The organism is Streptomyces spinosus (assembly GCF_020400655.1).
Taxonomy (GTDB): Bacteria; Actinomycetota; Actinomycetes; order Streptomycetales; family Streptomycetaceae; genus Streptomyces; species Streptomyces argyrophylli.
On the sequence record NZ_JAINRC010000003.1, the window covers coordinates 454,806 to 505,403 of the forward strand.

A 50,598-nucleotide genomic window follows, 5' to 3' on the forward strand; every position below is an offset into this window, starting at 1 on the left:
GAGGTCCGCCTCGTCGCGCTGGGCGTTGCGGCGCACGGTCCGCAGCTCGGGCAGGCTCAGCCGGGCCAGGTCGTGCTCGGGAGGCTCGGCTGGCAGCGCCGGGCCCGTGCCGCCGTCGGCGCGCTGGGCGGGCGGCCGGAACGTTTCCTGCGCCCCCAGCCGCCCGCTGGTACTCGGTGTGCTCATCGTGCGTGTGACCGTCCCCTCGACCGCCGTGTGAGAAGCATCGTGCCACCCCAACCAGCCGCAATGTGACCGAGTGCGCGCGAACTTCCCCAGATGGGCGGTAAGAGATCCATAGTGGACCCCGTGCGGGCTAGTGCCGGGCACCGGGCATGATGGTCCGCATGCGTGCGGTGGTGCAGAGGGTGGACGGCGCGAGCGTCGTCGTGGACGGCGAGACGGTGGGCGCGATCGAGGGCGAGGGGCTGTGCGTCCTCGTCGGGGTGACCCATGAGGACACCAAGGAGAAGGCGGCGCAGCTCGCCCGCAAACTGTGGACGCTCCGGATGCTGCACGACGAGAAGTCGTGCAGCGACACCGCCGCCCCGCTCCTGGTGATCAGCCAGTTCACCCTCTACGGCGACGCCCGCAAGGGCCGCCGCCCCACCTGGAACGCGGCGGCCCCCGGCGACGTCGCCGAGCCCCTGGTCGACGAGGTGGTGGCCCGGCTGCGCGCTCTGGGCGCGACGGTGGCGACGGGCCGCTTCGGCGCGCACATGAGGGTGTCACTGACGAACGACGGGCCGTTCACGGTGCTGCTGGAGATCTAGCGGGCGTTCCCCTTGACCCCGTCCACGAACGCCGCCCAGGCCGCCGGCCCGAAGACGAGGGTTCCCCGGACGGGCGCCTTGCTGTCCCGGACGGGGACGAGGGGGAGGTTGTCGGCGACTTCTATGCACTGGCCGCCGTCCGAATTGCTGTAGCTGCTCTTGCGCCACACCACGTTGGTCAGGTCGATGCCTCGCACGTCACTTCCTCCAACATCCGCAGGACGAACTTCCGCGACTCGGTAGGGAGCAGGGCCTTGTCGCGCACCGCATCATAAGTGCGCTGGTAGCGCTCAACCCTGCTCGGTTCCGAGATCAGTTCACCGTGCACGTCGTTCTCGGCGTATGCCACGGCACGGGTGTCCAGCAGCCGCAGGAACATCAGGTCAGTGCTCGCCAGCCCGTGGAAGCTGGTGCTGAACGGCAGCACTTGAAGCGTGACGTTCGGGCGCTCCGACATCTCCACCAGGTGTTCCAGTTGCTCCCGCCACTCGCCCCGGTTGGGCAATGCCGTCCGCAGGACCGCCTCGGAGAGGATGCTGCGGAACGTCGGCGCCTCACTGCCCTCCAGCAGCTCCCGCCGACCGATGCGCGCCTCCACCTGCTGCTCCAGCTCCTTGCCCCTCAGCCCGCCCGCCGCGAGCGCTTCGCGGGCGTACGCGTCGGTCTGGAGAAGTCCTGGCGGCCTGCTCACGCCGTAGTGCCACAGGCTCACCGCCTCGGCCTCCAGCAGCATGTACCGCCGGTACTGCTCCTTGAACTGCGTCGGGTCCGCCACCGCCAGTTCCCACAGCGTGACCAGAAGCCCCGGCGTTCCGTAGAACTGGTCCAGCGCCTGGACGACCTCGGGGCCGCCCAGCGTCTGCCCGCTCTCCATCTTGCTGAACTGGGAGGCGTCCCAGCCGACCTCCTTCGCCAGGTCCCGCAGGCTTAGCCCCCGCTCGCTCCGCAGGCGCCGTAACTCCTCGCTGAACCGTGCCCTCGGCTCCTGGCTCCGTCCCGTGACCACCAACCGCTGTGGCATCGCGCTCCTGTTGAATTTGTTGAAGTTGGCGGGCCCCGCGTTGAATTTGGCCCGCTCAGCAGCCCGGACGCCGTTTTCGTGCGCCATGCTCTTGGAACCACCCGAACACGCAGCGTAGCGGCTGTCTCGCGCTGCGTTCACGCGTTCTTGGAAAGGAAGAGCCGTGACGACGACGTCGGAGTCCCACGAGCCGGGACGTCTCCTCTACGACCCCGCCACCGACAGGGTCGGCGAGTACCGGGACCGGGCCGGCCCCTACGTGATGCTGCGCCCCGTCGGCGGCGGGGTGGAGTGGCAGGCCGATCCGGAGAAGGTGCGCCCGGCCACGGACCGGGAGCGGATCGGGGCGGGCGTGCGGGCCGTCAACCAGCGCGCCAGGGGCGTCCCGTCGCTGCCGCCGCCCCTGGACGAGGCGAGCCGGCCACCGCGCCCCGTGCCGGGCTGTGCCGCCTGTCTGGAACTGGCGGAGCGGCGGGAGGCGGCGCGGGTGGCGTACGACCGCAGCGCCGAGACCGACGCCAACGTGCTGCTGCGTCAGCACCAGCGGACGGAGCACCGCGCATGACGGCCGAGCGGGACGGTCTGCCGTACGAGGAGTGCAGGCGCCGGCAGCGGGAGAACCCGGCGCCACGGGACCGGACCACGACCCCGCCGGCCTACGCGCTGCCGCCCTTCCATCCCGCGTTCGCGCCCGGCCCCCGTCCCGGGGTGCGTGGTGCGCCCGACGTCCCCGACCCGGGCCCCCCGCCCCGCCCCGGACGCCGCCCCAGGCGCCGCGTGCCCGACGACGCGGCCGTCAGCGGATTCCTCGCCGCGCTCTGCGTCGGCGCGCTGCTCGCGGCGATCGGGCTCGCGGCGGTCCGGCGTTGCTGACGAAAGGCCGGCGCACGGCAGAAGGGCCGCACCCCCCACCGGCGTCCAACCCAGGGGGATGCGGCCCTCAGCCGTCACTGAGCCCGTCACAGGCCCTCGAGCGGTCGCTCAGACCGCGATGGCGACCTCGGCCAGGCCGCCCTTCTGGGCCACGACCGTGCGGTCGGCGGTCGCGCCCGGCACCAGGGCCCGCAGCGTCCACGTGCCCTCGGCCGCGTAGAAGCGGAACTGGCCGGTCGCGGAGGTGGGCACCTCCGCGGTGAACTCGCCGGTCGAGTCGAGCAGTCGGACGTATCCGGTCACCGGCTCGCCGTCACGGGTCACCTGGCCCTGGATCGTGGTCTCACCGGGCTTGATCGTCGAGGCGTCCGGGCCGCCGGCCTTCGCTCCACACATGCGTTTCTCCAGAGGGGTCTCGGTCCGACCAGAAGGTCGGGGGTTACTTGGCGGCGCCGAGCTCGATCGGCACGCCGACGAGGGAGCCGTACTCGGTCCAGGAGCCGTCGTAGTTCTTGACGTTCTCCACGCCCAGCAGCTCGTGCAGCACGAACCAGGTCAGGGCCGAGCGCTCACCGATGCGGCAGTAGGCGATCGTGTCCTTGGCGAGGTCCACGTTCTCGGCGGCGTAGAGCTCCTTGAGCTCCTCGTCCGACTTGAAGGTGCCGTCGTCGTTGGCGTTCTTCGACCACGGGATGTTGCGGGCGCTCGGCACGTGGCCGGGCCGCTGCGACTGCTCCTGCGGCAGGTGCGCCGGGGCGAGCAGCTTGCCGGAGAACTCATCGGGCGAGCGGACGTCGACCAGGTTCTGCGAGCCGATCGCGTTCACGACGTCGTCGCGGAAGGCGCGGATCGAGGTGTCCTGCGCCTTGGCCTTGTAGTCGGTCTTCGGGCGCTCGGGGACCTCGTCGCCGGCGACCAGCTCACGGGCGTCCAGCTCCCACTTCTTGCGGCCGCCGTCGAGGAGCTTGACGTTCTCGTGGCCGTACAGCTTGAAGTACCAGTAGGCGTACGACGCGAACCAGTTGTTGTTGCCGCCGTAGAGGACGACCGTGTGGTCGTTGGCGATGCCCTTCTCCGACAGGAGCTTCTCGAAGCCCGCCTGGTCGATGAAGTCACGGCGGACCGGGTCCTGGAGGTCCTTGGTCCAGTCGATGCGGATCGCGTTCTTGATGTGGTTCTTGTCGTAGGCGGACGTGTCCTCGTCCACCTCGACGATCGCGATGGTCGGGTCGTCCAGGTGCTCCTGGAGCCAGTCGGCGTCGACCAGGACGTCGCTGCGGCTCATGCTCTTCTCCTCCGGGGCAGTCGCGGCGGGGCGTGCGAGTAGGCAGGGGCGCGCTCGGTGCGGAGCGGCGCACGGATGCCCTGGCAGCAGGGCGGGTGAGACGCGGGAGCCGGGGCTTCCGCTCAGAAGGGGCGACAGAGCATGGCGGCAACGCGGCACAGGTCCACTGCCCGCCGCTTCGTGAGATCCGCCTGTCGCTTCATGGGTTCGATCGTAGGGACGTCCGGGCGGGCGTGTCACCGGTGTGTCACATGGCGAGACGGGATCGTCCGAATGGCGGGACGTGTATGACGCCCGGAAGGCCGTCCCACGGCCCCCGGGCGCTCGCTCAGGTCATCTCATCTGCGCTACGGACGCGTCCGTCTCGCCAGTCGGACAGGGCCGGTCACCGCCCGCGCCCGGTCCACCGGCGTCCGCCTCCGCCGGCGTCCGACCGCCTACCCAGCCAGCTTGACGTCCGAACCCTTCACGCTGATCCGCACGCCGTTCGGCGCGGCCTCCACCTTGTCCAGCTTGATGCCGCCGGGCAGCTGGTCGACGGCCTGCTGGAAGTCGGTGATCCGGCGGATGCGGTCCTCGGCGACCGCGGCGGCGCCCAGCTGCGGCAGCGAGTCCGCGTGCACCTCGACCTTGTTGTCGACCACGGTCACCGAGCTGAGCACGGACACCGTCTGCTTGACCCCGAGCGCCGAGACGGTCCCCTCCACGGCGACCTTGATCTTCCCGTTGCCGCCGTCGGAGAGGCCGACGACCCGGGCCATGACGCCGGGGGCCACCTCGGTCGGCTCGGACTTGGCCGTCTTCAGCAACTCGGCGTACGAGATCGACGCCGTGCCGGTCGCGGTGGACGCCGTGGCCGAGCTGTAGTCGCCGGAGAACTCGACGCCCTTCATGTCGGCCTTCAGGTCGTCGATCCGGATGGTCTGGCCGGGCTTGCCGGTGGCGGCCTCGTAGTCCTTGATGCCGACCTCGACGTCGTCGAGCGATCCGCCCGCGACCTGCGTGAGGAACGGGAAGCCCTTGATGTCCACGCTCGGGGTCGAGGCCAGGTTCTCGGTCGCCTTCAGCTTGTCCGCGGCCTCGCCCTCGGCGAAGTGCACGGCGACCCGGTCCACGATCACGAAGAGTCCGCCCAGGACCACGACGAGGATCAGGAGTATTCGCAGGGCGCGCATGTGGTGGTTCCCCCGGGTCGGCGACGGTTTCGTGAATCCGGTACGGACACGCCACGGTAACCCCGCCGGGCCCGGCCGCAGCGAATTTGTGGATCAGTTGTGACAGGCCGCGCCGGACCTACAGTGGACGTATGTACGCCCGGCGCCGGCACGTCTACTTCGCCATGATGGGGACCTGCATCGGTCTCTTCGTCCTGGCCTGGGGGGTCATCCGCATCTGGTCGGTGCCCGCGGCCGTCGGCATGTGCGTGGTGGCCATGGTCATCCCGCCGGTCGCCGCGATGATCGCCAACCGCCGCGGCCCGGAGGACCGCTGGTGGGACGATCCCTCAGGCGACCCGCAGTCCGACGAGTGGTGGGACGAACTGGACGGCAAGAAGCGCCCGCGGCCCTAGGAACGCCGGCGGTGCCCCGGCGGCCCTGCGGGGAGGGCTCAGTAGACGAGCGCCTGCGTGTCCTCCGCCAGCGCCTCCTGCACGAAGACCTGCGCGCCCGCGATCCGTACGCCCTCGACGACGTCCTTCTCCGTGATCTCCCGGCGGGCGGCGCACTGCGTGCACAGCGTGACGCGTCCGGCGGCGAGGACCGACTCCAGCAGATCGGGCAGGGGCGCGGCGTGCGGCAGCTCGAACTCGGCGGCCCGGCCCGGCAGCGCGAACCAGGACGACTCCCCGGTCAGCCACAGCGAGACCTCGACCCCGCTGGCCACGGCCACGGCGGCCACCGTGAACGCCTGCGAGCACCGCTCGGGGGCGTCCGCCCCGGCCGTCACCTTGATCACGAGCTTCTTCGCCATGCGGGAAGCGTAGCCCTCGGCGGCGCCGCCCCTCGCCAGGAGCGCCCCGACCCGGCCGCGTAAGCTGGGCTGCGGCTCTGTCGTCCGCCCACCCTCGCTCAAGGAGCACCCGTGGAAGCATTCTTCGAAGTCCTGCTGGTCCTGGTCTGCGTCGGCGTGCTCGCCTTCGCCGGTCTGACCGTGAAGAAGCTGTTCCAGGGCCAGCGCTGATCCACACCCACGAAAGCCTCCGCTCATGATCGAGATCCCGTCCGACCTGCACAAGGACCTCGTCCCGCTCGCCTTCCTGCTCGGCAACTGGGCCGGCGCGGGCGTGCATGACTTCCCCGGCTCTCAGAAGTGCAACTTCGGGCAGGAGGTCAGCTTCACCCACGACGGCCGGGACTTCCTGGAGTACCGCTCCCACACCTGGGTGCTCGACCAGGACGGCAACAAGGTCCGCCCCCTGGAGTCCGAGTCCGGCTTCTGGCGGATCCGCCCCGACCGGAAGGTCGAGGTCACGATGACCCGCGACGACGGCGTGATCGAGATCTGGTACGGCGAGATGGCCGACAAGAAGCCGCAGATCGACCTGGTGACGGACGCCGTCGCCCGCACCGCGGACTCCCGGCCGTACAGCGGCGGCAAGCGGCTCTACGGCTACGTCAAGAGCGACCTGATGTGGGTCGGCGAGAAGCAGACCCCCGAGGTCCCGCTGCGCCCCTACATGTCGGCCCAGCTGAAGAAGGTCGTCACCCCGGAGGACGTCGAGCGCTGGGCGAAGGCCCTCCCGGACGACCTCCCGGACGACGGCATCGCCTTCTTCAAGTAGGCCGCCTTCGTCCCATGGGCCCGCGCCCGGTGGCTCTAGACTCGTCGGTGTGGTGAGCACCGACTGGAAGAGCGACCTCAGGCAGCGCGGCTACCGGCTGACGCCGCAGCGGCAGCTTGTCCTGGAAGCCGTGGACACCCTCGAGCACGCGACCCCCGACGACATCCTCGTGGAAGTGAGGAAGACGGCGTCGGGGGTCAACATCTCCACCGTCTACCGCACGCTGGAGCTGCTGGAGGAACTGGGCCTGGTCAGCCACGCCCACCTCGGGCACGGCGCCCCGACCTACCACCTCGCCGACCGCCACCACCATCTGCACCTGGTGTGCCGGGACTGCGACAACGTCATCGAGGCGGACCTGGACGTGGCCGGGGAGTTCACGGACAAGCTGCGCCGGCAGTTCGGTTTCGACACCGACATGAAGCACTTCGCGATCTTCGGCCGGTGCCAGGACTGCTCCCTGAAGGGTTCAAGTACCACGTCGTAGGCTTGCGGTATGAAGAGCCCCCTGCTGTCCCTGCCCGGCGCCGTCCCCGCCGAGGGTGTGGACGAAGGTGTCGCCGCCCACTACGGCGACCTGTTCCGCGAACAGCGCGCCCTCGCCGACGGCACCGGTTTCGTCGATCTCTCGCACCGCGGTGTCGTCACCGTCAGCGGCGAGGACCGGTTGAGCTGGCTGCACCTGCTGCTCACCCAGCACGTCAGCGAACTGCCCGTGGGAGAGGCCACCGAGGCCCTGATCCTCTCCGCGCACGGACACATCGAGCACGCCCTGTACTTGGTGGACGACGGCACGACCGTCTGGGCCCATGTGGAGCCCGGCACCCAGGACGCGCTGATCGCGTACCTGGAGTCGATGAAGTTCTTCTACCGGGTGGAGGTCGCCGACCGCACCGCCGACATCGCCGTGGTGCACCTGCCCGCCGGTTCCATCGCCGACGTCCCGGACGGGGTCGTCGTGCGCGAGACGCCGTACGGCCGTGACCTCTTCCTGCCCCGGGCCGGCCTGGAGGAGTTCGCCGCCTCCCACGGGCCCGCCGCCGGGCTCCTCGCCTACGAGGCGCTGCGCGTCGAGCAGCACCGGCCCCGGCTGGGCTTCGAGACCGACCACCGCACCATCCCGCACGAGCTGGGCTGGATCGGCACGGCCGTGCACCTGCAGAAGGGCTGCTACCGGGGGCAGGAGACCGTCGCCCGGGTGCAGAACCTGGGCAAGCCGCCGCGCCGGCTGGTCTTCCTGCACCTTGACGGCAGCGACGTCCATCTCCCGGTGCCCGGCACGGAGATCCGCGTCGCGGACGAGGGCCCGGAGGGCCGCAGGATCGGTGTCGTGACGACGTCGGTGCGCCACCACGAGCTGGGGCCGGTCGCGCTGGCGCTGGTGAAGCGGAACGTCCCGGTCGACGCGCGGCTCCTGGCAGGGGAGACGGCGGCGGCCCAGGAGGTCGTGGTCGAACCCTAGGGCCTCTCGTTCGGAACATGCCGGGCTCGCGGGGTCAGGTGGTGAGCAGGCCGACGACCCGCTCGATCATGTCCTCCCCCGCGTTCAGCGCGGTCGGCGTGTAGGACAGCACGAAGCGGGTCGACAGGTCGGACGTGGCGAACACACGGGTGCGGTAACCGTAGGTCTCGCCGGTCTTCCCCCAGAAGGTCGTGCCGTTCACCGTGGCCGCCTGCAGGCCCATGCCGTAGCGGGCCGGGGTGCCGTCCAGCATGGGCACCGCGGGCAGAGTGACCATCCTCCTCAGTGCCCTCCCCGGCAGGAGCACCCCGCCGAACAGGGCTTCCTGGAACCGGAAGAGGTCGTCCGCGGTGGAGACCAGTTCGCCCTCGCCCCAGGCGGCGGACTGGTCGTAGACCGTGACGTCGCGCAGGTCTGCGTTCGTCATGCGCAGGAAGCCGTGGACGGACGGGCCGTGCAGGCGGGGGTCGCCGCCCGGTATCCGTGTGCCGGTCAGTCCCAGGGGCCGCAGGATCCGGGAGGCGATCACCTCCCCGTAGGGGCGCCCTGTCAGTTCCTCGATCAGGAGGGCGAGGAACACGTAGTTGATGCCCCGGTACTCCTGCGCGTGGCCGGGACGGAACTTGAGGCGGTCCCGCGTCACCGTGGCGACCAGGGCCCGCGGTGTCCAGTGGTCGAAGCGGTGCCGCAGGACGGCCTCCGGGGTGCCGAGGTCCGGCAGGCCCCGGTGGTCGGGCAGCCCGCTGGTGTGCTGGAGGAGATGCGCCACCTCGACGCGGTCGAAGCGGGCGGGCAGGGCGAGGCCGGGAAGGCAGTGCCTGATCGGGGCGTCGAGGTCCACCCGGCCTTCCGCCCACAGCTGCAGGACGACCGTGGCGACGAAGGCCTTCGTCACGCTGCCCGCGCGGAAGCGGTCGTCCGCCCGGACGGACCGGTCGCTCACCGGGTCGGCCGTCCCCGCTGTGCCGTACCAGCGGCTGCCACGCCGCTCCACCAGCAGCTGGGAGGCGGTCGCCTCCGGATGCGAGAGATCGCTGATCGCGGCGCGTAAGGCGGCGGGGTCGAGCGGGGCGGCACCGGAAGCGGTGGGGTCCGCAGCCGTGGGGGCGGGGGCGATCGGCGCGGCCGTCGCCGGGGCGGCGAGGCCCGCGGTCGCGAGCGTCAGGGCGGCGCCGGCGCCCATGCCGGTGAAGGCGCGTCGGGAGAGAGAAGCCATGGGAACGATCCTTCTCCCGCCCGCGCGCCGGGACATCGGGCATGTCCCCGAGGCGACCCCGGGCCGCCCCCGACCTCAGCCCAGGGCGCGTCCCAGGACCCACACCACCGGTGCCGCCGCCGACAGGGGCAGGGCCACGCCGGCCGTGAAGTGGACGAAGCGGGACGGGTAGTCGTAGCCGGCCACCCGGTGGCCGACCAGGGCGCACGCTCCGGCGGCGGCGCCCAGCAGCGCCCCCTTCGCGCCGAAGTCCGTCATGCCGCCCACGGCGATCCCCGCGCCCGCCGCCGCGAGCAGCGCGACCGCGACCGACACCGGGGTCGGCAGGGGCAGGGCACGGGCCAGGACCGCCACCGCGACGGCCGCGGCGCCGACCGAGACCGCGTGCGGGTCGACGGCCAGGTACCCGGTGGCCAGGACCGCGAGCGCCGCCGAGGCGACCGTCGCCATCAGGCCGTACATCCGCTCGTCCGGTGAGGCGTGCGAGCGCAGCTGGAGGACGAGGGAGAGCAGCACCCACAGGCCGAGCGGGCCCAGGATGGCCACCAGGGCGTGGTCGCGGCCCGCCGCGAGGACCGCCACGTCGGACGTCAGCGCGCCCGCGAAGGCCAGCGCGATGCCCTGCCGGGCGGGCCACATGCCGTTCAGCCGGAACCAGCCTGCGGCCGTCACCGCCTGGAGCACCACCAGCGGCACGGCCAGGGCGTACGAGGCGACGGGGGCCGCCGCGGCGAGCAGCAGGCCGAGGACGGCGGTGAGCAGCGCCGGCTGCATGCCGGGCTCGATGATCGGGGAGCGGCCCTCCAGACGGGCCCGCTGGGCGTCGGTGATCCGCGCGTTGCCGGCGAGGGTGGCGGGGCCGTAGGCGGGCCCGGCCTCCGGTTCGGCCGGGGACGCGGGCGCGGGGGCCGGTGCGGGCGCGGGTGCCGGTTCGGGGCTCGGCGCGGAGGCGTACGTCCCCGCCCCGGCGTACGCTCCCGCCCCTGTGTGCGCCCCCGTGTGCGTCCCCGTGTGCGTCCCGCCGTACGTCCCCGGGTACGGCTGCCCGGCGTACGGCTCGCCGGCGTGCGGCTGCCCGGCGTACGGCTCCCCGTACTGCTGCTGGGACGGTGGTTGCTGGTACTGCGGCTCCTGATAAGCGGGCTGCTGGTGTCCCGGCTGCGGATACCCCGCCTGCTGGTGTCCCGGCTGCGGATACCCCGCCTGCTGGTACCCGGCCTGCTGGTGCTGCCCGCCCGGCTGCTGCTCCTGCCGCGGCAGGTACGCGGTCTCCGCCGCCTGCACCGGCGCGTGCGTCTGCGTCTCCCAGGTCTGGCCCTGCCACTGCTGGGTGAGCTCCGGGTCGTGACCGGGCACGCCGTAGTGCGGCTCCTGCGCGGGCCACTGCTGCTGGTGGGGGTCGTAGCCCTCGTAGGGGCCGCCCTGGTACGGCTGGTTGGTCATCGCTCACCCTCCTGCGAACGGCGGGAGCACCTCGACCGTGCCGCCCTCGGCCAGCCGTACCGTCTCATGCGCGCGGGTCCCGACGGGGTCGCCGTCGACGAGGAAGGAGCATCGCTGCAGCACGCGGGTGAGTTCGCCGGGGTGCCGCGTGCGCACGGCGGCCAGCGCGCCGGCCAGCGTGTCCGCCTCGTACGGCTCCTCGGCGACCTGGGCCGCGGCCTTGGCGGCGGCCCAGTAGCGCACCGTGACCTTGGGCATCTGAATCCTCAATCGACGGCAGGGACAGGAACAAACAAGAGAACGATAAGGACAGTGTGGGTCAGGCTAGCCCGCCGCCGTCACCGACCAGTGCCCGATCCGGGCCATCAGGGCGTCGTCCGCCGCGTTCTCCGCGTGGCCCATGCCCGGTTCGACCCAGAGGTCGCCGTGCTCGCCTGCCGCCTCGGCCAGCATCCGGGGGTGGTCGAGCGGGAAGTAGCCGTCGCGGTCGCCGTGGACGATCAGGAGCGGCGTCGGGGCGATCCTCGGGACCGCCTGCACCGGGGAGAGCGGGACGGGGTCCCAGTCCCGGTGGTGGATACGCGTGCGCAGGCCGTAGCGGCCCACCAGACGGCCCTCGGGGCGGGTGACCAGCCAGTGCAGGCGGCGCATGGGAGCCGTGCCCCGGTAGTACCAGCGGGCCGGCGCGCTGACGGAGACCACGGCGTCCGTGCCGCCGTGCAGCGCCGCGTGCCGCAGGACCACCGAGCCGCCCATGGAGAAGCCGACGGTCACCACGCGCGCGTGCCCGAGAGCGCGGGCCCACTCCACGGCGGCGGCGAGGTCCAGCACCTCCTTGTCGCCGACCGTGGACCGTCCGCCGGAGCGGCCGTGGCCGCGGAAAGAGAAGGTGACGACGGCGCCGTAGCCGCGCAGCACGCCCGCCACCCGGCGCACGTGCGGGCGCTCCACGTCCCCGGTGAAGCCGTGCGCGATGACGAACACCAGGTCACGGGAGGCCGGCCGGGAGGCGTCCGACGGGGTGTCGTATACGCCGGACGGCGGATCGTATACGGAATCGATCGGAATTCCGTCGGCGGTGTGCAGAAACGTCCGGATAGGGTCCTGTCTGCCTGTCTCGCAATTCGGACGAACGGTGGAACGTGCCCCATGACCTGCCGGACGGTTGCTCATGTGGGCTATTCTGCTGGGCAGAGGACTCGGGCAGCGTAGCCCCCGGGTCCTTTTGTGCTTTCGGAAGCGTTGTATACGAAGCGGGAAACCCACGGTGACCGCCGGTGTACGGGGCCTTCGGGATCGCAGAGCAGTACCCGTCCGCACTGTCCTCGCAGGGACCGAGGAGGAACCAGACGTATGAGTTCTCTGCTGCTCCTGACCAACGCCCTCCAGCCGTCGACGGAGGTGCTCCCGGCCCTCGGCCTGCTCCTGCACAACGTGCGGGTCGCCCCGGCGGAGGGCCCCGCCCTCGTCGACACCCCGGGCGCCGACGTCATCCTCGTCGACGGCCGGCGCGACCTGCCCCAGGTGCGCAGCCTCTGCCAGCTGCTGCGGTCCACCGGCCCCGGCTGTCCGCTGCTCCTCGTCGTCACCGAGGGCGGCCTCGCCGCCGTCACGGCCGACTGGGGCATCGACGACGTCCTGCTGGACACCGCCGGTCCGGCGGAGGTCGAGGCGCGGCTGCGGCTCGCCATGGGCCGCCAGCAGATCGTCAACGACGACTCGCCGATGGAGATCCGCAACGGCGACCTCTCGGTGGACGAGGCGACCTACAGCGCCAAGCTCAAGGGACGGGTCCTGGACCTGACCTTCAAGGAGTTCGAGCTGCTGAAGTACCTCGCCCAGCACCCGGGCCGCGTCTTCACCCGCGCCCAGCTGCTCCAGGAGGTCTGGGGATACGACTACTTCGGCGGCACCCGCACGGTCGACGTCCACGTACGGCGGCTGCGCGCCAAGCTCGGCCCGGAGCACGAGTCGCTGATCGGAACCGTCCGGAACGTCGGTTATCGATTCGTTACGCCGGAGAAGCCCGACCGGTCCGCCGAGGAGGCCAAGGCCAAGGCGGGCCGGGCAAAGCCGGAGGATGCGGACACGGCCGCCGTCCTGGAGGGCACCGAGGTCCACGCGGAGGCCTAGCCGGCCCACGGCGGACGCGTGAGCGGCACCCGGAAGGGCACCGCCCGCGCGCGGCCGCCCTGTGATACGCCCTGCCCACGGGGGGTCAATCCGCGTAGACTCCGCGCGTGGCCAAGGTGACTCGGGATGACGTGGCACGGCTGGCTGGAACCTCCACAGCCGTCGTCAGTTATGTCATCAACAACGGACCCCGGCCGGTCGCCCCGGCAACGCGCGAGCGCGTCCTCGCCGCGATCAAGGAACTGGGGTACCGGCCCGACCGGGTCGCCCAGGCGATGGCCTCCCGGCGCACCGACCTCATAGGCCTCATCATCCCCGACGCCCGCCAGCCGTTCTTCGGCGAGATGGCGCACGCGGTCGAGCAGGCCGCCTCGGAGCGCGGGAAGATGGTCCTGGTCGGCAACACCGACTACATCGGCGAGCGCGAGGTCCACTACCTGCGCGCCTTCCTCGGTATGCGCGTCTCGGGCCTGATCCTCGTCTCGCACGCCCTGAACGACCTGGCCGCCGCCGAGATCGACGCCTGGGACGCGCGGGTGGTGCTGCTGCACGAGCGTCCGGAGGCCATCGACGACGTGGCCGTGGTGACGGACGACCTGGGCGGCGCCCAGCTCGCCGTGCGCCACCTGCTGGAGCACGGCTACGACTACGTCGCCTGCATGGGCGGCACGGCGCAGACACCGGCGGTCGGCGACCCGGTCTCCGACCACGTCGAGGGCTGGAAGCGGGCCATGGCGGAGGCGGGCCTGTCCACCGAGGGCCGGCTGTTCGAGGCGCCGTACAACCGCTACGACGCCTACCGGGTGGCCCTGGACGTCCTGTCCGGCCCGCACCGGCCGCCCGCGATCTTCTGCTCCACCGACGACCAGGCCATCGGACTGCTGCGGGCCGCGCGCGAGCTGCGCATCGACGTGCCCGGGCAGCTCGCGGTGGCCGGCTTCGACGACATCAAGGAGGCCGCGCTCGCCGACCCGCCGCTGACCACGGTCGCCTCCGACCGCTCGGCGATGGCGCGGGCGGCGGTCGACCTGGTGCTGGACGACGGGCTGCGGATCGCCGGGTCCCGGCGCGAGCGGCTGAAGACGTTCCCCTCGCGGCTGGTGCTGCGCACGAGCTGCGGCTGTCACTGATCACGGGGCCTCCGCGGAGAGGCCCCGTAGGAGAGGCCCCGTATCCCTCTTTATATGGGGCAAACGAGGTTCTGCCGGGCTTCTCAGGCGGCACTCAGGAAGCTCTCATGGTCGCGGGGGACTCTTTTGTCATGACCGAGAGCCAGGGCACTTACGAGCAGCCGCACTCCTACTCCGCCCCTGTGAACCCCGAGTGGCCGCCCCCGCCGCCGTACCAGCCGGCGGCCGCGGCCCCCGAGCCCGCAAGGAAGCGCACCCGCGGACCGATGGGTCTGCTCGCGGCGGTGGCGATCGTCGCCGCGGCGGTCGGCGGCGGTACGGCGTACGCCTTCCAGGAGCTGGCCGGCAAGGACACGGTGGCCACCGCCGGCAGCACCACCACCGTGGTGCCGTCGAGCAAGAAGGGTGACGTCGCCGCCATCGCCGCGGCGGTCAGCCCGAGCGTGGTCGAGATCAACGCGACGCTCCAGAACGGCTCCTCCACCGGCTCCGGCGTGATCATCACCTCGAACGGTGAGATCGTCACCAACAACCACGTCGTCTCCGGCGCCACCTCGGTCAAGGTGCGCACCAGCGACGGCAGGAGCTACACCGCCGAGGTCGTCGGCACCGACAGCTCCAAGGACCTCGCCCTGATCAAGCTGAAGGGCGCCTCCGGCCTCAAGGCGGCGGCGCTCGGTGACTCGGGCGGCGTCCAGGTCGGCGACACGGTCGTCGCGATCGGCTCCCCCGAGGGCCTGACCGGCACGGTCACCAGCGGCATCGTCTCCGCCCTGAACCGGGACGTCACCGTCTCCACCGACGAGAACCAGGGTCAGGGCCGAGACGACGAGGGGCAGTGGCCCTTCGAGTTCGGCGGCCGTGAGTTCAACGGCGACACCGGCTCGTCCACCACCACCTACAAGGCCATCCAGACCGACGCGTCCCTCAACCCCGGCAACTCCGGCGGTGCGCTGATCGACGCGAGCGGTCACGTCATAGGCATCAACTCCGCGATGTACTCCTCCGCCTCGCAGGCGTCCTCGTCCTCGGACGCGGGCAGCGTCGGCCTCGGCTTCGCCATCCCCGTCGACACGGTGAAGTCCGACCTGGCCAAGCTGCGGGCGGGCTCCGACAGCTAGCAACACCGAGTGCAAGGAGCAGGTCATGATCAAGCACGTCCCCCACCGGTTCAGCGAGCGTGGTCCGGCCGGTCTCACCCTGGCCCTGTCCATCGTGTCCGAACTGCACGTGCCCGTCCCGGCGCCCCGGGCCCCCGAGGTGGCCGCACCCGTGACGCCGGTCCCCCAGCTGATGGGTCTGCGCACCTCCGCCGCCCGTCCGCACCGCCGCAAGGTCCCGCTGCACCGCCTCAACACGGTCCGGGTCTGACCGGCGCGCGTGTCCCCGGCTCCCGGACATGGGACGCTGAGAGACACCGGCCACGGCCGGGAGGCTCCCGCCCCCGGCCGGACGGCACCGGCCACCCCACCCACCGCACCCCGAGGAAACGCGAGCGATGAGTCCCGCCGAAGGCGACCGTGACCCCCAGCGCATCCTGATCGTCGACGACGAACCGGCCGTGCGCGAGGCCCTCCAGCGCAGCCTCGCCTTCGAGGGGTACGACACCGAGGTCGCCGTCGACGGCGCGGACGCCCTGGAGAAGGCCACGGCCTGCCGGCCCGACCTGGTCGTGCTGGACATCCAGATGCCGCGCATGGACGGGCTGACCGCGGCCCGCCGCATCCGGGGTGCGGGGGACACCACCCCGATCCTCATGCTCACCGCCCGCGACACCGTCGGCGACCGGGTCACGGGCCTGGACGCGGGCGCCGACGACTACCTGGTCAAACCGTTCGAGCTGGACGAACTCTTCGCCCGCATCCGCGCCCTGCTGCGCCGCAGCTCCTACGCGGCGGCGGTGTCCGCCGAGGCCCAGGCGGACGAGGCGCTCACCTTCGGCGACCTGCGCATGGACCTCGCGACCCGGGAGGTCACGCGCGGCGGCCGGCCGGTCGAGCTGACCCGCACGGAGTTCACCCTGCTGGAGATGTTCATGGCACATCCGCGTCAGGTGCTCACCCGTGAGCAGATCCTGAAGGCGGTGTGGGGCTTCGACTTCGAGCCCTCCTCCAACTCGCTCGACGTCTACGTCATGTACCTGCGCCGCAAGACCGAGGCCGGCGGCGAGCCGCGCCTGGTGCACACCGTGCGCGGGGTGGGCTACGTCCTGCGGCAGGGCGGCGCCGAGTGAGGCAGCTGGCGCGCCGGTACCGGGCGCTGCCGCTGCGGGCGCGACTGGCGATGCTGGTCGCGGCCGCGGTGGCGTTCGCGGTGGCGGCGGTCTCGGTGACCTGCTGGTTCCTCGTGGAGCGGAAGCTGTACGACCAGCTCGACGAGGACCTGCAGAAGTCCCTGCGGAACACGACGCAGACGGACCAGTTGCAGTTCACCCTCGACAACTGCACGGACACCCCGCAGGCCAACAGCTTCCTGCTGCGCGACCGGTACTCCCAGCTGGTCACGGAGGACGGCAAGGTCTGTCTGTTCGGCGCCGCCTCGGGCACGATCAAGGTCACCCAGGCCGACAAGACCGAGATCAGTAACCTCGACCCCAGCATCCTGTACTTCCGCAACGGCAGCGACGACGAGGGCAACGAGCTGCGGGTGCTCACCAAGCCGGTCGGCCCCACCTCCACCCCGAGCGGCGGGCGCGGGCCCAACGTGGGCGTGCTCATCGCCGTACCCCTGAAGAGCACGCAGAAGACCCTCAACGACCTCGCCCTGGTCCTCCTGCTCGTCTCCGCCGTCGGTGTCGTCGGCGCCGGTGCCGCGGGCCTCGCCGTCGCGCGGGCCGGGCTGCGCCCCGTGGACAAGCTCACCGAGGCCGTGGAGCACGTGGCCCGCACGGAGGACCTGACCATCCGCATCCCCGTGGAGGACGTCAGCGAGGACGAGGTGGCCCGGCTGTCGAGGTCGTTCAACTCGATGACCGCCTCGCTGGCCAGCTCCCGCGACCTCCAGCAGCAGCTGATCGCGGACGCCGGCCATGAACTGCGCACGCCCCTGACGTCGCTCAGGACGAACATCGAGCTGCTCACCCGCAGCGAGGAGACGGGCCGTCCGCTCCCGCCCGAGGACCGCAAGGCGCTGCTCGCCTCGGTCAAGGCGCAGGTGACGGAGCTGGCCGCGCTGATCGGCGACCTCCAGGAGCTGTCGCGTTCGGAGGGGCAGCACGGCGAACGCGTCCAGGTGGTCGCCCTCCAGGACACCGTCGAGGCGGCGCTGCGCCGGGCCCGGCTGCGCGGCCCCGAGCTGTCGATCACCGCGGACCTGGAGCCCTGGTTCGTGCGGGCGGAGCCCTCCGCGCTGGAGCGGGCGATCGTCAACATCCTGGACAACGCGGTGAAGTTCAGCCCCGAGGGCGGCACGGTCGAGGTGCGGCTCGGCGGGGGCGTGCTGACGGTCCGCGATCACGGTCCCGGCATCGCCGAGGACGAACTCCCGCACGTCTTCGACCGGTTCTGGCGCTCCCCCAGCGCCCGTGCGCTGCCGGGCTCGGGCCTCGGTCTGTCCATCGTCGCCCGTACGGTCAAGCAGGCGGGCGGCGAGGTCTCGCTGGCGCCCGCCCAGGGGGGCGGCACGGTGGTGACGGTACGGCTGCCGGGGGCGCCGACCCCGCCGCCGGAGACACCGGCCGGCTGACCCGGCGTCCTCAGTCGGGCCTGGGCAGGGCGCGCAGGCGCCGGATCTGGGTGTGGCCGAGGTCGTGGGCCCGGCGCAGGTGCCGGGTGATCGCCCGCAGCTCGTCCTCGCTGTGGTCGTCCAGCAGGGTCTGCCAGGTCTCACCGAGGTCGTCCCACAGGGCTGTGACGCGCGCGAGGCGCTCCGGGACGGGGGTGACCAGCACCCGGCGGCGGTCCTGCCGGTCCGGGGTGCGGGTGACGTAGCCGCCGCGTTCCAGCCGGTCCACCAGACGGGTGGCCGAGCCGGTGGTGAGGCCGGTGCGGTCGGCGATCTGCCGGACGGTGAGCGGTTCCGGCTCGGCGGTCAGCAGGCTCAGGCACTGCACGTCGGTCGGGTGCAGGCCGAGGTGGTCGGCGACGGCCTGGTTGAACAGCACGTAGGCGGCCAGGTAGCGCCGGGACTCCAGGGCCAGCTCCTCGTAGAGGCGGGCCCGGTCGGGGCCGGTCACGTCGGTCACGGGGGTCTCCTCGCCGAAATCACTGCGCGGCGCAGTGACTCGTGCCCTAGTCTGCTGCGTGACGCAGCCAATGCGTCACGCAGCAATCTTAGCGACCCAGGGGGACATCCATGCTCACCATCGCCGTCACCGGCGCCACCGGCGCCCAGGGCGGAGCCACCGCCCGCGCCCTGCTGGCCGCCGGCCACCAGGTCCGCGCGCTGACCCGCCGGCCCGGCTCTCCCGCCGCCGAGACCCTGCGCACCCTGGGCGCCGAGGTCCGCCACGCCGACTTCGACGACGCCGGGTCGCTCGCCGCCGCCCTCACCGGCGCCGACGCGCTCTTCGCGGTCACCACCCCGTTCGGCACCGGCACCCGGACGGAGATCCGGCAGGGCACGGCCCTCGTGGACGCGGCGGCCGGGGCCCGCCTCGGCCATGTGGTCCTCACCTCCGCCGCCCACGCCGACCGCGGCACCGGCGTCCCGCACTTCGAGAGCAAGTGGGCGGTCGAACAGCACCTGCGCGCCTCCGGCCTGCCCTGGACGGTGATCGCCCCGGCCGCGTTCATGGACAACTACGCGAGCGGCTGGACCCTCGACGGGCTGCGCACCGGCGTCTTCGCCTGGCCCATGCCGGCCGACCGGCCGCTCACGCTCATCCCGGCCACCGACATCGGCGCGTTCGCCGCGCTGGCCCTCCAGCGCCGGGAGGACTTCGCGGGCCTGCGCGTCGACATCGCCTCCGACACCTGCACCCCCGCGCGGATCGCGGCCGTCCTCAGCTCCGCCCTGGCCCGCCCGGTCACCCATGCGCAGCCGCCCCTCACCCAGGTCGGCAGCCACTCCGCCGACCTGGCGGCGATGTTCGCCTACTTCACCGGCACGGGCCTCGACGTCGACGTCGCCGGCCTGCGCCGCGCCCACCCCGAGATCGCCTGGCACACCTTCGCGGACTGGGCCGCCGAGCAGAACTGGACGGCGCTGCTGGGCCGTTAGCCGCTCCGGGGCCCGGCTCCCGTCCACAGCTGTGGACGGGAGCCGGGGCCGCCCTACTGCACGACCGTGATCCGGTCCGCCTTCGGCGGTGCGATCGGGGACGTGGCCGACGAGTTGGCCGTCAGGTACTTCTCCAGGGCCGTCAGGTCGTCCGCGCCGACCAGGTCACCCGTGCCCTGGGCCAGCGTGGGGAAGCCGTCGCCCCCGCCCGCGAGGAAGCTGTTGGTGGCGACGCGGTAGGTGGCCGACGGGTCGATCGGGGCGCCGTTCAGACGGATGGAGCCGGTGACCACACGGTCCGCGCCGGACTTGGTGAGGTCCAGGGTGTACGTGAGCCCGGCGGACGGCTGGAGGATCTTCGGGGCCGCCGCGTTGGCGCCGCTGACCTGTTCCTTGAGGACCTGGACCAGCTGGGCGCCGGTGAAGTCCTGGAGGTTCACGGTGTTGGCGAACGGCTGGACCGTGAAGCCCTCGGCGTAGGTGACCACGCCGTCGCCCTCGGAGCCCTTGGCCGCGTAGGTGAGACCGGCCCGCACGCCGCCCGGGTTCATCAGCGCGAGGCTGGTCCTCGGGTCCAGCTCCCGGCCGTGGGCGAGCTGGGCGTCGGCGATGAGGTCGCCCATCGGGGACTCGGTGCCGCTGTTGTTGATGTCGCCGGAGATCCAGCCGATGGGGCGGTTGCCGATCGGGGCGGCCAGGGTGTTCCAGCGCGAGATCAGGTCGGTCATGTCCGGCGCCTTGGGGACGTCGCGGGTGACCACGTGGTTCGCGGACTTCACGGCCGTACGCGCGATGTCACCGGTGCGGCGGTCGTACGTCAGCGTGGTGTCGGTGTAGAGGCGGCCGAAGGAGGACGCCGAGGTGACCATCCGGGGGCGACCGGACGGGTCCGGGACCGTGCAGACGTACGCCTGGTGGGTGTGGCCGGTGACCAGGGCGTCCACCGCCGGGGTCACGTTCTTGGCGATGTCCACGATCGGGCCGGAGATGCCGCTGCCGGCGCCCGGGGAGTCGCAGTCGTAGTTGTAGGAGCCGGAGGCCGGGTAACCGCCCTCGTGGATCAGGGCCACGATCGACTGCACGCCCTGGCGCTGGAGCACCTTGGCGTACTTGTTGATGGTCTCGGCCTCGTCCTTGAAGGACAGGCCCTTGACGCCGTCGGCGGAGACGATGCCGGGGGTGCCCTCCAGCGTGACCCCGATGAAGCCGATCCTGACGTCCTTCTTCTTCCAGACCCAGTACGGCCTCAGGACCGGCTTGCCGGTCTTCTCGTCCAGGACGTTCGCGGCCAGGTACGGGAAGTCGGCACCCCGGAAGCCCTGGCCCGTGTAGCAGCCGTCCGTGGGGTGGCAGCCGCCGTTCTGGAGCCGGGCCAGTTCCCTCGCGCCCTCGTCGAACTCGTGGTTGCCGACCGAGGTGACGTCCAGGTCCAGCTTGTTCAGCGCCTCGACGGTGGGCTCGTCGTGGAAGAGGCCCGACAGCAGCGGGGAGGCGCCGACCAGGTCGCCGCCGGCCGCGGTGACCGAGTACGGGTGGCCGGCGCGGGCCTGGCGGAGATGGGTCGCGAGGTACTCGACACCGCCCGCGTCGACCGTCTTCGCCGTGCCGTCCGGCTGGAGTTCGGTGACCCGGCCGGAGGAGCCGGACGGAGGCTCCAGGTTGCCGTGCAGGTCGTTGAAGGAGAGCAGCTGGACGTCCTGGTAGCGGCCCGGACGGTGGTGGCTCTCGTGCGCGTCCGCCGGGAATGCGGCGGTCAGCGCCGCGGCCGTGGCGAGAGCGGCTGCGCTCGCGAGAAGGGCGTACCTACGACGTCCGGTGCGCCGGGGCGCGGCTGGCATGGGACCCCCCTGTGGGTCGGCTGTGGTGGCTCGGCGCAGCCTAGAGTCAACGCGCGTAGCACGACAGGGGGTTCATGGTTACATCCTGGTTTCCCTTTGCCCTTGCCTTTACCGGTGCTCCCGCCGTGGCCGACGTGCCGGGAATTCGCCCCGGACGCCCCGTACCCTCGTACGCATGAGCAGCGACGACACCGTACGGGGCTTCCCCGCCCGCTCCATCGAGACCTCCTCCGCGCTCACCCCGGACCGGGCCGAGGCCGTGCTGCGCCTGCTCGGTGAGGCCGCCCGGGCCGACGGGCAGCAACCGGTGTCCGAGCAGGGCCGGCTGCAACTGCGCGGCGGTGCCCGCGAGGGCGTCTCGCACCTGCTGCTGTCCGTCGACGGCGAACTCGTCGGCTACGCCCAGCTGGAGGACACCGACCCGGTGGAGGCGCCGGCCGCCGAACTGGTCGTGCACCCCGCCCACCGCGGGCACGGCCACGGCCGGGCGCTCGGCTCGGCCCTGCTCGCCGCCTCCGGCAAGCGGCTGCGGGTGTGGGCGCACGGCGGGCACCCCGCCGCCCGGCACCTCGCCCAGGTACTCGGCCTGACCCTGTTCCGGGAACTGCGCCAGATGCGGCGCTCGTTGACCGATCTGGAGCTGCCCGATCCGGTACTGCCGGAAGGCGTGACCGTGCGCGCCTTCGTGCCCGGCAAGGACGACGCCGCCTGGCTCGCCGTGAACGCCGCCGCCTTCGCCCACCACCCGGAGCAGGGCTCGCTGACCCAGCGGGACCTGGACGACCGCAAGGCCGAGCCGTGGTTCGACCCCGCCGGGTTCTTCCTCGCCGAGCGGCGCGGCGAACTGATCGGCTTCCACTGGACGAAGGTGCACGCCGAGGAGGGCCTGGGCGAGGTGTACGTCCTCGGGGTCCGGCCCGGCGAACAGGGCGGCGGCCTCGGCAAGGCCCTCACCACGGTGGGCCTGCGCCACCTGGCCGCGCAGCAACTGCCGGCCGCGATGCTCTACGTCGACGCCGACAACAAGGCGGCGGTGTCGGTGTACGAGCGCCTGGGCTTCACGGTCCACGAGACGGACCTGATGTACCGCACGGAAACCTGACGCAACCTGGCATCTGCCCAGGTGAGGGGCGGCCGTTTGACGGCTGCCCCTCTCTTGTACCACCCTTTCACTACTCAATTAGTGAAAGGGTGGTTGTACCGATGGTCGAATACCGCATCGACCGGCACAGCGGCGTGGCCACCTACGTGCAGATCGTCCAGCAGACCAAACAGGCGCTCCGGCTGGACCTGCTGCGGCCGGGCGACCGGCTGCCCACCGCACGCGAGGTGGTGGAGGCCACCGCCATCAACCCCAACACCGTCCTGAAGGCCTACCGCGAACTGGAGCGCGAGGGCCTGGTGGAGGCGCGGCGCGGCCTCGGCACCTTCGTGCGGCGGTCCCTGGGCGCCACCCCCGCCGACTCGCCCCTGCGCGGCGAGCTGGAGCAGTGGGCGGACCGCGCCCGCGCCGCCGGGCTGGAGCGGGACGACGTGGCCGCACTCTTCACCGCCGTACTCGACACGTATTTCGAGGGAGACCCGACATGAGCAGTGACACCGCGTTGAGGGCGGAGGCTCTGGGGAAACGGTTCGGCCTCCGTGGGGGCTGGGCGCTGCGGGACTGCTCGTTCCGGCTGCCCGCGGGGCGCGTGTGCGCCGTCGTCGGGCCCAACGGCGCCGGCAAGTCCACTCTGCTCGCCCTGGCCGCCGGGCTCGCCGCGCCCACCGAGGGCAGCGTGACCGTCCTCGGCACCACACCGGCCGCGGCCCGCCCCCGGGTCGGCTTCATCGCCCAGGACAAGCCGCTGTACCCGCAGCTCACCATCGCCGAGACGCTGCGCATGGGCGCCGACCTCAACCCCGGGCACTGGGACACGGACGGCGCCGAGCAGGTCGTCGCGGGCGGCGACCTCGACCCCGAGGCCCGCGTCCGCACCCTCTCCGGCGGCCAGCGCACCCGGGTGGCACTCGCCCTCGCCGTCGGCAAGCGGCCCGAACTGCTGCTCCTGGACGAGCCGATGGCCGACCTCGACCCCCTGGCCCGGCACGAGCTGATGGGCACGCTGATGGCACAGGCCGCCCGCGGCACCACCATCGTGATGTCCTCGCACGTCGTCGCCGAGCTGGAGGACTCCTGCGACCACCTGCTGCTCGTCGGCGGCGGCCGGATCCGGCTGTCCGGCGAGATCGACGACCTGCTCGCCGCCCACCGGAGGGTGAGCGGCGCCGCCGCGACGACCCCGCTGGACCCGCACACCGTGATCGAGTCCCGCGTCACCGGGCGGCAGCTCACCGCGCTGATCCGGCCGGCCGGACCCCTCCCCGGCGACTGGCGCACCGCGACGCCGTCCCTGGAGGAACTGGTCCTCGCCCACCTGCGCAATCCCGGCGCCCCCGCCCTGACCCCGGCCGACACCGCCGACACCGCCGACGAAGAGGAGCACGCCGCGTGACCGCCACCCTGAGCGCACCCGCCCCGGTGACCACCGCCCCGCGTCAGATCCGCTGGCTGCTGCGCCTGCACCGGCCCGCCGTGTACACCTGGGCGATCCTGGTCGTGGGCGTCGCCGGCGCGCTGCTGTGGCTGTGGGGCCCGCTCACCGACGCGGCGGCGACGGCCTGGCACGATTACCGCACCACCTGCGCGCGCGACCTGCCCTGCCGGTACGACCAGGACGCGATCCTGCGCTACAAGGACGTCTACCAGTACACGACCGCCGTCATCCTCGCGGTCCCGTTCCTCACCGCCGCCTGGGCGGGCGCGGCGCTGACCGGCCGCGAGGTGGAGGCCGGCACGGTACGCCTCGCCTGGACCCAGGGCGTCTCACCGCTCCGCTGGCTGGCCGCCCGGCTCGCGCTCCCTGCGCTCCTGGTCACCGCCGGCACCGGCCTGCTGGCGCTGCTGCATCACGTGGCGTGGTCCGCGGGCGAGGGCCGCATCGACACCGCCAAGCACTGGTACGACGTCCCCACCTTCTACTCGGGCGGCCCGCTGATCGCCGCCCTCGCACTGACCGGCCTGGCCATCGGCGCCCTCGCCGGGCTGCTGACCGGCCGCTCGCTGGTCGCGCTGTGCGTCTCCGCGCTCTCCGTGGCCGTGCTGTGGATCGCCGTCCAGATGAGCCTGCCGCACCTGTGGCCGACCGTCGCCGGCGTCGCGGGGCGCGGAAGGTTCCCGACGTACTCGGGCATCAAGGTCGAGGAGGGCATCGTCACGTCGACCGGCGCCCACGTGCCCGCCTCGACCTGTGCCTCCGACGCCAGTGCCTGGTGCCAGAGGTTCAACGACCAGCGGCACGCCGCCGGCTTCTACGTCGACTACCACCCCTACTCCCACTACTGGCCGCTGCACCTCGTCCCGGCGGGCCTCCTCCTCGCCCTCACCGCCGTACTGACCACGCTCACCTTCTGGCTGCTCCACCGCCGCACCACCGGCACCCCCACGAAGGCGGCCCGCGCCGTGGGTGCCGGCCGCGGGGGAGCCACCGGGGCCGCCCGTTAGGGGGCCGCCGGGGCCGGCCTCGCGGAAGCCGCCGGGGCCGGCCACGAGGAAACCGGCACATGACCGCCCCCGGCGGCCCGGTCACCCGCCGCTTCCCGCCGCGGTCGCACCGCTCGGCCGTGCCGCTGTGCACCGGCGTTCGTGCTGCTCGCGGGCGGTGGGCCGCTGTGGGTCCGCTTGACCGGGCCCGTCGGCGTGCGTGGCTGACCACGACCGGGCCGCTCCCGTTCACCGGCTCCACTTGCGCACCCGGGCCCGCGGAACGGTCCGGTCCACGCACCGGTCCGGAACCGGAACCGCGTCCGTGCCCCGCGCGGCCCGCCGACCGGCTCCCGGACCGGCCACCCGGCCGCCACCGGCCCGCTACCCGCCGCGACCACGCCACCGCGCCACCGTGCCACCGGCGTCGTCCTCACCAACCGCCACCGCCCGCCACCGAGCGTGGTACTCCCCCTCACCCCCGCCATCACCGCCGGAGCGCTCCCCGTACCGGCTTGAGTGCCGGCGTTTCCGCGGCCGGCATCCCCTTCGGGCCGCCCCCCGCTATCCCGCACGTCATGTCGCCGTAACCGTTGATTCAGCCGGGCTTGCGACGCTCAGCCAATGAAGCCCGCCGTGCCAGAGCCTTCGCCACCCCCCGAGGGGCCCGCGGGGAACGGGGCCGTCACGCTCCCGCCCGCACGTTCCGACGCGCCTGTGTCACCCGTTGCGCGGAAGAATGGGTTTATGAGTCAGCAAGACACCCAGGCAGAGGTACAGCACCCCCAGCCCTCCGTGGGCTCCATCGCCGCGCACCGCCAGCACGCCGTGGCCGCCGTGGTCTCCGACCTGGAACCCGATCTGGACGCGGGTCTCGACACCTACGAGGAGGCGCCGACCGACGGCGCGCCCCTGCCCCAGGGCCGCTTCCTCGACCGGGAACGCAGCTGGCTCGCCTTCAACGAGCGCGTCCTGGAGCTGGCCGAGGACCCGAACACGCCGCTGCTGGAGCGCGCCAACTTCCTCGCGATCTTCGCCAGCAACCTGGACGAGTTCTTCATGGTCCGCGTGGCCGGCCTGAAGCGCCGCATCGCCACCGGCGTCGCCACCCGCTCCGCCTCCGGCCTCCAACCCCGCGAGGTACTGGAGATGATCTGGGCCCGCTCCCGCGAGCTGATGGCCCGGCACGCCGCCTGCTACCACGAGGACGTCGCCCCCGCACTCGCGGACGAGGGCATCCACCTGGTCCGCTGGACCGAGCTGACCGACAAGGAACAGGCCCGGCTCTTCACGCTCTTCCGGCACCAGATCTTCCCGGTCCTCACGCCCCTGGCCGTCGACCCCGCGCACCCCTTCCCGTACATCTCCGGCCTGTCCCTGAACCTGGCCGTGGTGGTGCGGAACCCGGTCAGCGGCCACAAGCACTTCGCGCGCGTGAAGGTCCCGCCGCTGCTGACCCGCTTCCTGGAGGCCTCCCCCGGCCGCTACGTCCCCATCGAGGACGTCATCGCGGCCCCCAACCACCTCGAAGAGCTGTTCCCGGGCATGGAGATCCTGGAGCACCACGCCTTCCGGATCACCCGCAACGAGGACCTGGAGGTCGAGGAGGACGACGCCGAGAACCTCCTCCAGGCCCTGGAGAAGGAACTCATGCGGCGCCGCTTCGGCCCGCCGGTGCGCCTGGAGGTCGAGGAGTCCATCGACCGCGAGGTGCTGGACCTGCTGGTGCGCGAGCTGAAGATCTCCGAGGCGGAGGTCTACCCGCTGCCCGGCCCCCTCGACCTCACCGGCCTCTTCCGCATCCACGGCCTCGACCGGCCGGAGCTGAAGTACCCGAAGTTCGTCGCCGGCACCCACCGCGACCTCGCCGAGGTCGAGTCGGCGTCCGCGCCCGACATCTTCGCGGCGCTGCGCGCGCGGGACGTGCTCCTGCACCACCCCTACGACAGCTTCTCCACCTCCGTGCAGGCGTTCCTCGAGCAGGCCGCGGCCGACCCGGACGTCCTCGCCATCAAGCAGACCCTGTACCGCACCTCCGGCGACTCCCCGATAGTCGACGCGCTCATCGACGCCGCCGAGTCCGGCAAGCAGGTCCTCGTCCTGGTCGAGATCAAGGCCCGCTTCGACGAGCACGCCAACATCAAGTGGGCCCGCAAGCTGGAGGAGGCCGGCTGCCACGTCGTGTACGGCCTGGTCGGCCTGAAGACGCACTGCAAGCTGTCGCTGGTGGTGCGTCAGGAAGGCGAGACCCTGCGCCGCTACAGCCACGTCGGCACCGGCAACTACCACCCGAAGACGGCCCGCCTGTACGAGGACCTCGGTCTGCTCACCGCCGACCCGCAGGTCGGCGCCGACCTCTCCGACCTCTTCAACCGGCTGTCCGGCTACTCGCGCCGCGAGACCTACCGCCGCCTGCTGGTCGCCCCCAAGTCCCTGCGCGACGGCCTGGTCGCCAGGATCGACAAGGAGGTCCAGCACCACCGTGTGGGCCGTCCCGCCTTCGTCCGCATCAAGGTCAACTCCATGGTGGACGAGGCGGTCATCGACGCGCTCTACCGGGCGTCCCAGGCGGGCGTGCCGGTCGACATCTGGGTGCGGGGCATCTGCGCCGTCCGCCCGGGCGTCCCGGGCCTGTCGGAGAACATCCGGGTCCGCTCGATCCTCGGCCGGTTCCTCGAACACTCCCGGGTGTTCGCCTTCGGCAACGGCGGCGAACCCGAGGTGTGGATCGGCAGCGCCGACATGATGCACCGCAACCTCGACCGCCGGATAGAGGCCCTGGTCCGGGTGGTCGACCCCGGTCACCGCGCCGCCCTCAACCGGCTGTTGGACACCGGCATGTCCGACACCACCGCGTCCTGGCACCTCGGCCCGGACGGCGAGTGGACGCGGCACGCGACCGACGCGGACGGCCAGCCCCTGCGCAACATCCAGGAGATGCTCATAGACGCCCGGAGGCGCCGGCGTGGCACAGCAACACCTTGACCCGACGGACCCCACGGCCGGGGCGGTGACGGGGGACGCCCTCGCGGGCTACCTGCGCGCCCAGGCCACGGAGTTCCTCCGCGCCCTGCGCCTGCACCGGGAGACCGGGGGCCAGGCGGCCGGCGCGGAGGAACCCGTCGACGCGGCCCGCGCCCTGCGGCGCTCGGCCCGCCGCATCAGCGCCAGCCTGCACACCTTCCGCCCGCTCCTGGACCCCGACTGGTCGGAGGCGATGCGCCCCGAACTGGCCTGGGTGTCCGGCACCCTGGGCCTGGAACACGCCTACGAGGCCCGCCTGGAACGCCTGTTGCTGGCGCTGCACCGGCTGTCGGGCGCGGTGGTGCTGCCCACGCCGGCGGTGGACGTTCCCGTGGCCGCGGGCAGCCGGGCCGCAGGGGCGGCACGGGCGGGGACCGCCGCGGTGGGCGGCACCGGTGGTCCCGCCGGCGCGACGGTGACGCCGGAGCGCGGCAACCTCACGGTCGGCGCGGCCAAGGCGGGCGCCCTGCTCGAACGCCAGCTCACCCTGGCCCGGACGCGCGCCCACTCCACCGCCCTCCAGGCCCTCGGCTCCTCCCGCTTCCACGCCGTGGCCGACAGGGTCGCCGTACTCGCCAGCGAGGTCCCCCTCACCCCGGCCGCCCCCACCACGGCCCTGCACCCCCTGGCCGCCGCGGCCGAGGAACGCCTCACGGACGCCGTCACCGCGCTCCCCCTGGTCACCGCCGGCCACCCCTACAACGCGGAGGCGCTGGTGCACGGCCTGTCCCCGGACCCGGTGCCACACCCCCAGGACAGCCCCTGGCACCAGGTGCGCCTGCTGCTGCGCCTGCACCGGTACGCCCGCGAGGTGCTGCACGCCGGCGACGCCCCGCTGGACGCACGGCTGCTGACGGCGGGCCAGGCCCTCAACCGGCACCGGGACGCCTCGGAGGCGGCGGCCGCGGCGGCGCAGGCGGCCCGCACCCCGCGGATCACCCCGGCGACGGCGTACGCGCTCGGCGTGCTCCACGCCGACCAGCGGCACGAGGTCGAGGCGGCCCGGTTCGCGTTCCAGCAGGCGTGGCAGAAGCAGACCGTTCCCGCGCCCTGACCCCACGAGGAGGCGGTGTGGACGACACCGTGGTCCAGGCGGCCGGCTGTGTGCTGTGGCGCCGCTCCCCGGTCTCCGGCGACCTGGAGATCTGTCTGGTGCACCGGCCGAAGTACGACGACTGGTCCCACCCCAAGGGCAAGCTGAAGCGGGGTGAGGACCCGCTCGCCGGCGCGCTGCGCGAGGTCGCGGAGGAGACCGGGTACACGGCCGGGCCGGGCGCCGAGCTGCCGACCCTGTGCTATTCGGCCAACGGCCGCCCGAAACGGGTGCGGTACTGGGCCGCGGAGGCGGTTTCCGGCCACTTCACGCCGAACTCCGAGGTGGACCGCATCCTGTGGCTGGCCCCGGCCGCGGCCCGGGACCGGCTGACCCAGCCCCGCGACGGGGACCTGGTGGACGCGCTCCTGCGGGCCCTGGAGCGCCGGTGACGGCTCAGCGGTCCGCCGTGTGCCCCTCCGCGTCCGTACGGGCCTGGCTGCGGGCCCGGCGGGCGGGGCCGCGCCAGCCGCAACTGCATCTGGCCACACAGAAGGGACCCTGCTCGGTCGTCGTCGTGAGGTGCTCCCGCCCGGACCCGGCGCGTTCCGGTCCGTCCTCCGTTACCGCGATGACTGCCACACCGTCAACGGTACCCAGCCATGGTTGAAGAGTCGGTCTGACTCCCGCCGCCCCGCGCCCGCCGACACCCGCCCTCTCCCCCCGGCCCAGCGCGTCCCCACCGACACCCGCCTCCATCGGCCCCGCTCCCTCGCCGCGGGGCGTCCCACCGGCACCCGTCCCGCTCCCCACCCGATCCGCCCCGCTCCCCGGCCCGGCGCACCCGACCGACACCCGGCCCGGCTCCCCTCACCCCGGCGTGCCGCCGCCAAGTCCCGCCCCGCTCCCCTCCGTCCGGCAGGGCCCCACCGGCGCCCGCTCCGGCGCCGCCCGTCCCGCTCGCCCCACCCCGGCGCGCCCCCGCCGGCGCCCGCCCCGCTCCCTTCACCCCGGCGCGGACCCGCCGCTCCCGGCGGCGCGTGACGGCGTCCCTCAGCCGTCGTTATCCGGACGACAGGGGGCCCGTGACGGACACACCGGCTGGGGGTAGGCAGGCGATGGATCGGCGGCAGCACAGGCGCGCGGGCGGGACGGTCGTCGCGGCGGGCGTCCTCCTCGCCCTCGGGACGGGCGCGGGCGCCACGGGCTGTTCCGGCAGCGGGGCCGCCGCCGAGGACGTCAAGGGCGCCGGCGACCCCGTCACCGCCCTGCACCGGGCCGCCGACGCGCTGCGGGCCGCGGGCAGTTCCAAGGCCGGCACCTCGATGGAGATGGCCACGGGCGGCACCCGGGTCACCATCCGCGGCAAGGGCGTCTACGACTACCGGCACCGTCTCGGCCGGCTCACGGTGGTGCTGCCCGAGGACCCCACGGGCACCTCGGAGCACCGGCCCATCACCGAACTGCTGGCCCCGGGCGCGCTGTTCATGAAGAACCGGGGCGCGGGCGTGCCCGCCGACAAGTGGGTGCGGGTGGAGACCTCGACGCTGTCCGACGGCAACCTGGTCACCGGCGGCGCGACCGACCCGTACGCGGCGGCGGAGGTGCTGCGCGGCACGCGCGAGGCGGTCTTCGTGGGCCGGACCGAGGTCGCCGGGACGCCGGTGCGGCACTACCGGGGCACCGCCGACCTGCGCCGCGCGGCCCGGTACGCCTCCGCCGCGAACAGGGCGGCCCTGGCAGCGGCGGCGAAGGGGTTCGCCACGGCCGAGGTGCCGTTCGACGCGTACCTGGACGACCAGGGCCGCGTCCGCAAGCTGCGGCAGCGCTTCAGCTTCGTCAACGGCCGCCAGAAGGCCACCGTGGCGGTCGCCTCCACCCTGCTGCTGTACGGCTTCGGCACCCCCGCCGACGTACGGCTTCCGGCCCCGGAGGACATCTACGCCGGCCGGATCGCCGAGGAGGGCGGGACCGGCGGCGGGGCCTGAAACCGGCCAGTCACTAGTCCGGGACGCCACCCCGTAAGTAGCCCGTCCGTGCCATGCGCGGTCGGCAGGACGCTGCCTACCCTAGGGAGCGGTGACGTCTGAGAAGAGGTGAGGCGGGTGGCTGCGGTCGGCGGCACGGCGGTTCAGGACCACGTGGCCCTCGCCGAGATCGAGCTGTGCGGAGAGCTGATCATCGCGGCCTCGGCCGCCGAGGACCGGCTCAGCCTGGAGAGCATCGACGCGGTGCTGCGGGTGGCCGAGGAGCGCGACGCGGCCTGAGCGGCTCAGCTGCGCAGCAGCCGGCCGATCGCCTTCGTCGCCTCGTCCACCTTGGCGTCGATCTCGTCACCGCCCTTGACGGCCGCGTCCGCGACGCAGTGCCGCAGGTGCTCCTCCAGCAGCTGGAGCGCGAAGGCCTGCAGGGCCTTGGTGGAGGCGGAGACCTGCGTGAGTATGTCGATGCAGTACGTGTCCTCCTCCACCATCCGCTGCAGTCCGCGGATCTGGCCCTCGATCCGGCGCAGCCGCTTGAGGTGCTCGTCCTTCTGCTTGTGGTAGCCGTGCGTGGCGCCGGCCTCGGTCGTCGTCGTCATCGCGGGCCTCCGTCTCGGGACGAGCTGGGGACAAAAGGGACACATACCCCTAGTGGGTATATGGTAACGAACTTTCCGGGGTAGAGGGCCCTTCGTCCGCCCCCGTGCCGACCACTCTGCCCGATGGGCGACACTGGGATGCGGCCCGATAGCCGTGGCCGGATGATGCGCCTAGCATCAGCCTGACCGAAACCGAAGCACCCCGAGGACCCCACGTGCGCTTTCGTCTGACCCCCAGGGAGACGAGCTTCTACGACATGTTCGCCGCGTCCGCGGACAACATCGTCACCGGCTCGAAACTCCTGATGGAACTGCTCGGGGCGGACTCCTCCGCCCGGGCCGAGATCGCAGAGCGTATGCGGGCCGCGGAACACGCAGGTGACGACGCCACGCACGCGATCTTCCACCAGCTGAACTCCTCTTTCATCACGCCGTTCGACCGGGAGGACATCTACGCCCTCGCCGGCTCCCTGGACGACATCATGGACTTCATGGAGGAGGCCGTCGACCTGGTCGTCCTCTACAACGTCGAGGAACTGCCGAAGGGCGTCGAGCAGCAGATCGAGGTTCTGGCCAGGGCGGCCGAGCTGACCGCGGAGGCCATGCCGAACCTCCGCACCATGGACAACCTCACCGAGTACTGGATCGAGGTCAACCGGCTGGAGAACCAGGCCGACCAGATACACCGCAAGCTGCTCGCCCACCTCTTCAACGGCAAGTACGACGCGATCGAGGTGCTGAAGCTCAAGCAGATCGTGGACGTCCTGGAAGAGGCGGCGGACGCGTTCGAGCACGTGGCGAACACGGTGGAGACCATCGCCGTCAAGGAGTCCTGAGGCGTCGATGGACACCTTCGCCCTGATCGTGACCATCGCGGTCGCGCTCTTCTTCACGTACACCAACGGTTTCCACGACTCGGCGAACGCCATCGCGACGTCGGTGTCGACGCGGGCGCTGACCCCGCGGGCGGCCCTCGCCATGGCGGCCGTGATGAACCTTGCCGGCGCCTTCCTGGGCTCCGGCGTCGCCAAGACCGTCAGCGAGGGCCTTATCGAGACCCCCCAGGGCTCCACCGGCATGGGGATCCTCTTCGCGGCCCTGCTCGGCGCGATCGTCTGGAACCTGGTCACCTGGTACTTCGGCCTGCCGTCGTCGTCCTCGCACGCCCTGTTCGGCGGCCTGGTGGGCGCGGCGCTGGCGGGCGGCACGACGGTGATCTGGCACGGGGTGGTCGACAAGGTCATCATCCCGATGTTCGTCTCCCCGGTCGTCGGCCTGATCGTCGGCTACCTGGTCATGACGGCGATCCTGTGGCTCTTCCGCCGGGCCAACCCGCACAAGGCCAAGCGCGGCTTCCGCATAGCCCAGACGGTCTCTGCGGCCGGTATGGCGCTGGGCCACGGCCTCCAGGACGCCCAGAAGACGATGGGCGTCGTCGTCATGGCACTGGTGATTTCCGGCCACGAGACGTACGGCGACCCGATCCCGGTCTGGGTGAAGATCGTCTGCGCGATCATGCTGTCCCTCGGCACCTACGCGGGCGGCTGGCGGATCATGCGCACGCTGGGCCGCAAGATCATCGAGCTGGACCCGCCGCAGGGCTTCGCCGCCGAGACGACCGGCGCGTCGATCATGTTCACCACGGCGTTCCTCTTCAAGGCGCCGATCTCCACGACCCACGTCATCACCTCGGCCATCATGGGCGTGGGCGCGACCAAGCGCGTCAACGCCGTCCGCTGGGGCGTGGCCAAGAACATCATCCTGGGCTGGTTCATCACGATGCCGGCAGCGGCGCTGGTGGCCGCCCTGGCCTTCGGGCTGGTCAAGGTGGTGGCCCTGTAGGCGAGCCCTCCGGCCGACCGAGTCGGGCGGGTGGGAAACACCGGGGCGAGGGGCGAAGCCCCGCAGATCCCCGGCACCGAAGCCGAACGCGGTGACAACGCAGTGGGCCCGCCCCCGGGAGCCAGGGGCGGGCCCTTTGCGTCCTCGCGGTGGCACCGCCATGCAGCACCGCGAGGGGATCGTGGAGGATCTAGCCGAAGCGGCCGGAGATGTAGTCCTCCGTGGCCTGGACCGACGGGTTGGAGAAGATCCGCTCCGTGTCGTCGATCTCGATCAGCCGGCCGGGCTGTCCGACCGCCGCGAGGTTGAAGAACGCCGTACGGTCCGAGACACGCGCCGCCTGCTGCATGTTGTGCGTCACGATGACGATCGTGAACCGCTCCTTCAGCTCACCGATCAGGTCCTCGATGGCGAGGGTGGAGATCGGGTCCAGGGCGGAGCAGGGCTCGTCCATCAGCAGCACGTCGGGCTCGACGGCGATCGCCCGGGCGATGCACAGCCGCTGCTGCTGACCGCCGGACAGGCCGGAGCCCGGCTTGTTCAGGCGGTCCTTCACCTCGTTCCAGAGGTTGGCGCCCTTGAGGGACTTCTCGACGATGTCGTTCAGTTCCGACTTCTTGTAGTTGCCGTTCAGCCGCAGCCCCGCCGCCACGTTGTCGAAGATCGACATCGTGGGGAACGGGTTCGGACGCTGGAAGACCATGCCCACCTCACGGCGGACGGACACCGGGTCGATCCCCGCGCCGTACAGGTCCTCGTCGTCCAGGAGCACCTTGCCCTCGACGCGCCCGCCGGGGGTGACCTCGTGCATGCGGTTCAGCGTGCGCAGGAACGTCGACTTGCCGCAGCCGGAGGGTCCGATGAACGCCGTCACCGACCGCGGCTCCACGGTCATCGAGATGTCCTCGATCGCCTTGTGGGAGCCGTAGAAGGCGGTGAGGCCGCTTACGTCGATTCGCTTGGCCATGTCTGCTTCACTTCCAGAAATTCAAGCTCGGTCGCTGTGTGGCCCCGCCCGGCGGAGCCGGAGATAGTCGCCTCAGCGACCGGTCTTGGGGGCCTTCCAGCGGGCGATGCCGCGGGCCACCAGGTTGAGGATCATCACGAAGGCGATCAGCGTGAGGGACGCCGCCCACGCGCGGTCGAACGCCGCACCGGAGCCCGCGCTGTTGGCGAACTGCTGGTAGATGTACAGCGGCAGCGACGCCTGGGCGCCCTCGAAGGGGTTGTTGTTGATGAACGGGTTGCCGAACACCAGCAGCAGCACGGGCGCGGTCTCGCCGGCGATACGGGCGACCGCCAGCATGATGCCGGTGGTGATGCCTCCGACGGAGGTCGGCAGGACCACCTTCAGGATGGTCCGCCACTTGGGCACGCCGAGCGCCAGGGACGCCTCGCGCAGCTCGTTCGGGACGAGCTTGAGCATCTCCTCGGTGGAGCGGACGACGACCGGCATCATCAGGATCGCCAGGGCCAGCGAACCGGCGAAGCCGAACGGCTGCATCTCGAAGATGAGCATCAGGCTGAGGATGAACAGGCCCGCGACGATCGACGGGATGCCCGTCATGACGTCGACGAAGAACGTGACGGCCTTGGCGAGCCGGCCCCGGCCGTACTCGACCAGGTAGATCGCGGTGAGCACGCCGATCGGGGCGCCGATGAGGGTGGCGAGGCCGACCTGCTCCAGGCTGCCGATGATGGCGTGGTAGATGCCGCCGCCGGGCTCGGTGTCGGCGACGACCCCCATCGAGTGGGTCAGGAAGTAGACGTCGAGGACCTTCACGCCGCGCACGACGGTCACCCAGATCAGGGAGACCAGCGGCACCACGGCGAGCAGGAAGGCCACCCAGACGAGGCTGGTGGCGACGCGGTCCTTGGCCTGGCGGCGGCCTTCGACGCGCGCGGCGACGCCGAACGTGCCGAGGACGAAGAGGACGGCGGCGATCAGACCCCACTGGACCTGGCTGTCCAGGCCGGCGGCCATGCTGATGCCGATGCCCAGGACGAGGGAGCCGGCGGCGATGACCCACGGCGTCCACCGGGGCAGGCTCGCGGCGCGCAGCGTGCTGTGCCGCTTGTCGGTGACGGCTGCGGTGCTCATGCGTTGGCCCCCGAGTACTCCGCGCGACGGGCGATGATCAGCCGGGCGGCGCCGTTGACCAGCAGGGTGATGACGAACAGGACCAGACCGGAGGCGATGAGCGCGTCCCGGCCGAACTCGTTCGCCTCGCTGAACTTGCTGGCGATGTTCTGGGCGAAGGTGCCGCCGCCCGGGTTGAGCAGGCTGGCCTGGATGTCGAAGGACGGCGAGAGCACGGTGGCGACGGCCATCGTCTCGCCGAGCGCGCGGCCGAGGCCGAGCATGGAGGCGGAGATCACGCCGGAGCGGCCGAAGGGCAGCACGGACATCCGGACGACCTCCCAGCGCGTGGCGCCGAGGGCCAGGGCCGCCTCCTCGTGCATCTGCGGGACCTGGCGGAAGACCTCACGGCTCACGTTGGTGATGATCGGCAGGATCATGATCGCGAGCAGGATGCCGACGGTGAGCATCGAGCGCGGCGCGCCCTCGTCCCAGGAGAAGACGCCGGTCCAGCCGAAGAAGTCGTTGAGCCAGCCGAACAGGCCGTTCATGTGCGGGACGAGCACGAGAGCGCCCCACAGGCCGTACACGATGGACGGCACGGCGGCGAGCAGGTCGATCACGTACGCGACCGGGCCGGACATGCGGCGCGGGGCGTAGTGCGTGATGAACAGGGCGATGGCGACCGCGACCGGGACCGCGATGACCATGGCGATGACCGAGGAGACGATCGTGCCGAAGACCAGGACCGCGATGCCGAACTTCGGTTCGAGGACGTTGGTGTTCCACTCGAACGTGGTCAGGAAGTTCGCGTGGTCCTTGCTGATCGCGAGGACGGCGCGGTAGGTGAGGAAGACCGCGATGGCGGCCATGATCACCAGCAGCAGGATGCCGGAGCCCCGGGAGAGTCCGAGGAAGATCCGGTCACCGGGGCGGGTGGCGCCACGGGCCGCGCGCTTCCGCTCGGCGATCGTGGGCTGGGAGGCGGGGGGAGGTACGTCGGTTGTCGTCGATATGTCCATCGGGTTCTCCGGTCTGCGGAGCCGTGCCCCCGAGGGGGCCGCGGCTCATGGCGGCGGTGCACCGGACGGTGCGGCCCGGCCCTGTCGGGTACCGGGCCGCACTCTCGGATCAGGTCAGCTCAGGCCCTCGATGGTCGTGCGGACCTTGGAGATGATGTCGGCGGGCACGGGCGCGTAGCCGATGCTCGGGAGGATCTTCTGGCCGTCCTCGCTGGCGATGTAGCGCAGGAAGGCCTTGGTGGCGGGCAGGGTGTCCGCCTTGTTGCCCTTGTCGCACGCGATCTCGTAGGTGACCAGGGTGATCGGGTAGGCGCCCTCGGCCTTGGTCTTGTAGTCCAGCTTCAGCGAGAGGTCCTTGCCGGTGCCGACGACCTGCGCGGCGGCGATGTCGGCGGTGGCGCTCTCGGAGCTGGGCGCGACCGGCTTGCTGGCGCCGGTGTTGATGGACACGGCCTTGAGGCCGTCCTTGACGTAGGACAGCTCGAAGTAGCCGATGGCGCCGGAGGTCTGCTTCACCTGCTGGGCCACACCCGCGGACTGCGGAGCGGACTGGCCGCCCTTGGCCTGCCAGGCCTTGCCGCCGGAGTACTTCCAGTTGTCCGGGGTGGTGGCGATCAGGTACTTGGTGAAGTTGTCCGTGGTGCCGGACTCGTCCGAGCGGTGGAAGGCCTGGATCTTCAGGTCGGGAAGCTTCACGCCCTTGTTCAGGGCGGCGATCGCCGGGTCGTTCCACTTGGTGATCTTGCTGTCGAAGATCTTGGCCAGGGTCGGGGCGTCCAGGACCAGGTTGTCGACACCCGGGACGTTGTAACCGATGGCGATCGGGCCGCCGACCATCGGCAGGTCGATGCCCTGGCCGCCCTTGCAGATCTGCTTGGAGGCGGTGACCTCTTCGGGCTTCAGCGGCGAGTCGGAACCGGCGAAGGCGACCTGGCCCTGCGTGAACGCGGTGACGCCGGCACCGGAGCCGCCGCCCTTGTAGTTGATCTGCACGCCGCAGGCCTGGGAGAAGCTCTTCACCCAGGCGTCGATCGCGTTCTTCTGCGCGGAGGAGCCGTCTGCGAGGAGCTGACCCTTGGCGTTGTCGCACTTGATCGAGCTAGCCTGGGCGGACGTGGACGGGTTGCCCGACGCACTGCCGCCGCCGCCGTTGTCGTCGGAGCCGCACGCCGTCAGGGCCAGGGCGCCGGTGACGGCGACAGCACCGAGAGAAAGGGCGCGCAGCCGGTTCTTGCGCTGAAGCTTCACTTTCGGGAGTTCCTTCCAGGAGCCGCCGCTGTCGGCGGCGCGCGAGGTAGTAGAGGTGCGTGAGCGCGTTCATGGCCGCACTCGGCACCCGGTAAGGCCGAAATTAGGCAGATCAGGTGAAGCCGCCGATGGCCGGAAGTGAACGAGGGGTGAACCCCTGCCGTCGGCCTGGTGAGGTCACGGAATGCTCACGGGGAGAGCACGCGAAGGTTCCGACGACCGGGTTGCGCGGATGTGACGTCGACGGTCACACCCCGCCGGGGAACTCCCGAGTGCGGCGCATCGTCTCGTTCCACAACAGCCGAGGAAAGGCGACAGACATGGAACGGCGTACGTTCATCTCGGGCGGCGCGGCCGCCCTCGCGACGACCGCACTGACCGCGTGCGGTGCGGGCGGGGGTTCTTCGGCCCCCGCGGCGGACCACCCCGGTACGCCGTCGCGCGCGACCTCGCTGCCGGGCATCAGGACCACCAGCGCGACCGCCGCCGCGAACTGGGCGGCCCTCGCCCGTGACCTGGACGGCACCCTGGTGCGGCCCGGCGACGCGAGCTGGAAGACCGCCCACCAGCTGTACAACACCCGCTTCGACGGGCTGAAGCCCGCCGCGGTCGCCTACGTCGCGCACACCGCCGACATCCGCACCACCCTCGCCTACGCCCATGCGCACGGCGTGAAGGTGTCCATACGCAACGGCGGCCACTCCTACGCCGGCTACTCCTCCGGCGACAACCGGCTGATCGTCGACGTGTCGCGGCTGAACCGGGTCCGGGCGAGCGGCGGCCAGGCCGTCGTCGGCGCCGGCGCCAAGCTGATCGACGTCTACCGCGCGCTGGCCGCGAAGGGCGTGACCATACCCGCGGGCTCCTGCCCCACCGTCGGCGTCTCCGGCCTGGTGCTCGGCGGCGGCCACGGCGTCGCCTCCCGCGCCTACGGCCTGACCTGCGACAGCCTCACCCAGGCCACCCTGATCACCGCGGACGGCAAACAGCTCACGGCGAACGCGAGCACCAACAAGGACCTGTTCTGGGCGCTGCGCGGCGCCGGCAACGGCAACTTCGGCGTCGTCACCGAGCTGCAGTTCCGGACCCATGCCGCACCGCAGGCCGTGACCGCCTACCTGACCTGGCCGTGGGCCAAGGCCGCCAAGGTGATGCAGGCGTGGCAGGAGTGGGGCCCGAGCCAGCCCGACGAGATCTGGTCCTCCCTGCACCTGGCGTGCTCCCCGGGCCGCACCCCGACCATCTCCGTGGCCTGCTTCTCCCTCGGCACCTACGGAGAACTACAGAACGCGGTGGACCGCCTGGCCCACCTCGCGGGCGCCGACGCCTCCTCCGTCTCCCTGCGCCGCCGGGGCTACGAGGAGGCCATGGAGATCTACGCCGGCTGCTCCTCCTTCTCCACCGACGCCCAGTGCCACCTGCCCGGCTCCACCCCGGGCCGCTCCCCGCAGGGCAAGCTGGGCCGGGAGACGTACGCGGCGCGCTCCGACTTCTTCGACCGCTCGCTGTCCGCGGCCGGCATCCAGACCGTGCTGAAGCAGATCGCCGCGGTGCGGGGCGGCGCGGGCAGCATCGCGTTCACCGCGCTCGGCGGCGCGGTCAACCGGGTCTCCCCGACCGCGACGGCCTTCGTCCACCGCCGCTCGCGGATGCTCGCGCAGTACATCGCCTCCTGGGGCACGGGGGCCTCCGGCTCCACCGCCCAGTCCTGGCTGACCTCGGCGCACCAGGCGATGAAGCCGTACGCCTCGGGCGCCGCCTACCAGAACTACAGCGACCCGACGCTGAAGGACTGGCGGAAGGCGTACTACGGCGACGCGGCGGCCCGCCTGGCCAAGGTGAAGCAGCAGTACGACCCCCAGCGGTTCTTCTCCTACGCGCAGGGCCTGTAAGCGGCCGGGACCGGCGTCCCGCCGTCGGCCGGCGGCGGGACGGGCGATGCGGCAGGCGGGACCGGCGCCCCGCCGCGCCGTCGCCCAGGGGCGGGCAGGGCGTGTCCGCGAACGGCGATGTGACGAACGCGACGTGCGGCGTCCCGGCGGACACGCCCCGGTATGCGATGTGATCCGAACGAGAGGCCCTAGCTAGGCCGCGAGGTCCCGTTCCTCCGTGTCCAGGGGCGTGCGGGCGCCGGGCAGGAGGGCGTTGGCACGGTCGCCCGTCTCCGCTGACCGCCGCCGCACGAGCCGGCCGGCGCGCGGCGAGCGCTCCACGGCTCGCATCAGCGGGGTGAGCAGGGCCGTGGCGAGCGGGGACAGCAGCAGGACGACCGCCGTACCGAGGGCGAAGCCGCCGACGACGTCGGTCGGGTAGTGCACGCCCATGTAGACCCGGCAGAAGCCCTCCAGCAGGGCGAGGCCGATGCCGGCGAGGCCGAAGCGGCGGTGGGCGACGAAGAGCCCCACGCCGAGCGCCATCGTGATCGTCGCGTGGTCGCTGACGAAGGAGAAGTCGGTCTTGCCGGAGACGAGGACGTCCAGGCCCTGGTGGTCCACGAAGGGGCGGGGGCGCTCCACGAAGCCCCGTATCGGCACGTTCACCAGCACCGCGAGACCGGCCGCGAGCGGCGCCCACACCAGCGCGGCCACCGAGGGCGCGGCCTCCTCGCCGCCCCGGCGCCGCACGGACCACCAGCACCACAGGACCAGCAGCACCATGGCGAGCAGCAGGCCGTACTCACCGACGAACTCCATGACCCGGTCGAACCAGTGCGGCGCGTCCTTGGCCAGGCCGTTGATGTCGTAGAGCAGCTCGACGTCGGGGTTCGATCCGGATTCGGCGAGTACAGCCATCGTGCTGCGGCCCCTTCGTCGTCTTCCCGGACGCACCTCGTGTGCGTCGCACCAGCCCCCCGTGGTTCGTAGATCCGCTTCCGCTGCACTGCCGCACTGACGTCCGCTCGGCTACGTCAACAGGAACGCATGCCCACCGTCTATACGTTCCACTCTCCACTGAATGATCACGCAGACGTTATCGAAGAGAGACTCGTCGCCCCAGCTCAGGGGATGGGTTCACGCTCGGTTCACACCGTCGTGGGGAGTGCTTTCGCGCCATCTTCGGTGACCCGGGTGGCGCCGAAGTAGTCGGGCGTGTCGATGGGGTCGAACCGGATCACGGCGCCCGTGCGCGGGGCGTCGATCATGTACCCGCCGCCGACGTAGATGCCGACGTGCCGGATGGCCCGGGAGTCGGTGAGGTCGTCGGAGAAGAACACCAGGTCGCCCGGGAGCAGCTGGTCCCGCGAGGGGTGCGGCCCGGCGTTGTACTGGTCGTTGGCCACGCGCGGCAGGGTGATCCCGACCTTCTCGTACGCGGCCTTGGTCAGCCCCGAGCAGTCGAAGCGCCCGCCCTGGTCGGGGGTGCCGTTGCCGCCCCACAGGTACGGCGTGCCGAGCCGGCTCTGCGCGAACGCGATGGCGCCGGCGGCCTGCCGGGTGGGGTCGATCCGGGTGACCGGCGCGGCGAAGCTCTTCTCCAGGCTGCGGATCCGCTGGACGTAGTTCCGCGTCTCGCTGATGGCCGGAACCCCGCCCGCCCGGATGACCCGGTAGGCGCCCGCGTTGTAGGCGGCGAGCATGTTGTCGGAGACGTTCCCCGGCACGTCCTTCACGTACTTCGCCAGTTCGCAGTCGTACGAGGCGGCCGACGGGATCGCGTCGTCCGGATCCCAGATGTCCCGCTTGCCGTCGCCGTCGCCGTCGATCCCGTGCGTCGCCCAGGTGCTCGGGATGAACTGTGCGATCCCGCGGGCGTCGGCCGGGCTGACGACGGTCGGGTTCCAGCCGCTCTCCTGGTAGAGCTGCGCGGCGAGCAGCGCGGGACTGAGCGCCGGGCACAGGTTGCCCCACTTCTGCACCAGCGTCTTGTAGGCGGCCGGAACGGCCCCCTTGGCCAGCCCCCGGCTCCCCGACGTCACCCCGCCCACCAGGTTCCCGGCCACGAGATACACCCCGACGACGAGCAGCATGACGAAGCCCATGCCGAGCCCGACGGCCGCCCCACCGAACACCCATACCTTCCGCACGGTTCAACTTTCCCCCATGCGGGCGAGGTTCAAGGCCATTTGTGCGCGAAGTGGCGTCATTTCACAGGCGGACGCGGCCGGATGACGCGTTCTCAGCCGGCCCGGCGGCCCCCGCTCAGTGCCCGGCCGTGGCGTCCCGGTACAGCTCCGCCGCCTCGCCGCCCAGGACCACGCTGTACGACGTGTCCGCCGTGGAGCCGCCCTGCTCGTGGCCGCCGAGCACGCCGACCACCTGGCCGTCACCGTTCACCCAGGGACTGCCGCTGGTTCCGCTCGTGAAGTCCGGGCAGTCGATGCGCTGCTGGGTACGGCTGTGCGGGACCGGCCTGTTGGTGCAGCTGATGGGCACCTCGCGGGAGTCGGGGTAGCCGGTGACGGTGACCGCGGTGGCACCGGTGGCCGCCCCGGTCGTGAACCGGTTGGCGCCGACCACGTCCTCCAGCCGCTCGCCGTCCCGCGCGGCGACGGCGGCGAAGGCGACGTCACTGTCCTCGTCCCGCCCCTTGGCCCACCCGTCCGGCAGGAACCGCCGCGTCACCCTCCACACCCCGTGCGGGGCCCGCCCGTCCCGGTAGCCCGGCACGAACACCAGAGCACCGTCGACACCAGTCACGCAGTGCGCCGCGGTGACGATCAGATCGCCCTGCCCGCTGTGCACCACGGAGGCGGTGCAGAAGTGGCCGCCGGCGAGTCGGCCCACCCGGTCCGCGTCGAACAGCGCGCCCACTCGCGCGCTGTGCCGCGTCACGACGGTGTCGGCGGTGACCCCGAGGGGGCCCCGCCCGTCGTCCGCCGCGGCCACGGAGGACGTCGTCACGGCCAGCAGCACCACAGCGCCGAGCAACGCGGGCCGTGAGGTGACCGAGATGCGTGAGGTGCGCTTCATCAGGCCCCACTCTGTCCGACGAAGGTGAGAATCCCGTTCCGGCTTGGCTGAGATTTTCCTGTGAAACCCCCGATTCCCCGTCCTCGGCGACCCGAACGTCGAAGGACGCCTCCACCTGCCGATCGCCCCACCGCGGACGGACGGACCGCGGCACCCGGCCTTGACCCGTTCACCGGTCCCCCGTGAGAACATCGACGCGACGCGTCGCCCGGCCGGTACGACTCCGACCTCGTTGCCCAGCGTGACCTGCCATGATACACAGAGTGACCGAACGGGCCATTCATACGAAACCCGCCAGTCAATGACGTCAAGTCGACATACGTTGGCGCCGTTGTCGGCGACAATGAGGCCTGACCTCTGCACACCGCAGGGGCACTCACGGAACTACCCACCAGGGGCGGTGACTTACATGCTCTTTGCGGCCGACAAGGGAGACATCAACACCATCATCGGCGGGATCGCTCCGGACTGGGGCCCCTTCGGCAGCCTGGGCAACGAGGCCAAGGTGATGATCGAGGTGGTCATGGCCGTGGCCATCCTCCTCTGCCTCGGCATCGCGGTGTGGGGCGCGGCGAAGCAGCGCATCGGCGCCACGGCCCTGCGGGACACCTTCAGCGCCGAACAGGGCAAGGGCCTCATCATCGCCGGTCTGACCGGGGTGTTCATCATCGGATCCCTCGGCACGCTGTTCACGATCGTGTACGGCATGGCGGTCTGACCCCGCCCCCTCCACCCCACCCACCCGTCGTGCCCACCGGCTGAGGTTGCGTCTCCCTGATGTCGAGTCACCACACCGCGCCCCCGCGGGAACCAGCACGGCTACCGTCGTACGCCTACGAGGGTGAGGGAGCGCACACGGCATGAGTCCCGGAGACGAACAGGGCTACGACTACCCCGAGACGGGCCACACCCGCACCCGCCTCCCCGACCCCGACCCCTACGGCGGCGCCCCCCGCCGCCCCCACCGCTCCTCCTCCCGCAGCCTGATCACGGTGGTAGGCGTAGTGGTCCTCCTCATCGCCGCCATCGCCTTCGCGAACCGGGGGGATGATTCGGGGGGTGACGGGGCGTCGGGGAAGGCCGCCAAGCCCCAAGCGTCCTCGACGGCCCCCTCCGGCACCCGCCCGGTCGAAACGAGAACCGGCACCATCCCTTCGGGTTTCGCCCACACAGCCCAGGGGGCGGAGAGCGCGGCGGCGAACTACGCGGTGGCGTTGGGGTCGGCCGACATGTTCAACAAAGCCGGTCGCGACACCATCCTGCAGACCGTCATGACGCCTTCGCGTGTGACGAGTTCCGAGACGGCGTTCGACAAGGCCTACACGCCCTCCTTCAGCAAGAGCCTCGGCCTCAACGACGACGGCACCGCTCCGAAGGGCTACACGTTCGTCTCACGCACCAGTCCCATCGGCACGAAGGTCACCGAGTCCTCCGGCAACACGGCCACGGTCGAGGTCTGGTGCAGCGGTCTTCTCGGCTTGGCGGGCGAGAATTCCACAAATCCGGTCACCAACAGCTGGTTCACCATCACGATGAAGCTCGAATGGGCCGCCGGCGACTGGAAGATCGTCACGCATTCGCAGAAAGAGGGTCCTGCGCCTGTCCCCGGCGACGACAGGGCCTCCAGTTCCGATGAGATGTCCAAGGCTGTCGATGAGTACGGAGGGTTCACCTATGCGCGCTAACCGCCGCGTACTCACGCTGGCCGGCGCAGTCACCGCCGTGCAAACGGCCGCCGTCCTGGCCGCCACGCGTGCCCTCGCCGCCCCCACCCCGACGCCTACGCCGACTGCGACGAAGAGCACCGACACCTGCGACCTGATCCACGGCGCCGCCCGGGAATTCTGCGAAAAGGACAACGGCTCATCCGGCGGATCCTCCGTCGGCACCCCCGGCAACCCCCTCACCGACACCCTCGACCCCCTCGCCTCCCTGGCCAAGGGATGTGCCGACGCGGCCGCCTGGACCATCGGGAAGCTCAGTACCGCCGTGAAGGACACCGCCAACGTCGACTTCACCAATCAGGCGTTCCTCAAGCAGTACGCCGTCGTCTTCGCCGCCTCCACGATCCTCACGCTCCTCCTCTGGCTGCTGGCCGTCGCCAAGCGAGCCGTCCGCGGCGTGCCTCTCACCACCGCCATCTCGGAAGCCGTCGGCTTCCTCTGGCTCACCGTGCTGGCCTCCGCCTTCACCCCCCTGATCCTGTACACCGTCGTATCGGCGACGGACGGCGTCACGGACGTCCTCGCCAAAGCCACGGGCGACCAGGCCGACACCTTCTTCGGCACCTTCTCCGGCGCCCTGAAGAAGGGCAACGACATCGGCGGCGGCCCCATCATGCTGATCGTCGTGTCCCTGGTCAGCATCCTCGCCGCCGGCGTCCTCTGGCTGGAGCTCGTCATCCGCGCCGCCCTGCTCTACGTCGGCGCCCTCCTCGGCACCGTCGTCTACGCCGGCCTGGTCGACAAGAACCTGTGGGGCCACGTCCGCCGCTGGGCCGGCATCATGATCGCCGTCATCCTCGTCAAGCCGGTCATCGTGATCGTCCTCGGCCTGGCCGGCGCCCTCTCCGGCGACAGCGGCCCCGACGCGTTCTCCGCGGTCGTCTCCGGCCTCGCCATCATCCTGCTGGCCATCTTCGCCAGCGCGATGATCTACCGCTTCGTCCCCGGCTTCGGCGACGAACTCGCCGGCTCCCGCAGCAACCGCATCATGCAGGGCGCCGAGAGCAAGGCCGCCGCCGTCATCAGCTCCCCGGCCACCCTCGTCGCCCAGGGCATCAAGACCCACAGCACCCGCGCCGACACCTCCGGCGGCCAGTCCGCCGGCACCCCCCGCCCGGCCAACCCCGCCACCGGCGGCGTCGCCGCTCACAGCAGCCGTACCCCCGCCGGCGGCGGAGCCGTCCCCTCCGCCACACCCGCGCCCCGCGCGTCCAGCCCGGTCAACACTCCGCACGCCAGCAACACCCGCAACAACCGCTCGGGAGGTGAAGGGCGTTGACGACCGAGTCCCACCTGTCCCATCCGGTCACGCCCCGCCGTACGTATCTCATCGGCCGGGCCCGGCCGAACGCGATCGTCGGCCGGAACCGCGAGTCCGGCGAGATCGCCCTGATCATCGCCGGCGCGTTCCTCGGCATGATGTGCGGCCTCCTCGTCCCGGTCCTGCCCCTGCGGATCGTGCTGCTGACCGGCTTCCCGCTGCTCGCGCTCGCCGCGGTCTACGTGCCGTACAAGCGCCGCACGTTCTACAAGTGGTTCGAGATCAACCGCAGCTACAAGCGCACCGTCAAGCGGGGCGCCGTCTACCGTTCCACCGCCATGGAGGCCGGGACCCGGCTCGACGGGCGCGAGATCGAGGTCGGCCCGCCCCCGGGCATCGGCCGCATCACCTGGCTCGCCGCACCCTTCGGGCCGGACGAGATCGCCGTACTGCTGCACGCCGACCGCAAGACCGTCACCGCCGCCATCGAGATCGAGGGCCCCGGCGTCGGCCTGCGCGACTCCGAGGACCAGGAGGCCCTGGTCGACCGCTTCGGCACCCTGCTCAAGCACGTCGCCAACGGGGACGGCTTCGTCACGCGCCTGCAGATGCTCGCCCGGACCCTGCCCGCCGACCCGGACGCGCACGCCAAGGACGTCGTCCAGCGCGGCGACCCGCGCGCCCCCGGCTGGCTCCAGCAGTCCTACGACCAGCTCCAGTCCATGGTGTCCACCAGCAGCGAGCAGCACCGCGCCTACCTCGTCGCCTGTATGCACTACACCCGCGAACTGGCCGCCGAGGCACACGCCATGGCCCGCGCCGTCCGCGCCCGCGGCGGCAAGGTCGACCGGGACGCCGGGCTCGCCGTCGTCATGGCCCGTGAGCTCACCGACATCTGCTCGCGGCTCCAGGAGGCCGACATCCGGGTACGGCAGCCGCTCGGTCAGGGGCGGCTGGCCTCCCTCGTCCACTCCATGTACGACCCCGACCACCCCATCGACCACATCCAGGCGATGACCCAGCGCAACGCCTGGCCGGCCGAGCTGGACGCCACGGAGCCCACCTACCTCCAGGCCAAGACCCGCGAGTCCAGCACCCGCGCGCCCTGGTGCCACGCCACCGCCTGGGTGAAGGAATGGCCGATGACCCCCGTCGGCGTGAACTTCCTAGCGCCACTCCTCGTCCACACCCCGGACGTCATCCGCACGGTCGCCGTCACCATGGACCTCGAGCCCACCGAGGTCGCCATCGAGCGCATGCTCACCGAGAAGACCAACGACGAGGCCGAGGCGTCCCGCGCCGCCAAGATGAACCGGACCGTCGACCCGCGCGACATCGCCGCGCACAACCGCCTCGACCAGCGCGGTGAGGACCTCGCCAGCGGCGCCGCCGGCGTCAACCTGGTCGGCTACATCACCGTCTCCTCCCGTTCCCCGGAGGCCCTCGCCCGCGACAAGCGGACGATAAGGGCCTCCGCCGGCAAGTCGTACCTCAAGCTGGAGTGGTGCGACCGAGAGCACCACCGCGCCTTCGTGAACACACTTCCGTTCGCCACCGGCATCCGAAGGTAGGGGCTGATTCGCCGATGCGGGACCCGCTGTCCGTCCTCACCGAGGCCTTCACCTCCTTCCTCTTCGGGAAGGTCGAGACGACCCGGCTGCCGGTGCGCACCTCCACGGGCCAGGCCCAGGCCGTCTACCTGCCCACGGCCGCGCCCGGCCTCGGCGACTCCGGCGTCATCATCGGCCGGGAGGTGTACTCCGGCAAGGGCTACATCTACGACCCCTTCCAGCTCTACGGCCAGCAGCTGCCGGCCCCGCACTGGCTCGTCCTCGGCGAGTCCGGCAACGGCAAGTCGGCCCTGGAGAAGACCTACGTCCTGCGCCAGCTCCGCTTCAAGGACCGCCAGGTCGTCGTCCTGGACGCCCAGGGCGAGGACGGGGTCGGCGAATGGAACCTGATCGCCGAGGAGCTGGGGATAACGCCGATCCGGCTGGACCCGACGGCCGCCCTCGACCACGGCATCCGCCTGAACCCGCTGGACCCGGCGATCACCACCACCGGCCAGCTGGCTCTCCTGCGCACGATCATCGAGGTCGCGATGGGCCACGGCCTGGACGAGCGCTCCGGCTTCGCCCTGAAGGTCGCCCACTCGTACGTCAACGAGACCGTCGTGGACCGCCAGCCGGTCCTGTCCGACATCGTGGAGCAGCTACGGCACCCCGAGCCGGAGTCGGCGGAGGCGATGAACGTCGCCATAGACGACGTACGGGCGTGGGGCCTGGACGTCGCCCTCGTCCTGGACCGGTTGGTCGACGGTGACCTGCGGGGCATGTTCGACGGGCCGACGACGGTCGGCATCGACCTGGACGCCCCGCTGATCGTCTTCGACCTCTCCCACATCGACCGCAACTCCATCGCCATGCCGATCCTCATGGCGATCGTCGGCGTGTGGCTGGAGCACACCTGGATCCGCCCCGACCGGAAGAAGCGCATCTTCCTGGTCGAGGAGGCCTGGCACATCATCAACAGTCCGTTCGTGGCCCAGCTGTTCCAGCGGCTGCTGAAGTTCGGCCGCCGGCTCGGCCTGTCCTTCGTGGCGGTGGTCCACCACCTGTCCGACGTCGTCGACGGAGCCGCGGCGAAGGAGGCGGCGGCCATCCTGAAGATGGCGTCGACCAGGACGATCTACGCCCAGAAGGCCGACGAGGCCAGGGCCACGGGCCGGGTCCTCGGCCTCCCGCGCTGGGCGGTCGAGATCATCCCCACGCTCACGCCCGGCATCGCGGTCTGGGACGTCAACGGCAACGTCCAGGTGGTCAAGCACCTGATCACGGAGACGGAACGGCCGCTCGTCTTCACCGACCGCGCGATGACCGAGTCCTCCAGCGACCTCGCGGCCGACGACGCCCTGCGCGCGGCCGAACTGGAGGCCGAGCAACGGGCCGCGGCCTTCGTGGAACAGCACGTGGGCGACTCCGAGTCGACGGTGGCGTAAGGAGACGCGACCGGGCGCGGAAGGATGTGAGGGGAGCACAGGGTGAGACCGGACGACCGCCGCGAGGACCGGCGGGACAGCCGCCGTGAGGGCCAGGGCGGCATCCCCGACGGCCTGCTGATCGGCCTGCTCGCGTTCCTCCTCGGCATGACGGTGCTGGTGTGGACGGCTACCGGCCTGGCGGCCTGGTTCGCGCAGGGCGCCTGGCCCACCGGTGTCACGTTCACCCGCACGCCCCTGGCCATGCGCCACCTCATCGGCGGCCCCCACGACATCACCGGCGCCTGGCCGGACACCCCACCGTCCCAGCTTTCCGGCTGGGGCCTGTTCTGGGGCCTGTTCATAGCCCAGCTGATGATCCTCTTCGTCCTCACGATGTTCGCCCTGGGCACGGTGGCCCGGTGGAGAGCCGGAAGGGCCCGCAGGGACGACGCCGAGCGCGGGGGGACGACGCCGGCGCCCTCGGTGGCAGGCCTCGCGGGCCCGCCGGCCCCAGCCGCAGCCCAGGTCCCCGCAGTCCCGGCCACCCCCAGCCCAGCCGCGGTCAGCCCGGTCGCCGCCGTTCCGGAGGGCCCCGGCCCGGCCCACACCGATGCGCCCCCCGCCGGGCCCGCGCCCGCCGTCACCCCTGGGCACGAGGTACCGGCTCCGCGCGGGCAGGCCGAGCCTCCTGGACCGGGCAACTTCCCGGCCGGCGCCGAACGGGTGAGCGGGTGGGAGAAGATCCTCATCGCCCCACGGGAACACCGCCACACCACCGCGGCAGGGGCCGTCCAGGCCGCCTCCGGGCCCACCCTCGTCGTGACCTCCAACCCGGCCCTCTGGTCGGACACGAAGGACGCGAAGGCCAAGCTGGGCCCCACCCTGCTCTACGACCCCACGCACCTCTGCGACACCCCTGCCCGCCTCCACTGGTCCCCCACCGCCGGCTGCGAGGACAAGCAAACGGCGCTGCACAGGGCGACGGCCCTGCTCGCCCCCGTACGGCCCACCGCCAGGATCGACCAGGCAGTGGCGGACACGGCGATCACCCTCCTGCGCAGCTATCTGCACGCCGCTGCCCTGGAGAACCGCACCGTCCGCCACGTCCACCGCTGGTCCCAGGGCGCCCAGGTCCAGGAGGCGGTCCGCACTCTCCGCACGCACCCCAAGGCCGCCCCGGGCGCCGCCGGCGAGCTGGAGGCAGCACTCACCGCCCATCCCGAGCGCCGCGACATCGCTCAGGAACTGACCGGCAGGGCCCTCGCGGCCCTCTCCACGGTCAACATCCGCGAAGCCTGCACTCCCCACCGAAATGATGCCCTCGCCTTGGATTCCTTCATCCAAGAAGGGGGCACGCTTTATGTGGTCGGTGAATCCATCGAGGACCCGAGGAGCGATCCGGGTGCGATGCCGCTCCTGACGGCCCTCGTCTCCAGCGTGGTCGAGCGCGGCCGGCGCATGGCCGAACGGTCATCCTCCGGTCGGCTCGACCCACCACTCACCCTGGTCCTGGACGACGTCGCGGCCGTGGCTCCGGTCCCGGAGCTGCCGGCCCTGCTCGCCACCGGAACGGACCGGGGCCTGCCGACGCTCGCCCTGCTCCGCTCCCGCGAACAGGCCCGCTCCCGCTGGCCCCACGAGGAGCTTCCGGTCTAGACGGACCGCTCCAGCACGAACTCCAGCTCCTTCTCCGCCTCGTCCTTCGAGAAGGACACCACCAGGCCACTCGGCGCGAAACCGATCTTCCGGTACGCCGCCTGCGCTCGCGCGTTGTCCTCGTGGACGAACAGCCGCACCCTCTCGGCCCCGCGTTCCCACGCCCAGGCGACACCGGCTTCGAACAACGCCTCGATCAGCCCGTTCCCCCGGTGCTCGGGCCGTACGAAGACACCCACAACGTGTCCCTGCCGATGCTCGACCGGATACCCGGCCCAGTCCGTCGTCCCGGCCTCTTCGACGAGTACGGTGACCGAGCCGGCCCAACTCCCGTCGGCCGTCTCGGCGATGACCTGCCGGGCGGTGGTGGAACCCTCCCCGGAGGTGACGGCCCGGTCCTGCCAGAAGGAGCCCGGCTTGGCCGCGGCGTTCTCGTAGGTCTCGAGAAAGGCGAGATGCGCGACAGGGTCGCGCAGCGCGTCCAGGCGCAGCTCCTTCACCCGTTCCCAGTCGTCGGGCCGTATGGCGCGGACGACGTACTTGTTGCCGGCGAGAAGATTCATGAGTTCACCTTAAACGCAGAAAACCCCCGCACCGG

At 71.7% G+C, this 50,598-nt stretch carries 55 protein-coding genes (1 of these 55 cut by a window edge); 32 read left to right on the top strand and 23 right to left on the bottom strand.

All coding sequences use genetic code 11. The annotated features are described in order from the left end of the window. Positions 1-186, bottom strand: the 5' portion of a protein-coding gene (locus LG395_RS08985) for an RsiG family protein (RefSeq protein ID WP_225809017.1). It extends 417 nt beyond the left edge of the window; only the first 186 of its 603 coding nucleotides appear in the window; its start codon is at positions 184-186; its stop codon lies off the left edge, out of view. Between the two features lie 161 nt (positions 187-347). On the opposite strand from LG395_RS08985, the gene dtd reads away from it, so the two are divergent. Beyond that, on the top strand, positions 348-773 hold the full coding sequence (dtd, locus tag LG395_RS08990; protein WP_171155051.1) for a D-aminoacyl-tRNA deacylase: 426 nt from the start codon (positions 348-350) through the stop codon (positions 771-773). On the opposite strand, the gene LG395_RS08995 is transcribed toward dtd, so the two are convergent. Then, the gene (locus LG395_RS08995) at positions 770-970 is read right to left on the bottom strand and encodes a DUF397 domain-containing protein (protein ID WP_225809018.1); all 201 of its coding nucleotides are present in this window, start codon (positions 968-970) and stop codon (positions 770-772) included. The two genes, dtd and LG395_RS08995, sit on opposite strands and share 4 nt — an antisense overlap. Beyond that, positions 952-1,794: a helix-turn-helix domain-containing protein gene (locus tag LG395_RS09000; protein ID WP_225809019.1), complete on the bottom strand. Its 843-nt coding sequence runs from the start codon at positions 1,792-1,794 to the stop codon at positions 952-954. The genes LG395_RS08995 and LG395_RS09000 overlap by 19 nt, the downstream gene beginning before the upstream one ends. Before the next feature lie 163 nt (positions 1,795-1,957). Between LG395_RS09000 and LG395_RS09005 the strand changes: the two genes are divergently transcribed. Then, entirely contained in the window at positions 1,958-2,359 is a 402-nt protein-coding gene (locus tag LG395_RS09005) for a hypothetical protein (RefSeq protein WP_225809020.1), read from the top strand. Next, positions 2,356-2,667, top strand: a complete 312-nt coding sequence (locus tag LG395_RS09010; RefSeq protein ID WP_225809021.1) for a hypothetical protein — start codon at positions 2,356-2,358, stop codon at positions 2,665-2,667. Before LG395_RS09005 ends, LG395_RS09010 begins: the two co-directional genes overlap by 4 nt. Before the next feature lie 108 nt (positions 2,668-2,775). On the opposite strand, the gene LG395_RS09015 is transcribed toward LG395_RS09010, so the two are convergent. The 4 genes from LG395_RS09015 to LG395_RS09025 all read right to left on the bottom strand — a co-directional run bounded on the left by LG395_RS09015 (position 2,776) and on the right by LG395_RS09025 (position 5,127). Further along, entirely contained in the window at positions 2,776-3,063 is a 288-nt protein-coding gene (locus LG395_RS09015) for a DUF1416 domain-containing protein (protein ID WP_145875861.1), read from the bottom strand. 43 nt (positions 3,064-3,106) lie between these two features. Beyond that, entirely contained in the window at positions 3,107-3,952 is an 846-nt protein-coding gene (locus LG395_RS09020) for a sulfurtransferase (protein ID WP_171155044.1), read from the bottom strand. A 122-nt stretch (positions 3,953-4,074) separates the two neighbouring features. Next, positions 4,075-4,155, bottom strand: coding sequence for an Ms5788A family Cys-rich leader peptide (locus LG395_RS41630; protein ID WP_350751515.1), 81 nt, complete (start codon positions 4,153-4,155; stop codon positions 4,075-4,077). 234 nt (positions 4,156-4,389) lie between these two features. Beyond that, positions 4,390-5,127, bottom strand: coding sequence for an LmeA family phospholipid-binding protein (locus LG395_RS09025; RefSeq protein WP_171155041.1), 738 nt, complete (start codon positions 5,125-5,127; stop codon positions 4,390-4,392). A gap of 131 nt (positions 5,128-5,258) precedes the next feature. On the opposite strand from LG395_RS09025, the gene LG395_RS09030 reads away from it, so the two are divergent. Then, positions 5,259-5,522, top strand: coding sequence for a DUF3099 domain-containing protein (locus LG395_RS09030; RefSeq protein ID WP_103809665.1), 264 nt, complete (start codon positions 5,259-5,261; stop codon positions 5,520-5,522). A gap of 38 nt (positions 5,523-5,560) precedes the next feature. Here LG395_RS09030 and LG395_RS09035 read toward each other — a convergent pair whose 3' ends face one another. Further along, positions 5,561-5,923: a DsrE family protein gene (locus tag LG395_RS09035; RefSeq protein WP_171155039.1), complete on the bottom strand. Its 363-nt coding sequence runs from the start codon at positions 5,921-5,923 to the stop codon at positions 5,561-5,563. A gap of 235 nt (positions 5,924-6,158) precedes the next feature. Between LG395_RS09035 and LG395_RS09040 the strand changes: the two genes are divergently transcribed. From LG395_RS09040 to ygfZ, 3 genes are read left to right on the top strand one after another with little or no spacing between them, the layout of a single operon-like run. Further along, complete coding sequence (locus tag LG395_RS09040; protein ID WP_171155037.1) at positions 6,159-6,734, top strand: heme-binding beta-barrel domain-containing protein; 576 nt, start codon at positions 6,159-6,161, stop codon at positions 6,732-6,734. A 49-nt stretch (positions 6,735-6,783) separates the two neighbouring features. Further along, positions 6,784-7,221, top strand: a complete 438-nt coding sequence (locus LG395_RS09045) for a Fur family transcriptional regulator (RefSeq protein ID WP_171155028.1) — start codon at positions 6,784-6,786, stop codon at positions 7,219-7,221. A 9-nt stretch (positions 7,222-7,230) separates the two neighbouring features. Continuing rightward, entirely contained in the window at positions 7,231-8,196 is a 966-nt protein-coding gene (gene ygfZ / locus LG395_RS09050) for a CAF17-like 4Fe-4S cluster assembly/insertion protein YgfZ (protein ID WP_171155027.1), read from the top strand. A gap of 34 nt (positions 8,197-8,230) precedes the next feature. Here ygfZ and LG395_RS09055 read toward each other — a convergent pair whose 3' ends face one another. The 4 genes from LG395_RS09055 to LG395_RS09070 all read right to left on the bottom strand — a co-directional run bounded on the left by LG395_RS09055 (position 8,231) and on the right by LG395_RS09070 (position 12,028). Beyond that, the gene (locus tag LG395_RS09055; RefSeq protein WP_225809022.1) at positions 8,231-9,412 is read right to left on the bottom strand and encodes a serine hydrolase domain-containing protein; all 1,182 of its coding nucleotides are present in this window, start codon (positions 9,410-9,412) and stop codon (positions 8,231-8,233) included. A 75-nt stretch (positions 9,413-9,487) separates the two neighbouring features. Then, entirely contained in the window at positions 9,488-10,855 is a 1,368-nt protein-coding gene (locus LG395_RS09060) for a hypothetical protein (RefSeq protein ID WP_225809023.1), read from the bottom strand. Positions 10,856-10,858: 3 nt separating this feature from the next. Further along, positions 10,859-11,113, bottom strand: coding sequence for a MoaD/ThiS family protein (locus LG395_RS09065; RefSeq protein WP_171155021.1), 255 nt, complete (start codon positions 11,111-11,113; stop codon positions 10,859-10,861). Between the two features lie 66 nt (positions 11,114-11,179). Continuing rightward, entirely contained in the window at positions 11,180-12,028 is an 849-nt protein-coding gene (locus LG395_RS09070; protein WP_225809024.1) for an alpha/beta hydrolase, read from the bottom strand. 180 nt (positions 12,029-12,208) lie between these two features. Between LG395_RS09070 and LG395_RS09075 the strand changes: the two genes are divergently transcribed. The 6 genes from LG395_RS09075 to LG395_RS09100 all read left to right on the top strand — a co-directional run bounded on the left by LG395_RS09075 (position 12,209) and on the right by LG395_RS09100 (position 17,802). Continuing rightward, the gene (locus LG395_RS09075; protein WP_171155017.1) at positions 12,209-12,988 is read left to right on the top strand and encodes a winged helix-turn-helix transcriptional regulator; all 780 of its coding nucleotides are present in this window, start codon (positions 12,209-12,211) and stop codon (positions 12,986-12,988) included. 107 nt (positions 12,989-13,095) lie between these two features. Further along, the gene (locus LG395_RS09080; protein WP_171155015.1) at positions 13,096-14,118 is read left to right on the top strand and encodes a LacI family DNA-binding transcriptional regulator; all 1,023 of its coding nucleotides are present in this window, start codon (positions 13,096-13,098) and stop codon (positions 14,116-14,118) included. A gap of 131 nt (positions 14,119-14,249) precedes the next feature. Further along, positions 14,250-15,239 (top strand): S1C family serine protease, encoded by a 990-nt coding sequence (locus LG395_RS09085; protein WP_225809025.1) that lies wholly within the window; start codon positions 14,250-14,252, stop codon positions 15,237-15,239. Between the two features lie 25 nt (positions 15,240-15,264). Next, positions 15,265-15,489 (top strand): hypothetical protein, encoded by a 225-nt coding sequence (locus tag LG395_RS09090; RefSeq protein ID WP_030653636.1) that lies wholly within the window; start codon positions 15,265-15,267, stop codon positions 15,487-15,489. Positions 15,490-15,616: 127 nt separating this feature from the next. Beyond that, positions 15,617-16,351: a response regulator transcription factor gene (locus LG395_RS09095; protein WP_225809026.1), complete on the top strand. Its 735-nt coding sequence runs from the start codon at positions 15,617-15,619 to the stop codon at positions 16,349-16,351. Further along, positions 16,348-17,802: a sensor histidine kinase gene (locus LG395_RS09100; protein ID WP_225809027.1), complete on the top strand. Its 1,455-nt coding sequence runs from the start codon at positions 16,348-16,350 to the stop codon at positions 17,800-17,802. The genes LG395_RS09095 and LG395_RS09100 overlap by 4 nt, the downstream gene beginning before the upstream one ends. A gap of 10 nt (positions 17,803-17,812) precedes the next feature. On the opposite strand, the gene LG395_RS09105 is transcribed toward LG395_RS09100, so the two are convergent. Next, a complete protein-coding gene (locus tag LG395_RS09105) occupies positions 17,813-18,301 on the bottom strand; it encodes a MarR family winged helix-turn-helix transcriptional regulator (RefSeq protein ID WP_171155007.1) in 489 nt (162 codons plus the stop codon). Between the two features lie 110 nt (positions 18,302-18,411). Between LG395_RS09105 and LG395_RS09110 the strand changes: the two genes are divergently transcribed. Beyond that, complete coding sequence (locus tag LG395_RS09110) at positions 18,412-19,278, top strand: NmrA/HSCARG family protein (RefSeq protein WP_171155006.1); 867 nt, start codon at positions 18,412-18,414, stop codon at positions 19,276-19,278. 53 nt (positions 19,279-19,331) lie between these two features. On the opposite strand, the gene LG395_RS09115 is transcribed toward LG395_RS09110, so the two are convergent. Then, positions 19,332-21,116 carry a bifunctional metallophosphatase/5'-nucleotidase gene (locus tag LG395_RS09115; RefSeq protein WP_225809028.1) on the bottom strand — a complete coding sequence of 595 codons (1,785 nt, stop codon included), beginning with the start codon at positions 21,114-21,116 and terminating at the stop codon, positions 19,332-19,334. A 175-nt stretch (positions 21,117-21,291) separates the two neighbouring features. Here LG395_RS09115 and mshD point away from each other — a divergent pair, with 175 nt between their 5' ends. From mshD to LG395_RS09160, 9 genes are all read left to right on the top strand, one after another. After that, complete coding sequence (mshD, locus tag LG395_RS09120) at positions 21,292-22,218, top strand: mycothiol synthase (RefSeq protein WP_171155002.1); 927 nt, start codon at positions 21,292-21,294, stop codon at positions 22,216-22,218. Positions 22,219-22,319: 101 nt separating this feature from the next. Beyond that, entirely contained in the window at positions 22,320-22,706 is a 387-nt protein-coding gene (locus LG395_RS09125; RefSeq protein ID WP_171155000.1) for a GntR family transcriptional regulator, read from the top strand. Next, positions 22,703-23,611, top strand: coding sequence for an ABC transporter ATP-binding protein (locus LG395_RS09130; RefSeq protein WP_171154998.1), 909 nt, complete (start codon positions 22,703-22,705; stop codon positions 23,609-23,611). Before LG395_RS09125 ends, LG395_RS09130 begins: the two co-directional genes overlap by 4 nt. Beyond that, positions 23,608-24,660, top strand: a complete 1,053-nt coding sequence (locus LG395_RS09135; RefSeq protein ID WP_225809029.1) for an ABC-2 membrane transporter-related protein — start codon at positions 23,608-23,610, stop codon at positions 24,658-24,660. The genes LG395_RS09130 and LG395_RS09135 overlap by 4 nt, the downstream gene beginning before the upstream one ends. 603 nt (positions 24,661-25,263) lie before the next feature. Then, entirely contained in the window at positions 25,264-27,624 is a 2,361-nt protein-coding gene (locus tag LG395_RS09140; protein WP_171154994.1) for an RNA degradosome polyphosphate kinase, read from the top strand. Then, on the top strand, positions 27,605-28,717 hold the full coding sequence (locus tag LG395_RS09145) for a CHAD domain-containing protein (RefSeq protein WP_225809030.1): 1,113 nt from the start codon (positions 27,605-27,607) through the stop codon (positions 28,715-28,717). Before LG395_RS09140 ends, LG395_RS09145 begins: the two co-directional genes overlap by 20 nt. Positions 28,718-28,734: 17 nt before the next feature. After that, positions 28,735-29,148 (top strand): NUDIX hydrolase, encoded by a 414-nt coding sequence (locus LG395_RS09150; RefSeq protein ID WP_171154991.1) that lies wholly within the window; start codon positions 28,735-28,737, stop codon positions 29,146-29,148. 666 nt (positions 29,149-29,814) lie between these two features. Continuing rightward, positions 29,815-30,684, top strand: coding sequence for an SCO4651 family lipoprotein (locus LG395_RS09155; protein WP_225809031.1), 870 nt, complete (start codon positions 29,815-29,817; stop codon positions 30,682-30,684). Positions 30,685-30,801: 117 nt separating this feature from the next. Beyond that, positions 30,802-30,963, top strand: a complete 162-nt coding sequence (locus tag LG395_RS09160) for a hypothetical protein (RefSeq protein ID WP_171150011.1) — start codon at positions 30,802-30,804, stop codon at positions 30,961-30,963. Between the two features lie 5 nt (positions 30,964-30,968). Here the strand turns inward: LG395_RS09160 and LG395_RS09165 are convergent, their stop codons facing one another. After that, positions 30,969-31,277: a metal-sensitive transcriptional regulator gene (locus LG395_RS09165; protein WP_171154987.1), complete on the bottom strand. Its 309-nt coding sequence runs from the start codon at positions 31,275-31,277 to the stop codon at positions 30,969-30,971. 215 nt (positions 31,278-31,492) lie between these two features. Here LG395_RS09165 and LG395_RS09170 point away from each other — a divergent pair, with 215 nt between their 5' ends. Both LG395_RS09170 and LG395_RS09175 read left to right on the top strand, forming a co-directional pair. Beyond that, positions 31,493-32,113, top strand: a complete 621-nt coding sequence (locus tag LG395_RS09170; protein ID WP_015493282.1) for a DUF47 domain-containing protein — start codon at positions 31,493-31,495, stop codon at positions 32,111-32,113. A gap of 7 nt (positions 32,114-32,120) precedes the next feature. After that, entirely contained in the window at positions 32,121-33,119 is a 999-nt protein-coding gene (locus LG395_RS09175) for an inorganic phosphate transporter (protein ID WP_171154985.1), read from the top strand. 190 nt (positions 33,120-33,309) lie between these two features. On the opposite strand, the gene pstB is transcribed toward LG395_RS09175, so the two are convergent. The 4 genes from pstB to pstS form a co-directional block, all read right to left on the bottom strand. Further along, positions 33,310-34,086, bottom strand: a complete 777-nt coding sequence (gene pstB / locus LG395_RS09180; protein WP_171154983.1) for a phosphate ABC transporter ATP-binding protein PstB — start codon at positions 34,084-34,086, stop codon at positions 33,310-33,312. Between the two features lie 72 nt (positions 34,087-34,158). Further along, positions 34,159-35,220 (bottom strand): phosphate ABC transporter permease PstA, encoded by a 1,062-nt coding sequence (gene pstA, locus LG395_RS09185; RefSeq protein WP_225809032.1) that lies wholly within the window; start codon positions 35,218-35,220, stop codon positions 34,159-34,161. Continuing rightward, positions 35,217-36,221, bottom strand: coding sequence for a phosphate ABC transporter permease subunit PstC (gene pstC / locus LG395_RS09190; RefSeq protein ID WP_171154979.1), 1,005 nt, complete (start codon positions 36,219-36,221; stop codon positions 35,217-35,219). Before pstC ends, pstA begins: the two co-directional genes overlap by 4 nt. Before the next feature lie 114 nt (positions 36,222-36,335). Next, a complete protein-coding gene (pstS, locus tag LG395_RS09195) occupies positions 36,336-37,469 on the bottom strand; it encodes a phosphate ABC transporter substrate-binding protein PstS (protein WP_171154977.1) in 1,134 nt (377 codons plus the stop codon). A 320-nt stretch (positions 37,470-37,789) separates the two neighbouring features. Here pstS and LG395_RS09200 point away from each other — a divergent pair, with 320 nt between their 5' ends. Beyond that, the gene (locus LG395_RS09200) at positions 37,790-39,361 is read left to right on the top strand and encodes an FAD-binding oxidoreductase (RefSeq protein WP_225809033.1); all 1,572 of its coding nucleotides are present in this window, start codon (positions 37,790-37,792) and stop codon (positions 39,359-39,361) included. Positions 39,362-39,553: 192 nt separating this feature from the next. Here the strand turns inward: LG395_RS09200 and LG395_RS09205 are convergent, their stop codons facing one another. The 3 genes from LG395_RS09205 to LG395_RS09215 form a co-directional block, all read right to left on the bottom strand. Beyond that, positions 39,554-40,261, bottom strand: coding sequence for a phosphatase PAP2 family protein (locus LG395_RS09205; protein ID WP_171154975.1), 708 nt, complete (start codon positions 40,259-40,261; stop codon positions 39,554-39,556). A gap of 230 nt (positions 40,262-40,491) precedes the next feature. Beyond that, entirely contained in the window at positions 40,492-41,493 is a 1,002-nt protein-coding gene (locus LG395_RS09210; protein ID WP_171154974.1) for a C40 family peptidase, read from the bottom strand. A 115-nt stretch (positions 41,494-41,608) separates the two neighbouring features. After that, the gene (locus LG395_RS09215) at positions 41,609-42,379 is read right to left on the bottom strand and encodes a trypsin-like peptidase domain-containing protein (protein ID WP_225809034.1); all 771 of its coding nucleotides are present in this window, start codon (positions 42,377-42,379) and stop codon (positions 41,609-41,611) included. Positions 42,380-42,788: 409 nt separating this feature from the next. Here LG395_RS09215 and LG395_RS09220 point away from each other — a divergent pair, with 409 nt between their 5' ends. The 6 genes from LG395_RS09220 to LG395_RS09245 all read left to right on the top strand — a co-directional run bounded on the left by LG395_RS09220 (position 42,789) and on the right by LG395_RS09245 (position 50,000). Next, positions 42,789-43,097, top strand: coding sequence for a DUF8827 family protein (locus LG395_RS09220; RefSeq protein WP_014673544.1), 309 nt, complete (start codon positions 42,789-42,791; stop codon positions 43,095-43,097). Positions 43,098-43,239: 142 nt separating this feature from the next. Continuing rightward, on the top strand, positions 43,240-44,064 hold the full coding sequence (locus LG395_RS09225) for a DUF8175 domain-containg protein (RefSeq protein WP_171154972.1): 825 nt from the start codon (positions 43,240-43,242) through the stop codon (positions 44,062-44,064). Then, a complete protein-coding gene (locus tag LG395_RS09230; RefSeq protein ID WP_171154971.1) occupies positions 44,054-45,382 on the top strand; it encodes a hypothetical protein in 1,329 nt (442 codons plus the stop codon). The genes LG395_RS09225 and LG395_RS09230 overlap by 11 nt, the downstream gene beginning before the upstream one ends. Next, the gene (locus tag LG395_RS09235) at positions 45,379-46,935 is read left to right on the top strand and encodes an SCO6880 family protein (RefSeq protein WP_171154970.1); all 1,557 of its coding nucleotides are present in this window, start codon (positions 45,379-45,381) and stop codon (positions 46,933-46,935) included. Before LG395_RS09230 ends, LG395_RS09235 begins: the two co-directional genes overlap by 4 nt. A gap of 14 nt (positions 46,936-46,949) precedes the next feature. After that, on the top strand, positions 46,950-48,362 hold the full coding sequence (locus LG395_RS09240) for an ATP-binding protein (protein WP_225809035.1): 1,413 nt from the start codon (positions 46,950-46,952) through the stop codon (positions 48,360-48,362). Between the two features lie 42 nt (positions 48,363-48,404). Continuing rightward, on the top strand, positions 48,405-50,000 hold the full coding sequence (locus LG395_RS09245) for a type IV secretory system conjugative DNA transfer family protein (RefSeq protein ID WP_225809036.1): 1,596 nt from the start codon (positions 48,405-48,407) through the stop codon (positions 49,998-50,000). Here LG395_RS09245 and LG395_RS09250 read toward each other — a convergent pair. Next, positions 49,997-50,563, bottom strand: coding sequence for a GNAT family N-acetyltransferase (locus tag LG395_RS09250; protein WP_225809037.1), 567 nt, complete (start codon positions 50,561-50,563; stop codon positions 49,997-49,999). The genes LG395_RS09245 and LG395_RS09250 overlap by 4 nt on opposite strands. Positions 50,564-50,598: the final 35 nt, after the last annotated feature.

Coding starts and splice junctions, on each gene's coding strand:
- LG395_RS09130 (WP_171154998.1), top strand. CDS start 22,703: ATGAGCAGTGACACCGCGTTGAGGGCGGAGGCTCTGGGGAAACGGTTC.
- LG395_RS09035 (WP_171155039.1), bottom strand. CDS start 5,923: ATGGCGAAGAAGCTCGTGATCAAGGTGACGGCCGGGGCGGACGCCCCC.
- LG395_RS09075 (WP_171155017.1), top strand. CDS start 12,209: ATGAGTTCTCTGCTGCTCCTGACCAACGCCCTCCAGCCGTCGACGGAG.
- LG395_RS09140 (WP_171154994.1), top strand. CDS start 25,264: ATGAAGCCCGCCGTGCCAGAGCCTTCGCCACCCCCCGAGGGGCCCGCG.
- LG395_RS09065 (WP_171155021.1), bottom strand. CDS start 11,113: ATGCCCAAGGTCACGGTGCGCTACTGGGCCGCCGCCAAGGCCGCGGCC.
- LG395_RS09230 (WP_171154971.1), top strand. CDS start 44,054: ATGCGCGCTAACCGCCGCGTACTCACGCTGGCCGGCGCAGTCACCGCC.
- LG395_RS09085 (WP_225809025.1), top strand. CDS start 14,250: ATGACCGAGAGCCAGGGCACTTACGAGCAGCCGCACTCCTACTCCGCC.
- LG395_RS09250 (WP_225809037.1), bottom strand. CDS start 50,563: ATGAATCTTCTCGCCGGCAACAAGTACGTCGTCCGCGCCATACGGCCC.
- LG395_RS09020 (WP_171155044.1), bottom strand. CDS start 3,952: ATGAGCCGCAGCGACGTCCTGGTCGACGCCGACTGGCTCCAGGAGCAC.
- LG395_RS09000 (WP_225809019.1), bottom strand. CDS start 1,794: ATGCCACAGCGGTTGGTGGTCACGGGACGGAGCCAGGAGCCGAGGGCA.
- LG395_RS09015 (WP_145875861.1), bottom strand. CDS start 3,063: ATGTGTGGAGCGAAGGCCGGCGGCCCGGACGCCTCGACGATCAAGCCC.
- LG395_RS09060 (WP_225809023.1), bottom strand. CDS start 10,855: ATGACCAACCAGCCGTACCAGGGCGGCCCCTACGAGGGCTACGACCCC.
- LG395_RS09110 (WP_171155006.1), top strand. CDS start 18,412: ATGCTCACCATCGCCGTCACCGGCGCCACCGGCGCCCAGGGCGGAGCC.
- pstC (WP_171154979.1), bottom strand. CDS start 36,221: ATGGACATATCGACGACAACCGACGTACCTCCCCCCGCCTCCCAGCCC.
- LG395_RS09115 (WP_225809028.1), bottom strand. CDS start 21,116: ATGCCAGCCGCGCCCCGGCGCACCGGACGTCGTAGGTACGCCCTTCTC.
- dtd (WP_171155051.1), top strand. CDS start 348: ATGCGTGCGGTGGTGCAGAGGGTGGACGGCGCGAGCGTCGTCGTGGAC.
- pstA (WP_225809032.1), bottom strand. CDS start 35,220: ATGAGCACCGCAGCCGTCACCGACAAGCGGCACAGCACGCTGCGCGCC.
- LG395_RS09200 (WP_225809033.1), top strand. CDS start 37,790: ATGGAACGGCGTACGTTCATCTCGGGCGGCGCGGCCGCCCTCGCGACG.
- LG395_RS09155 (WP_225809031.1), top strand. CDS start 29,815: ATGGATCGGCGGCAGCACAGGCGCGCGGGCGGGACGGTCGTCGCGGCG.
- LG395_RS09225 (WP_171154972.1), top strand. CDS start 43,240: ATGAGTCCCGGAGACGAACAGGGCTACGACTACCCCGAGACGGGCCAC.
- LG395_RS09030 (WP_103809665.1), top strand. CDS start 5,259: ATGTACGCCCGGCGCCGGCACGTCTACTTCGCCATGATGGGGACCTGC.
- LG395_RS09220 (WP_014673544.1), top strand. CDS start 42,789: ATGCTCTTTGCGGCCGACAAGGGAGACATCAACACCATCATCGGCGGG.
- mshD (WP_171155002.1), top strand. CDS start 21,292: ATGAGCAGCGACGACACCGTACGGGGCTTCCCCGCCCGCTCCATCGAG.
- LG395_RS09240 (WP_225809035.1), top strand. CDS start 46,950: ATGCGGGACCCGCTGTCCGTCCTCACCGAGGCCTTCACCTCCTTCCTC.
- LG395_RS09125 (WP_171155000.1), top strand. CDS start 22,320: ATGGTCGAATACCGCATCGACCGGCACAGCGGCGTGGCCACCTACGTG.
- LG395_RS41630 (WP_350751515.1), bottom strand. CDS start 4,155: ATGAAGCGACAGGCGGATCTCACGAAGCGGCGGGCAGTGGACCTGTGC.
- LG395_RS09205 (WP_171154975.1), bottom strand. CDS start 40,261: ATGGCTGTACTCGCCGAATCCGGATCGAACCCCGACGTCGAGCTGCTC.
- LG395_RS09175 (WP_171154985.1), top strand. CDS start 32,121: ATGGACACCTTCGCCCTGATCGTGACCATCGCGGTCGCGCTCTTCTTC.
- LG395_RS09165 (WP_171154987.1), bottom strand. CDS start 31,277: ATGACGACGACGACCGAGGCCGGCGCCACGCACGGCTACCACAAGCAG.
- LG395_RS09090 (WP_030653636.1), top strand. CDS start 15,265: ATGATCAAGCACGTCCCCCACCGGTTCAGCGAGCGTGGTCCGGCCGGT.
- LG395_RS09040 (WP_171155037.1), top strand. CDS start 6,159: ATGATCGAGATCCCGTCCGACCTGCACAAGGACCTCGTCCCGCTCGCC.
- LG395_RS09010 (WP_225809021.1), top strand. CDS start 2,356: ATGACGGCCGAGCGGGACGGTCTGCCGTACGAGGAGTGCAGGCGCCGG.
- pstB (WP_171154983.1), bottom strand. CDS start 34,086: ATGGCCAAGCGAATCGACGTAAGCGGCCTCACCGCCTTCTACGGCTCC.
- LG395_RS09070 (WP_225809024.1), bottom strand. CDS start 12,028: ATGAGCAACCGTCCGGCAGGTCATGGGGCACGTTCCACCGTTCGTCCG.
- LG395_RS09215 (WP_225809034.1), bottom strand. CDS start 42,379: ATGAAGCGCACCTCACGCATCTCGGTCACCTCACGGCCCGCGTTGCTC.
- ygfZ (WP_171155027.1), top strand. CDS start 7,231: ATGAAGAGCCCCCTGCTGTCCCTGCCCGGCGCCGTCCCCGCCGAGGGT.
- LG395_RS09055 (WP_225809022.1), bottom strand. CDS start 9,412: ATGGCTTCTCTCTCCCGACGCGCCTTCACCGGCATGGGCGCCGGCGCC.
- LG395_RS09025 (WP_171155041.1), bottom strand. CDS start 5,127: ATGCGCGCCCTGCGAATACTCCTGATCCTCGTCGTGGTCCTGGGCGGA.
- LG395_RS09095 (WP_225809026.1), top strand. CDS start 15,617: ATGAGTCCCGCCGAAGGCGACCGTGACCCCCAGCGCATCCTGATCGTC.